Below are 57,671 nucleotides of genomic sequence, written 5' to 3' on the forward strand. Positions count from 1 at the left end.
GAAATCCCGGCCGCCGTTCGAGGCGATGGGGACGCCAGCGCCCAAGGCGGGCGAGGACTCGCGCGGCTGATAGGCCGCCGCGCCGCCCGATGCCTGCGTCGCGGATTGCAGCGGACCGACCAACTGTGGCGACAGATAGATGGTCCCCGTCGTCGGCTCATTGTTATTGCGCGGCCCATACAGCAGGTTGTTGGCGAAGACGGAACCCGTCGTCTGCAGGTAGCCCTTGGATCCGAAGTTCAGCACCAGGTTGTTTCGGAGCTTGTAGGAACCTGACTGCGTATTGCCGGTTCGCGTTCCGATCACCGATGTCGCCCGTCCGGATGAGATATAGATCGTGTTGTTGTAGATGTCCGGAAGGGGCGCGGCTGAGCCGCTCTGGTTGGGGATGGCCCCGGGAAAGTCAAACACGTTGTGAGCTCGGTTGAAGTTGCTGGTAATCGGGCAACCGGCCGTGTTCGTATCGTCTTCGCTCACGTTGTAGCGGACGACCGTTCCGTCGCTTGGGGGTTCGCTCCCGATCTGCTGCATCATCAAGAGAAAGCCACCGGAGTTATTGCGCGAGTAGTTGTACTGGATCGTCGTATTGTGGTTGCCCCAGTCGACGTCGAACGCCATGCCGTCCTGCTGGTTGATCGTGCACGCCACTGTGTTGTTCTGGATCGTCGTGTCGCTGCTGCCGGCCACCCAGATTGAAGCTGCGGCCGTATTGCAGATGTTCCCGGAGGGCGGGCAGCCGGTCGTCGCTTTGACCCCGCCGTATGCCGCATCATTCCCGTCAATCAGCGCTCCAGCGCCGTTGACGACCAGGATGTCGTCGCCGCCGGAGTACCGGATGTTGTTGTTCAGGATGCGAACGTTCGTCGTCTGGCCCGTACCACGAGCGTTGCCGTCTGGTGTGACAGCAATGGCGATGCGGTCGACGTGGTCGAAGGTGTTGTTGGCGATCGTGATGTCGTTCCAGGTGGAGACGGACGCCGTCTGGTCGGTCTGGACGCCGATTCCCGCGTTCGACGAGTACCAGCCGCCTGACCATCCGGAGATATTGCGAACCGTCATGTTGGTAATGGAAATGCCCGAGAGCGTCGTCCCCGACGAGTTCTCGACCAGCACTCCGCTCCTGAACGCGGGGGACGCCGCGGCGTTACGGACCTCGAGACCCGAGAGTTGCCACTGCTGGACGTTGAGGAGCTTGATCACCGCACCCACCACGCCGTTGCCATCGATGGTCGGGCTGGCACCAGATCCATAGCTTGTGATGACGGCGGGGCTGCCTGCCGCTCCCGACCCGGACGGTGTCAGCTGACCAACGCAGGTCGTTCCCGCCTTGAACAGGACTCGTTCGCCAGGGCCGAACTGCAGGGAGTTCACCGGTGCCAGCGAATTCCACGGACTCGCCTGAGTCCCCAGGCCATTCGTGCTGGCCGAGCAATCAACGAAGTGGTCTGATCCTGCAGCGTTTGCCACCCCGGCGTTGCTTTGTGCCGCCACCGTGAGGAGTACGGCGGCGAGGAGGGAAAGCATGGCTCGGGGACGTTTCGGACTTTTCAGCATGGGATTTCCATTCCATTCTCCTTTGAACAGTCATATCCTTGGAGCGCTCCAAGTTGAGGTACACTGTCCTGCAGAACGCCCAATGCTGTCAACCTTCCAACAGGTCGGCTTGGCCCAAAAACCTCGATTCGATGACGCTCGTGAGAAGGATCCACAATGACGTTGCCCTTGATCAACCCTGACGACCTCCCCGTTCCGGTCGATGTTTCTGATAACACCGCGGCGTTGGCGGGCGTGAAGCAGGTCATCGATGCCGGGCCCTACGACTCGACCTGGGAGTCGCTACAGAGGTACCGGGCACCGCTGTGGTATCGCGACGGCAAGTTTGGGATCTTCCTCCATTGGGGAGTGTTCTCCGTCCCTGCGTTTGAGGACGAGTGGTACTCCCGCTCCATGTACCTGCAGGGTACGAAGTCATTCGAGCATCACATCGCCACATACGGAGCGCAGCGCACATTCGGGTACAAGGACTTCATCCCAAGTTTCACCATGGACAAGTTCCAGCCCGACGACTGGACCGCGCTGTTCAAGGAGGCCGGGGCGCAGTTCGTGGTGCCGGTGGCCGAGCACCACGACGGTTTCGCCCTGTACGACACCGGCCGTTCGCGGTGGAGCGTGACGCAGATGGGCCCGCGCCAGGACGTGTTCCGGCAGCTCGGCGACGCAGTGGATCGTGCCTGGATGGTTCTCGGCGCGTCGAGTCATCGCGCAGAGCATTGGTTCTTCATGAACGGAGGTGCCCGGTTCGACTCCGACGTTCGCGATCCCGCTTACGCGGACTTCTATGGACCGGCCCAGCGTGAGGAGATCGCTCCGAATGAGCGCTTTCTCGAGGACTGGCTTCTGAGGTGTGTCGAGATCGTCGACAAATACCGGCCGCAGATCTTCTACTTCGATTGGTGGATCGAGTCGGCTGCGTTCGAGCCGTATCTGCGTCGCTTCGCTGCGTACTACTACAACCGCGCCGCCGAGTGGGGCCGTGAGGTCGTCATCAACTTCAAGTGGAATTCATTCGCGCCCGGGAGCGCTGTCTACGACATCGAACGCGGGACGATGGGCGGCATTCGCGACGACATTTGGCAGAATGACACGTCGGTGTCGCGAACATCGTGGAGCTGGGTCGAAGGACACGTGTACAAAGGCGCCGACGAGCTAATTGCCGAACTGGTTGACACCGTCTCAAAAAACGGCGTTCTCCTCCTGAACGTCGGACCGAAGCCCGACGGCACCATCCCGGAAAGGGAACGACAGCTCCTCAAAGCCATCGGGGAGTGGCTGACCCGAAACGGGGAAGCGATCTACGGCAGTCGACCGTGGATCATTCCCGGGGAAGGTCCAACGGTGGTCACGGCCGGCTCGTTCGTCGACACTTCCTCGCCTGATTACACCGGCGCCGATGTTCGTTTCACGACTCGGAACGATGTCACCGGCGACTACGTTTATGCGACATTGCTTGCACATCCGCAGGATGGAAAGGCCAGAATCCGATCGTTTGGAAGCGGCGCCGGGCTCCTTACCCGAGGAATCCGGGAGGTTCGAGTCCTCGGTTCTGCCGACGACGTTGCTTGGCAGCGTTCCGCTGAGTCGCTTGATGTGACGTTGCCGCCCCAATCGTCGACGGCGGCGGGTCCGGTCGTGCGGCTCTATCTCGAAGACGAGGCTCGCCCACCCCGTCAAGACTTCTTGCACGGATGAGGAGGATATCCGTGCTGGGAGACTGCAGGACAGTTAGGGCAGGCGGGGGAGCGCGGCCTTCGATGGGCACCTAAGCGTCGGGGTGCAAGCTGTCGTCCGGGGCTGTCGTTCGCCAGGACGTGAAGAGCACGGTGAGGTTAGGGCGCGAAGGGGCGCAGCAGTAGGGCCCTGCGGTGACGACAGCTTCCGGGTCAAGAGGCGCTACCCTTACCAGCTGCCATAGGTCGTCATCAACTCGGGCCCGGACGGTCAGGGCGTTGCCGGACCTACTGGCCCGGACAGTGACGTACCGGCCATCCCAGCCGGGAACCGGGGACAAAGACCAATCAGATACACCACGCGTCACCACCGCTCCGAGGCTTCCCTCGCCGTCGCTCCACTCGATGCCCGTCTTGATCCATGTCGTGTCATCGACACGGACGAAGATCCCGGCCTGGTCGAACTGGGCCGAGAAATCGAGATGGAAAGACACCTCCATGGCAGTGTCCTGCCCGAAAGGGGCGAGGAGGGCGTGTTCGGTGTCGTGAATGAATCCGTACGAAGTGACGCGCCAGGCGTCACTCTTCTCGACGGCGGTCACCAGCATGCCGTCTTCGGCAAACTCCACGTTCGCAGGTTCGGTCGTCCAAGTTCCCTCGGTCCAAGCAATTTCAGTCATTGTGTCAATTCCTTTTCGCCGCAGTCGGCGTCGGCGTGGCTGTCTTGCTGGCAGGCTTGGACACGGCGTCGCTCGACGTGCCGCTGCCTCCGCAAGCCGTCAAAGCGATGACGATCAGTGCCGAGCCCCAAATCCATGCAGAGCGTTCTCATTCATAGATTTCCCCAGGAAAGTCGAGTGGTACGACGGCAACGGCAGATGAGATAACACTACTGCCTGCCAGAGCGAGGAACGGTACTCGGCAGCCTGACGCGCATGCACGGGTATTCATGACCCGGGAATTGCCGGCACAACCGGCCTAGTCAAAGCCGCAATCAAACGCTGCCCAGACAAATTTGGCGAAACTTCAAATACGATCAAGAACCTGTAGGTTTTCCTATACGATATGAGATAGCATGATTTACATCACAGCAACGTGGATCGAATGAGCCGCGTCCCCACAAGGAAGGACTTGAGATGGCCATCAGCGACAAGACCGAGAACGACACGCAGGAAGCCCAGGCAACCAAGGCCACTGAGCACCCCGGACGCCGCGGGCTCATTGCCGGCGCAGCCGCTGGTGCTGCCGTATTTGGCCTGACCCGCCTCATTCCGGGCGCCGACGGCGGTGCGAGCTCTGGGGGTGCCGGCGCGCCGGACAAAGAACCTTTGGTGGACAAGTGGCGTCGTACAAAGGAAGCCAACCTGGGCTGGGAGTTCTCCACCCCCTTGATGCAGTTCCGCAACTCCGCAGGGGAGCCGGACGGGTTCAGCGTTGAAATGATCAAGATGATGATGGCGGACCTGGACAAGGACATTAAGATCAACTTCACCGAGATGCCCTTCGCTCAGCTGGTCCCTGCGCTGGTGTCGGGCAAAGTCGAAATGCTCGAACCGGTGACGAACCTGCCGACTCGGGCAAACGAGGGCATGTTCGCGGATATCCCGGCGAACTATGCAGCCATCTACGCTCTTCGTAGGCCTGGCAGCACTCTTGAAAAGGACGCCCAACTGAACGATCCAGCCGTGAAGATCGCTGTGATCCAGGGATCCTCGCAGGCCATTATCGGCGCCCAACGATACCCCAGGGCAACGTTCGTTGCTTTGGCCGATGCAACTGTGGCTATCGCAGAGGTTGCTTCGGGCCGTGCGGACATCACGTTGGCATCGATCTTCAATGTCATGAACGGGCTCCGCAACAACCCGGGCCTGACGGTGTTGCCCGGCGATCCGCTGTACGTAGACGTCAACACCTTCCTTCTGCCCCAGGGCGACTTCAAGTCGCAGGTCTGGGTTTCAAACTGGCTTCGCCACCACGCTGGCCGTGGCACGATCGCGACACTGTGGAACAAATGGGTCGGAGATGCGCTCCGGACCGAATTCAAGCTCCCGGTCGTCACCGTCGGACCCGGCGGCGCCCTCATTGAGGTCTAACCGGGATAGCCTCCCCACAGCCACTTAGGAAATAATGCCTGATATGAATTGGGGCGAAGTCCTCAGCCGGTATGATCTCTTCCTTGCCGGGGCAGCAGTGGACATTTACATTGCCCTTGCAAGCTTTGTGCTAACAGTCGTCGTCGGCCTCTGCTTAGCCTCGATGTCCCGCGGAAACGGTTTTTTCAGAACGATTTCCTACATCCTCGTCCAGTTCGTGCGCGGGGCCCCGTTGTACGTTCTCCTTCTCTGGGTCTATTTCGGCGTATCGCAGGTCATCGGCTTCAACATCCCGCCGGTGGCTGCCGTGATCGTCGCGCTAGGCATTGCAACGTCCGGAGTCACGGCCGAGGTCTTTCGATCCTCATTCCTTGCCCTCGACAAGGGACAGGCGTTGGCGGCCAAATCCTTCGGAATGACACGCTGGCAGGCTTACAGTTCCGTGCTGTTTCCCCAAGCAATCCGGATTGCCTTACCCCAGCTGGGGAACGTCTTCGTCATGCAACTCAAAGGGGCCACCTACGCTGCCGTCATCGGAGTCGCTGAAGCCGTTTTCGTAGCCCAGGACATGTCGACAAGCCTGTTCCTGCCGTTCGAGGCCTACGCAGGATTGGCAATAATCCTGATCCTGATGGCCTTCGCGGCGTCCTTTGCCTTCAACCTCGCCGAAAGGGGGCTACGGATCAAATGAGCGACTGGTTCGAAAAGCTTTGGGCCACGTGGGGTCCTGTTCTGGGTTCCACCGGTGCGATCTCCGAGGGCATCTACGTGACACTCGCGGTGACCTTCGCATCCTTCGGCCTTGCCTGCATCGGTGGGCTCATCCTGACCCTGATGCGTCTGAGCGGCCTCAAGTGGCTGGAAAAGACCGCATTTGCATTGACGCAGATCTTCCGGTCGCTCTCGGCTTTTGTTTACATCCTCTTTATCTACTTCGCACTCCCTGCCGTCACCGGCATTCCGATCCCACCCATCGTGGCTGGAATTATCGGTCTTACCATTCTCAACAGCGCCTATATCGCAGAGATCCTGCGCTCGGCCTTGTCCAGCGTTGGAAGCGGCCAGCGGGAAGCGGCGGCCGTTTTGGGCATGTCGGCCACCCGCACCTACACCGACATCATCCTGCCGCAAGGCATCCGGGTGGCCATCCCTTCGTTGGTCAGTCAGTGGACGATCATCCTCAAGGATTCGTCGATCATCGGTGTTATTGGCGTTGCCGACATCATGTACAGGGCAAGCCACACAGCTGCCAAGACCTTCCAATACTTCGAGTACTACACCCTTGTGGGACTCATGTATGTGGTGGTCGTTTTCATCATGACTATCTTCAGTTCATGGGTCGAGCGAAAGCTGCGGATTCCGTGATCTGGTCCCCCACTCATGCTCCCCGGCGGCCTTCCACGGCCGTCGGGCAACAGATCTTCAAGCCAGCACCCCTTATACGCCAGGCATATGGTGCACATCAAACCGGAAGGCTCCCATGCGTTTTCAATCAAAGGTAGTCCTCATCACTGGAGCTGCCGGCGGCTTGGGGGAGGCCTGCACCCGACGCTTTGCAGCTGAAGGCGCCTCGCTGGTCCTGATCGATCTGGACCAGGACAAAGTCGAGACTCTGGCGGCCAAGTGCCGTGCCGGGTTCGGGACGGAGGTCGTGACTGTGGCCGGCGACGTCTCGGAAGAAGAGGTCGTGAACCGGGTGGTGGCGACCGGCCTGGAGGCGTTCGGGAGCATCGATGTGCTGTTCAATAACGCCGGAATCAATCCAACTGGCAACGTCGTGAACACCCCGCTGGACGTTTGGGATCTGACCATGAAAGTCAATGTCCGCTCAGCGTTCATGATGACTTCACGCGTCATCCCGTCGATGATCGAAGCCGGAGGCGGCGTCATCGTCAACACAGCCTCCATCGCCGCGTTCAAGGCCTCCACCAACGAAGCCGCGTACAGCGTCTCCAAGGCAGCGTTGCTCCAGCTGACCAAAGTGACGGCCCGAGACTTCGCCGATGCCAACATCAGGGCCAACGCAGTTTGCCCAGGAATTCTGGAAAATTTCATGGCAGACCGCAAGGTCATTTCCTCCGACGAAATGATGGAAAAGCGGCGGGCCAGAGTGCGGGAAATTGTTCCCTTTAAGAGGGAGGGGCGCTATGAGGAGATCGCTAACCTCGTTGCTTTCCTTGCCTGCGATGATTCGTCGTATGTCACCGGCGCTGCCTTCACGGCTGATGGCGGCCTCACAGTATGAAAGGGCCACAAGCCATGAACGATCCGCTAGTCGAAAACGGCGAAGAACTCATGACGCACGAGGATATAGCCGTTGGAGACATTGAAGATCTCCCTGACGCGGACCCCCAGCGCGACGAAACTGAACAGCGCGTACCGATTCTTGCACTTCGCAAAGTGTCCAAGACCTACAACGCCGGCACCGCCAAAGAGGTCAATGTACTCAAAGGCATTAATCTGGACGTCTACGCCGGCGAAGTAGTGGTCCTTGTCGGCCCCAGCGGCTGCGGCAAGAGCACACTGCTGCGGTCCATGAACCTCATTGCGCCCCCAGACACGGGATCCATCACCTTCAAGGGCAAGACCTGGACCAACAGTGAGATCGACTTCTTCGATTTCAGGGGTCGCCGGGCAGAAATGCAGGCGATGGCACAGTGGCGGATGTCCATGGGTATGGTTTTCCAGAGTTTCAATCTCTTTCCCCACAAGACAGTGCTTGAGAACGCCATGATAGGTCCGCTCAGGGCTAAGAACATTGATCGTGTCGAAGCTGAGAAACTTGCCCTTGCCGGGCTGCGCAAAGTCGGCATGGAACAGAAGAGAGACTTCTTCCCCAGTTCCCTCTCCGGAGGTCAGAAGCAACGCGTTGCCATTGCCCGTGCGCTTGCTATGCAGCCTGACGTCATGCTCTTTGACGAAGCAACCTCCGCTCTGGACCCTGAGTTGCGGGTCGACATACTTGAGGAAATGAAGCAGCTCGCATCCGAGGGAATGACCATGGTGGTCGTCACCCACGAACTTGCCTTCGCGCGGGAGGTCGGCAGCCGCGTCATTTTCATGGAAAGCGGTCAAATTGCCGAGGATGGGCCAGCCAAAGAAACCATCGACAACCCCACGCACCCACGGTTCATCGAGTTCCTCCGTGCACTTCACCACTGACACGCCGGCCGGCTTCGCCCCAAGTCGAGCCCACAGCAGTTACGCAAGCAAAGGACGCATCACATGATCACTGTTCAGGGCGTCTCCAAATCCTACGGGGCTGTGGAGGTTCTCAAAGATTGTTCCCTGCAGGTGGAGAAGGGGGAAGTCGTCATTATTTGCGGCCCATCCGGCTCCGGCAAGAGCACTTTCATCAAGACCCTCAACGGACTCGAACCGATCAACGCGGGACGAATTGACATCGCCGGGTTCAAGCTGGAGCCGGGCAAAAAGGTGCCACGCAAACTCCACTTCAATGTCGGCATGGTCTTTCAACACTTCGAACTCTTCCCGCATCTCACGGCCCTGCAGAATGTTGCATTGCCCCAGGTCAAGGTTCTTCGCCGAAGCAAGGCCAAAGCCATGGAACGGTCGAAACAACTACTGGCCCGTGTCGGGTTGGAAGCGCACGGGGACAAATACCCGCAAAACCTCTCTGGTGGGCAACAACAGCGGGTGGCCATCGCGCGCACCCTGGCCATGGACCCTGAGATCATGCTCTTCGACGAGCCGACATCCGCGCTGGACCCGGAAATGGTCAACGAAGTGCTCTCAGTCATGACTGGTCTGGCAAAGGAGGGCATGACAATGCTGTGTGTCACCCACGAAATGGGCTTCGCCAAAAGGGCCGCGGACCGGGTGGTTTTCATGGACCAGGGCAGGATCCTTGAAGACCTGCCCGTTGAAGAGTTTTTTCAGAACTCCACAACGCAACGTGCCAGGGATTTCCTCTCGAAGATTCTGGTGCTGTAGGGCCGACGGGTCCTTTGGGCATGAGGTCCACGACTCGGCTGAGTCCACCAGCGTACGGTTCACATCAAATCCTGGGACCCCGCCGTCCAGAAAATCTTCCCAAAAGCAATTTCACTATTAAAGGATCTCCTATAGGATTTCCAATAGCATCATTCGCGTCGCAGTAGGTGCCGCAGAGAACAATCCGTTTGCCCTAAGCAGCCCGGGAGGGAAGAACCACCGCCGATGAAACCCGCAACAAGCACCGACAGCAGACAATCCAGCGAAGCAACAAAAGTGGGGCAACACAGGCGATGAGCAGATTCTTTTGCGACGTGGCCGTGGTCGGTTCGGGCGGCGCTGCGCTCGTTGCCGCATGCGCCGCGGCCGACCACGGTTTGTCCGTCGCCGTCCTGGAGTCGACGAGTCTGCTTGGCGGGACAACAGCGCTCTCTGGTGGTCAGATGTGGATTCCAGGGTCTCCGGCCATGACTCGTGCCGGCGTCGAAGACTCCGCTGACGATGCCCTGCAGTACTTGCGGCGCACCACCCTCCGAACCACCTCGGAGGCATCCCTGCAGTCTTTCGTTGCCAACGCGCCACGCTTCATTGACTACCTTGAGAACGAACTGGACATGCCGGTGGTCAGTACTGACCGTCCGGACTACCACCCAGACTGGACGGGCGCCGCCTCCGGTCGTTCCCTCGAGCCGTTGCCGGTCTCCACGGAGGAACTTGGCCCCTGGCGTGATCGCACCCGGACATCGCCGATAAGGGGACCCATTACCGGCCCTGAAGGACGTACCGGGGTCCAGGAGTCTGTCCTTCGTGAGCGCTCCGCTGCCGACGTGCGTACACAAGGTTCCGGGCTTGTTGCGGGTCTGGTGAAGGCGGCCCTGCGGCGCGGCGTCGATCTGCAGATTAATGCGCGGGTCACGGCCATCACAAGGGCATCCGAACAGTTTGTTCTGGACACTGCCAAGGGCAAGATCAGTGCAGGAACCGTAGTATTGGCCGCCGGCGGTTTCGCCAGGAATGCGACCCTTCGCTCCGCCTTCCTGCCCCGTGTTGACATCGTCCCCACCGCGGCACCTGGATCCTTGGGGGATGGTCTGAAGCTGGGCACCTCCCTTGGCGGGTCTCTGAGGGGGATGAGCGAAGCGTGGTGGACCGCTGCGATATCCATCGGCGGCGAGTCCATAGACAATGCGCCCCTGCATCGCAACGTCGTCCGGGAACTCGCCTACCCGGGATCCATCCTCGTCAACGCGTCAGGGGAGAGGTTCGTCAATGAAGCAAGTTCTTACAACGACCTCGGCAAAGCGTTCTTTGCGTTTGATCCAGCCAGCCACCGGTTCCCTAACCAACCTGCTTGGCTGATCTTCGACGCCGACTTCCGCAGCACCCGAACGGTTGCCGGAGTGGCCCCCACGGCGAGCCTTCCAAACGAATTTATCCAGGAAGAGGACCTTGAGTCCCTGGCCGACCGCGCCGGTATCGACGCAACGTCGTTGATTCAAACCGTCACCCAAACCAACCAGATGGCTGCAACCGGCACTGATATCCAGTTCGGCCGGGGGAACAGCCCCCACGACCGGTTCAACGGCGACGAAACACACAAGCCCAACCCCTGCCTGGGTCCTATCGCGCAGCCGCCATTCTTCGCTGTCCCAGTCGTCCTTGGTGCCAACGGAACCAAAGGCGGCCTTGCTACGGACCACCTCTCACGAGTCCTGGATCACGACGGCGTACCGGTCGAAGGACTCTTCGCCGTCGGTGAGAGCGCAGCGGCATTAATGGGCCCCGGATACGCAGGATCAGGAGCTTCCCTTGGCCCGGCCCTCACAGCGGCCTTCACACTGGCAGAACACCTGGGCCGACCCCGAACCGCCTCCCAGGCAAGTGACCACACACACGCAACAGCCCCGCAGGTCACACGCTCCTGACCCCGGGTTGCACCACAGAAAGGAGGCCACACGTGGCCACCCAAACCAACAACCTACCCCGACCCAAACCGCGGATCGTTCTCGCCGCATGCTTCGGTCACGCCGTTGAATGGTTCGAATTCGGCGTTTACGGATACCTGGCGACGGTGCTGGGCAAACTGTTCTTCCCCAGCGCAGATCCGGCAACCTCGATCCTGTCGGCATTGGCGGTATTTGGCGTAGCCTTCCTGGCCCGCCCCGTCGGTGCTGTGATCTTTGGCAATCTCGGAGACAAACTCGGCCGCCGGGCCATCCTTTCCACCACGATCTTGCTTATGGGCGCCGCCACAACAGCCATCGGCCTGCTGCCCACCTACGAGGTCATTGGCGTCCTCGCGCCCATTCTGCTGATCTCCCTTCGCCTTCTTCAAGGACTCTCCGCCGGAGGTGAGACATCCGGTGCAGCAGCGTTCCTTGCCGAATCAGCTCCCGAAGGCCGGCGTGCGCTGTGGACTTCCAGCATCCAGGCAGTGGGAATCGTTGCGTTTGTCTGTGCGGCGTCCCTTGTAGCGGCCCTGACGGCCGTCCTTGGTGAAGAGGCATTGATCGCCTGGGGTTGGCGGATTCCCTTCCTGCTGTCGCTCCCGCTTGCCGGCATCGGACTCTATCTCCGATTCAAAGTCGAAGAAACCCCTGCGTTCCAGGCAGCCGTGGCCAAGGAGGAGTCCGAACACCGGCCCGTGCCGATCAGGCAGCTGCTCGGTCACCACAAAAAAGCCCTGCTGCTCCTGATCTGTATCGTCATGGTCGAAGCTGTCGCCTCCTACGTGGCCAAGACGTATGCCTCCACTTACCTCATCTCAACGATCGGTCTGAGTTCCAGCGCGGCTCTGCTGTCCACATCGGTGACTTTGTTGCTGGCGGCGGCGTTGATTCCCTTCTACGCCATGCTCAGCGACAGGATCGGTCGTAAGCCACTCCTCATCGGCGGCACCTTTGGACTTATGGTTCTGGCCGTCCCGGCCTTTTTGCTCATCGGATCCGGCAGCCTCGTCGGGGCCATCGTCGGACAGATCATGGCCATCGTCCCGGGAACAGCCATTTCCGTAGCCGTGGTCGTGGCCCAAACCGAGCTCTTCCCGACCGAGGTCCGGTACTCCGGAGCGTCCCTGGGCTACAACGTCGCCTACGCCCTGTTCGGCGGCACCGCCCCATATGTCGCGGCGTTCCTTGTAGCTTCCACAGGACTGAAACTCATGCCGGCGTTCTACCTGATCGTGATCGGGGCTATCGGGATGATCGCGATCTTGAAGCTGCCGGAGACCTATAAGAGGAACCTCACCGACGCATCTGTGAGCCCCGCGCGCGTTCCCGTGCTTTCAAAGTGATCCCTCGAAGGAAGCGGCACGCATGAGCGAATCAAAGGACCCGGGGCTGACGCCGCAGGTCAACGAAGTTGTTGTGCTCGGCTCAGCGGGCGGTCCAACCCCTAAATCCGGTCGGCGTCCCGTTTCCCATGCACTGGTGATCGACGAGGACGTCACCCTCGTGGACTGCGGTAACGGCACAGTCAGTCAGTTCGTCAGCGCCGGTTTGGATCTTGGGCGGCTCCGCAGGATCCTGATTTCGCATCACCACATTGACCACGTCGCGGACGTGGCCATGCTGTTGCATCTGGCATGGTCCCAGCTGAAGGCCCCTGTCCACGTCATCGGTCCACCGCCGCTGGCGCGTCTGTTCGCGCTGCATTACGAGGCTTTCGACTTCGATATCCGGTCACGAATGAATGATGAAGGCCGCCCCCACCTGCGCGAATTTGTCCGTGTGCAGGAAATAACCGGCCCTGAAACCATCGATGACGGCTCCACCACAATCACCGCAGTGTTGGTGGATCACCCGCCGGTTGAACACGCCTTCGGCTACCGGATCGACCAGGGCGGCCTGAGTGTGTGCTTCTCCGGGGATACCCGTCCCAGCGAAGCGATCACCTCTCTGGCGCGGGGCGCGGACCTTTTGATCCATGAGACGACCTACCTGACCAACGCCACTGATTATCTAAGCGCTGAACGGGCTGCTCGCGTGCTTCCCCGCATGCGCAGCGTCCACAGCGACCCCCGGGGAGCCGCCCATGTTGCAGCCGAGGCTGGGTCCAGGGAGCTTCTGCTAAGCCCGGTAGGCACGTTCGGCCCGGCGTCCGACGACGAAATCCTCGCCGAGGCGGCCGGCGAATTCACCGGCAGGACCCGGGTCGGCAGCGACTTCCTACGCATACCACTTTCATAACCAGGAGAGAACTAATTCCATGACCACTTACAACACCGGCGGCGAAGCCGTCGTCAACAGTCTCAAGGCCAACGGTCTGACCACTGTCTTCGGACTGCCAGGCGTCCAGAACGACTGGTTGTACAACGCGTTCTACGACGCCGGGGATGACATCCGCATCATCCACACCAGGCACGAGCAAGGCGCCGCCTACATGGCACTGGGTCACACTATGGCTACCGGAAAGCCCAGTGTGTGCAACGTCGTTCCGGGCCCCGGCGCATTGAATGCAGGAGCCGCCCTGGCCACCGCCTACGGATTGAACGCCAAAATGCTGTTCCTCACCGGCCAGATTCCCCAGAAGCTGATCGGCCGTGAACTGGGAACCCTTCACGAAGTCCCGGACCAGCCTGGACTGCTGCGCTCACTTACCAAGCATTACGACCGTGTGACCCACCCTGCCGAAGCCGGTACCAAAATCGCCGACGCTATCCGCGCCCTCAACACAGGACGGCCCCGCCCCGCTGCCTTGGAAGTCCCCATGGACGTTCTGGAACAACGCGCTCCTGTCCCGGACCACGTCCCGGTGGCCGACACGGCCGAAGACATCATCGACGAAGAGGGCATCGAAAAGGCCCTGAGCATCCTGGCCAGCGCAAAGAACCCCATGATCTTCGTCGCCAACGGCGCCCAGGATGTTTCCGCCGAAGTCACCAGGCTCGCCGAAATCCTTCAGGCGCCCGTGGTCGGTTACCGCACCGGACGAGGCATTGTTGACAGCCGCCATCCGCTGAGCTGCTTCCTGCCCGAAGCCAAGCCGCTGTGGGCCGAAACCGACGTCGTCATCGCTCTGGGAGGCAGTGCCAGGTCTGCTCTGCAGGGCTGGGGACGTGGCAACCGTAAACTCATCCGCATCGACGTCGACCAGACGGTCCACGGCCGCTACGGCCAACCCGATGCCGCCATCACCGGACGCCTCGAATCGCACCTGCCTGCCCTGATCGAGGGACTGGAAAAACGCGGTGTCCAGAACGCCGACATCACCGAACAAATGACACTGGTGCACAAGGAATGGAAGGAACGCAGCGCGGTCCTGGACCAGCAGACAGCTTACCTCGCAGTGATCCGCGAAGCCCTGGGCGTGGACGGGATCTTCGTTGACGAACTGACCCAAATTGGTTTCGCAAGCCGCATCCTGCTCCCTGTCTACAAACCCCGCACCTTCATCTCCACCGGGTACATGGGCACACTTGGATACGGGTTCCCGACAGCGCTTGGTGCGAAAGTCGCAAAGCCGGACACGCGGGTGCTTTCCGTTACCGGAGACGGCGGATTCATGTTCGCTGCTACGGAACTGGCGACAGCAGTCCAGCACAACATTGGCCTCGTAACGGTCCTGTTCAACAACTCCCAATACGGCAACGTCCAACAAATGCAGCGCGATCTCTACGGCGGCAAGGTTATCGCCACGGACCTCGTCAACCCGAACTTTGAACAGTTCGTCACCTCGTTTGGTGCCTCCTATGGCCGGGCGGCATCCCCGCAGGAACTGGGGCCGGTACTTGAAGACGCCTTCCGGTCCTGCAAGCCCACGGTAGTTGAAGTTGTGGTTGGAAACATGATCAGTGTGGATCAGTTCCGGTGAGCCAGACGCTGAAAAGGCCGCCGGCGCCGTACCTGGAAGAACTTTGGGGCAAGCTGGACGAGCTGCGCTGCGTCGTCATCGTCGGGCTGCCCGGGACCGGGAAAAGCCTGCTGGTGCGTGAACTCGCAGCAGCTGTGGAATCGACCGGGCGAATCAGTACCGTCCTGCAATGGGATGTCTCACGGGAGTCCTGGGATTCCCATTCCACGGCGTCGGCGCTCTATCCCGAAGTTGACGGGATCACCCATGCGGGGATCAGGCTCGCCATGGGCACCTGGGTCCGTTCGGCGGTGGGAAAGTGGTTCGCAGAACACCCCGGCGGCGAAGAAATGCTGATCGTGGAAGCTCCTCATATCGGGGGCAGGTTCTCTGAGCTGTCCCACATCACCGGCGATGAGGCAGAACGACCCCTGGCCGGGCCAGAGACACTTTTTGTCGTGGTAGCTCCTACCAAGGAGCTGCAGCTCACGCTCAAACGCCAGCGGGCTGAGGACATGGAATCCAGCGAAGGCTCCTACGAGAGCAACAACGCTTCCCCTGACCTTCTGGATGAACTGACCAACTCGCTTCGGGCTCCTGCCGGAGAGTTAGGGATCTCCGGATCTACCTCCACCGGGTACGACCCGGAACTGTACGCCGGTCTCATGCAGCATGTCCTGCGCCACCGGCATGTCCTGCTGGTCCGTCCTGACGCGTTGATGAAGGTCACTGGTTCGGTCTACTCACTGGGTGTCAGCTCGAACCGGATATGGGCCACCGAGCAGGAAGTCAGTGAATCACTGCACTCGGTGGCATCGCTGTCCTCGACCGAACTCATGCAGCGCACTGCAACTTGGTTCAGGACGTAAAGATGGCAACAGAAAGAGAGGTGGTACTGGCTCTGCGGCCGTTACCACCTCTCTTTTTTCTTTGATTTACCGGGCATGCCTCCGGCACTTAGGCTGCGGGCCGGGAACTCAATTTCTCCTGCACGCGGCGGACCAGAACCAGGGTGTGCTCGCGGCTGATCTCTTCAAGGTTGGAGTTGGCCTCTCCGTTCTCGATGGCATCAAGAATCCGGGTGTGGAAGCCAATGGTTTCCTTGCCCGCAGAAAGCCCAAGGGTCTGAATGATGATGCCCCGTTCGCGCGCGAACACAAGGCTGCTGACCGTGTCTGTCCACTGGGACAGTCGCTGCAGTTCCTGGATCAGCAGGGCATTGGGGCAACGGTTATGGATCATCTCGTGGAAGCGCCGGTTCAGGCTGGTCCAGGATTCAAAATCGAACTCATCCAGTGCGCCCATGAGGAGGCCGTTGGTTTCCCGCAGGGCCGCAATCTCTTCGGCGGTGAGCAGCGGCGCCGCCGCCCGGGTCGCGTAGGCCTCCATGACGGCCTTCATCTCCATCAGGTTGAACCAGTGCGTCTTGTCCAGCTGCACGATGGAAGGACCCGAGTTCGCCCCGTACTCGACCAAACCTTCAGCCTCGAGCCGGCGCAACGCCTCGCGGATCGGAGCCTGGCTGACTCCGATGTCCTTGACAAGATTGTCAATGATCAGACGCTGGCCCGCAGCGTACTGTGAGCCAACTATGCGATTGCGAAGGATTTCATGGGCAAAATCAACCTTGGACTGGGTAGCAGCGGCTGGTGTTGTAACTGTCATGTCTCCCCCTCGGAGCGGTAACGACGAAAACTCAGGCATTGGCAATGCCCTTTCCCGCGACGGTCAGGGGCAGCTCACGACAACCCAAAAGGGTCGTATAGCCAATCCTATGCGATCGTGTCCGGCTGCGACGGGATCCACTCGCAAAATCTCCGCTCTTATGTGCTGTGCTGTGCCCTGCTGAGGATGACGCGGCCCATGGCGGCGATGGTTGCCTTCACCTGTTCCGGTGTTCCAACGGTGATCCTGACACTCTCGGGATCCCCCATGGCGTTACCGGGGCGAACAATGATTCCCTCGCCTTCCAGGGCCTTGGTGAATGCCTTGGCGTCGCCGACTTTGACGTAGACGAAGTTCCCATGTGACTCCAGGGGCTCAAATTCGAGCTCGCGCAGGCCGGTGGTGAGGGCGTCACGGCCGTCCTTGTTCAGCCCGACGCGGCGGGTGAGTTCGGCTTCCTCGTGCAGGCTCGCCAGGGCTGCAGCCTGGGCGACGTTGGAAACTTCGTAGTTGCTTTGCACCTTCTGGACAGCGGCGATGAGTTCGCGGGACCCCACCAGGTAGGCCACGCGCAGCCCGGCCAAACCGTAGGCCTTGGAGAACGTCCGGAGAGTGACGAGGTTGCGGCGGTTGAATGCGGGTTCAGCAATCGTGTCGGTGTATTCAGGGGACTGGGCGTATTCGAAGTAGGCTTCGTCCACAACAATGGTGACGTACTCGGGGACAGTATCGATGAAGCGGAGCAGCTCTTCGCGGCCTACGATGCCGCCGGTGGGGTTGTTGGGGTTGCAGACGTAGACGATGCGGGTGTCTTCAGTGATCAGGCCCAGCATCGCCTCGAGGTCGTAGCTGCCATCTTCGCGCACGGGCGTGCTCAGCGTGGTTGCTCCCTGCTTCCGTGCGTCGAGGGCGTAGGCGTGGAAGGTGGGGGTTGAAACCACAATGTTAGTCCCCTCATCGAGGAGGGCAACGGACAAGTGGTGGATCAGTCCGATGCCGCCGGCGCCAACGGCGACCTCAGCGACGTCGACGTTTAGCATCCGGGCCAATTCTCCGCGCAGGGTGCGGAAACCGGACTCTGGGTACAGGTTGGCCTTTCCTACCTGCTCCAGTGCGGCCTTCGCGGCGGACGGGAACGGGCCGTAGGGGCCTTCATTGGCGGCCAACCCGAGGAGCTCCAGTACGGCGCCTTCCCCAGCGGCATCACGAACGCTCCTTCCCGCACTGTAGGGGGGAAGCCCATCGATCGCTGCCCGGATCCTGGGGCCGGCTCCGTTTTCATTTGCGGTGGTCTGCATATTTACCAATCCTAAGTTCTCCTATAGACTTTCCTATATGATTCTATACACGGTAGGGGAAAAGGACAATGGCTGAAACCGCAGTGTTGAAGGGGATCTTCGTCGGCAACCACTGGCGGCCGGCTACTGGCTCGAATGTTCTGGGTGTGTACAACCCGGCCAATGGACAGCTCATCGGAGAGGTGGCCGCGGCCAGCCAGACGGACGTCGACCTTGCCAGCCTGGCCGCTCTTGAGGCCTTTCCATCGTGGAGCACCACGTCAGTAGGGGATCGGGCCGCAATCATCGCCCGGATTGCTGACGGCCTTGAGGCAAGTGCGGAGGAATTGGCCGATGGCATTACCGCTGAAGTGGGCACGCCGCGGCACAAATGTGTGCGCATGCAGGTGGTTCCAGCCCTGCACAGCTTCCGCAGCGCGGCCCGGCTCGGTCCCGGAGTCCTGGTTCCCGAACAGTTGGACTCGACCCAAATCCACAAAGTTCCAGTCGGGGTGGTAGCGTGCATCACCCCGTGGAATTACCCGCTGTACCAGATTGCATCCAAGGTCGCAGCGGCCCTCGTGGCCGGTTGCACGATCGTGCTCAAGCCCAGCGAGGTGGCGCCGAGCAACGCAGCGATTTTGGCAGATGTCGCCGCCGATGCGGGACTACCCCCGGGGGTCTTCAATGTCGTGTTCGGCGAAGGCCCGACCACCGGTGAGGCACTGATCAGCCACGCCGCAATCGACTTCGTGTCCTTCACCGGATCGACCCGGGCTGGTGGGCGGATCGCCAGCGTCGCCGGCGGCCTCATCAAGCAGGTCTCGCTGGAACTCGGAGGAAAATCGGCAAGCCTCATTCTCCCCGGTACCGACCTCCCGCACGCGGTGGGCAAAACACTCGAGAAGAGTTTCCAGAACTCCGGGCAAACGTGCGCAGCCCTCACGCGGCTTCTGGTCCCGTCCGAGACGCTGGAACAGGTCTCCTCGGCACTGAAATCACAGGTGTCTGCTTTTGCCGTCGGCAGCCCTCAGGATACGGCCACTGTCCTGGGACCGGTCGCCACGGCCGCGCAGCGCGACAAGGTCCTCAACCTCACCACCGCAGCCCGTGCATCCGGAGCTGAAGTTCTGGCCTCCGGCCCTGTTTCAGGGGATCCGGAAGGCTATTACGTCCCGGCTCAAGCTTTTCTCACCGGCGCCAATGACGAACTGGCCCAAGAGGAAGTCTTCGGTCCAGTGCTGGCCGTCGTCCCATACGCCGACGTCGAGGAAGCGATCTTCATCGCCAACAACTCACCGTATGGCCTAAGTGGAGCTGTGTGGGGGCCAAGTCCGGAAGAAGCTGGCTTGGTGGCCACAAAGATCAGGACCGGAAGCGTTTCAGTGAATGGGGCGGCCACCCATCCGGATGCCCCATTTGGAGGTTTCCGGATGTCAGGGTTTGGCCGGGAACGAGGAGCCCACGGCATTGAAGAATTCCTCACTACTCAGTCAGTACATTTCCAAGAACCTCACCAAGCGGAACGCGCAACATGAAGAACCCCGATGAGAACTGGCCAAACCACAGCCGACCGCCTCCTACGGCCGGAGAGCAATGGCGGCGACGACGACTGCCATTCCTGCACCGGACCGGAAATTGACCGGCTTCGAGCGCTGCGATAGCTATTTCCGCATGGCTGCCCATGCGGAACAGGTCGGTGACTCAGTCAGGGAGTGGGTCGGCTGGTCCAATACGTGTTCGAAAACTGGCCGTGGGGGCTTTGCCTGTCGTACTCGATCGAATCGTCAGCCCCGGTTCGAGGAGCAGATGGAGCGCTTGGTCAGGGGGGTCGATGATCATCTTCACGAGTTCCTGGGCGATGCGGGTCGAAGGCTGACGTACTGACGTGATGCCGATGGCGCCCAATGACGTCAAGGATGTGTCATCGAACCCGGTCACGGCCACGTCAACGCCTGGAACGAGACCGTGTGCACGCACCGCGAAGATCGCTCCAACTGCAAGGTAATCAGACGCGCAGATGATGGCGTCTGGAGGCGACTCCGACTGGAGGAGCTGCATGGCTATTTCTTCCCCTGCGGCGATCTCATCGGTCGCGAGGGAAACGCGGTCCGCGACGACGGAGCGCTGAAGCCCGTGCTTCCGGCACGCCGCGACGTATCCCTCGAGACGCGCCGCGCTCCACACGGCATCGACCCCGAGGCCGATGAAGGCGAGCTGCCGGTGACCGCGTTCAACGACGTGCTCGACTGCCAGCTCAATTCCGCGTGCTTCGTCGATCTCCACCCAACTCCAAGGCGCCGATTTTCCTTCCAAGGTCTGGCCGTACCCGGCGAAGGGAATGGAACGCGATACCAGCTGCGCAGGGCGGGGATCATGGGGGGCGATACTGCCCATGATGATGCCTGCGGCTGAGCCTCCGAAGTAGAGCGCATCGCATGCACTGAGCCAATCCTCAGGGTCTGCTGCGGCGATGAGGGTCAGATGCATGCCCTTTGCCTGGCACGCGGCCGCGAGCGAGTATAGGAAGTCATCCATATACCCGTCACCGCTGCGCTGGGTGGAGGGAAGCGCGTATCCGATCTGAGTCGGCTTGGACAGGCGCAGGCTCGTGGCGGCAGTGCTTTTCCGGTAACGGAGCTCTCTCATCGACGCGAGGACCTTTGCTTTGGTCTTCTCGGAGACGATATCCGGGCGATTGATGACATTCGAGACCGTCATCACCGAAACGCCCGCGTGTGAGGCTACATCGTTCATGTTGGTATGACGCGGGGCGCCCCCCGGTTCGTTGTAGTCGGCTGCCATTTTGCCCTCCCTGCCTGCCAGCTCGTAGTGGAACGCGATTGGCCCCAACCCTGCTTATAGAGACGCATTTAACCCCGGCTCGGATTCGAGTTCGCGAGCATTCAGCCTCAAGCCGGGCTCAATCAGCGAACCGGTTGAGCCCGACCTGACTCACGCGGTGTCCCCAGGGTGCTGGCTCGGCGACGAGCGGCAGTATGGATGGGGAAAACGCAGCGAGGGGTGTCGTGGCCACTACGCACCCACGGTGGGTGCTGGATTTATTGTAACGTCAAAAATTTTCTCAAAAAAGAATTGTAACGTCATTAAATTGTGGGTACGATCTCTCCTAAGTCCTCCCTATCCCGGTCGACCCTCCGTACCCGGTTATCCCCTCCTTATCCTGGTCATTCTCCGTGCCCGGTCACACTCCGTATCCCGGTCGACGATGCCTGGCTGTATTCGCGGCAGGCTCAGAACGACGCGTTCAGCAGCTGTAATGGCGCACCTGATCGAGCCCAAACGTTGTACCGGACCCGCATCACATGAAAGAGGAACTACCAATGAAGCTAAAACCCTTCACCAGACGGCTTGCTGCCGTGTTCAGCATCGCCGCCCTCGCCGCAACGGCACTCGCGGGCTGCAGCTCGGGCGGGTCATCATCCGGCGACGGCAAGACTCTCAGCGTCTGGACATGGACGACGGCGGGTGCGCTTCTCAAACCGGCCGCGGACGCTTTTGAGAAAGCCAACCCGGGAACCAAAGTCGACATTGTCGATGTAGGAAACCCTGCCATCTGGGACAAAATCACTACCGGCCTCGCTGCTGGCGGCCAAGGACTCCCGGACATCATGAACACCGCCATCGACCAGCTGCCCGGCTACACCGACAAGTTCCCGAACGGCTTCGCGGACATGGGCCCCCTGGGGGCCAAGGATCTCGCTGGCGATTTCGTACCTAGCGCCTGGGGTGGAGGACTGGGCAAGGACGGGCAGGTATGGGGTATCCCGTTTGAGGTGAACACGGCCGGATTTGCTTACCGCAAGGACCTCTTGGATGCCGCAGGCATCGACATGGCATCCATCAAAACTTGGGACGAGCTCATCGACGCCGGTGTTACGCTGAAAGCCAAAACCGGAGCGAGTCTCTTCGAACTCAACAAGGCTGCAGCGAATACGAACGCAGCCGACTTTTGGCAGACACTTACGCAGCAGCAGAACGCGTTCTACTTCAACAAAGACGGCGACATCACGCTGAATGGCCCGGAAGGGGTCAAGTCGCTGACACTGCTCAAGAAGATGAATGACAAGGGAGTCCTCGCGGACTCTGCATCCTTTACAAGTAGCAATGGGCTTAGGTTCGCAGACGGGTCGGTGGCGATAAGCCCGAGTGCGTCATGGTGGCCCGGTTACATCGAGGCCAAGCAACCTCAGCTCAAAGGAAAAATGGCCACCGCACTGCGCCCGGTGGTAGACGCAGGAGGCTCAACTGCTGCCCTGGCGGGATCCACCTACCTTTCCATCGCAGGCAATAGCGCCAACAAGGACCTGGCGTGGAAATTTGTTCACTTTGCCCTGGGCACACTGGATGGTCAGCGGGTGATGCAGACCGCACAGCCCTTCACCCCCGGCTTCGTACCGATGTATAAGACTCCAGGCTTCACTGACAATAGCGGCTACTGGGTCGGCGACTCTCCAAGCAAGGTCTTCGTCGACTCGATCACTCAGCCCGACCTCGCCGTGTCGAACTACACAAGCGACTACGCTCGCGCAATCAGAATCTACACAGATGCCCAGACAAAAGTGATGCTCTCCGGAGCAGACCCGAAGGCCGCGCTCGACGAGGCTGCCAAGCTCCTCGCCGCTCAAACTGGCCGAAAGATCGCCAGCTGAAACACCGGCTGAAGCCGCTTTTCACCAAATCCGATAGAGCGTCTGGCCCCGCCCCACCAGGTAGGCGTGGCGGAGCCAGGCGCCACCGAGGGAGCACCACGGTCATGACCGATACGCACGTCCAATCGCCACAAGTTGAATCGCCGCCGGTGGCACGACGAGTACCCCCTTCCAGGCGGCCCTGGCTTACTCCGGGCAAGGTGCCATATGTCCTGCTCTCTCCGGTGATCATCCTTTTCGCCGCGTTCAAGGTCTACCCCGTCGGCTATGCTGCGTGGCTAAGTTTCACGACCAACCGTGGGGGAGTGCAGGGCTTCGCTGGGTTCGCGAACTACGAGCGCATTTTTAGCGACCCCCTGTTCTACAACGCTCTGGGCAATACCTTAATCATCTTGGTGATCCAAGTACCGGTGATGCTCATTTTGGCGCTCCTGCTGGCTGTGGCTCTCCATTCGACCCTCCTGAAGTTCCGTGCGGTCTTCCGTCTCGGTTACTTCGTTCCGGTCGTCATGGGTCTCGTCTCTTATGGTGTTGTCTTCAGCATGATGCTTGCCACGGACAACGGCATCGTGAACGTCGCGCTTCAGTCGGTTGGTCTACCGGCGATCCCTTGGCTTCAGGACGCGTTCTGGGCGAAAATTTCGCTCGGAATCGCGATGACGTGGCACTACACGGGGATCAACGCTGTCATTTATCTTGCCCAGCGGCAGAGCATCTCCGGGGACCTCTACGAAGCGGCCTCCATGGACGGCGCAGATACAGTCAAACAGTTCTTCAACGTAACCATCCCGGGGTTACGCCCGGCAATCCTCTTGACGGTCGTCACCTCAACCATCGGCACACTTCAGCTGTTCGATGAACCGTACATCCTGACCAACGGCGGTCCCGACAACGCAACCATGACGATCGGCATGTATCTCTACCAGAACGCCTTCAAGTTCTTTGATTTCGGCTATGCCTCAGCTATCGGCTTCGTCCTTGTCGGAATGGTTGTCATCGTCAGCCTGGTCCAGTTCCGGTTCATTCAGGAGAAGAAAAGTTGAGCACTTCAGTAGAGAAAATGCGTACTTCCGCGCGCATCCGGCACACCAAAGCTTCGAGCGCACTGCTCACGGCAGTCATCTTCCTAGGGTTCATCTTGATGGTGGCACCCTTCTATTGGCTGGTCATCGGCTCAACGCACAGCTCAGATGAAATCTTCGCCAACCCTCCAAATCTATTGCCGGGAGATCAGCTGTGGACAAACATTCAGGTCCTGTTCGGTGACCTCGGATTCGGGCGTGCAATCGCGAACTCCGCTGCTGTCTCGGTCATCTTCGTGATTCTTGGTGCGTTGATCTGCCTCTGTGGCGGATACGCCTTCGCGAAGTTTCAGTTCCGAGGCCGAACGCTACTTTTCGGCGTGGTTATTGCGACCCTCGCCATCCCGAGCCAGGTAACCCTGGTTCCCCTGTTCCAGACGATGGTGACACTCGGATGGCTCAACTCATATCAAGGCCTCATCCTCCCGGGACTGGCCTACCCGTTTGGACTATTCCTAATGCGGCAGGCCATGGAATCAGTACCTGACGAATTGATCCAGGCCGGCCGCATCGATGGCGCGGGCGAGTTCCGCATCCTGTTCCAGATCGTGCTCCCAACGATCCTCCCGGCAATGGCCGCTCTGGCGATTTTCCTCTTCCTGGCGATCTGGAACGAATTCGTCTGGCCCTTGGTGATCCTGCGCGCAGAATCTGCTTACACGGTGCCGGTGGCCCTGGCATCCTTCCGTGATGTCAATCTGACCGACTACGGCACCCTCATCACGGCAACAACCTTCTCCATCATCCCCGTATGTCTTGTATTCATCTTCCTGCAGCGCTATTTCGTTGCCGGTCTTCTGTCTGGAGCTGTCAAACAGTGACCATCGATTCAAATGTTAAATCCGCCTCCGTCGTGTCGTGGTCGATCATCGCCTCTGGGCCATCTCACACCGAAACCAGCCCGCTCTGGGAGCTGACCAACAACAGCACTCAGATGCCCCTCATTATCGCTGCGCCGGTCTTTGAAATCGATGGACGAGCTGTAACGTGCACAGTTCGCGAATTTAATCGCGAAGTCAAACGCCGTATCTTGACCAGCCGCGCTGAGGAATTCCTATTCGAGGGCGAGGTCGACGGCGAGCCCGGGCTCCAGCTCGCGATGCGGCTGCGTGTGACACCGGAAAGCCCAGTGGTGCGCTTCCGCTACGAATTGCGCAGTTCGACGCCTCGGCGGCTCACCAAAAGTGCTGGCAAGGAAGGGATTTCATACGTCGAGTTGCTCCGTCCCACCAGTGCCATCACTGAAGTGAGGATCTCCGATTTCGTCGAGCTTGGCCACTCTTTCATGCCCAACGAGGTCCCCATCGATTCTGCGGCTGCCAAGGCATTGTCGCCTTTGATCGGCCCCATTCTGGTAGGCGTTGAGGACGGGGCTTCTTGGCTGCTGGCCTACGAGCATGGAACCTCTGGCGGGGATCTGTTCTGCGGGTTCTGGGTCGATGGCGCCCGCGGCGTTCGAATTGGCTCAGTCAAGGGTGCCTACCTTAACGGTCAGCGGCTGGACACGGCCCAGGGATTCCGGACTCCCTGGCTTCTAGCGGCCGCTGTCGAAGGCAATCTGGACGACGTGGCGGCAGCGTTCCGTACGTTTCTGTTGAAGTACCAGTCCGAAAACGCGGAGTCCCGTCGACCGCAGATCTTCTACAACACATGGAACTTCCAGGAGCGTGAGCGCTACTGGCACGACAGGACCTACATCGATGGTCTGACTGAGGAGCGCGTGCTCGCCGAGATGGAAGTGGCAGCTCGGATGGGAATCGATACTTACGTGATCGACACCGGCTGGTACACCGCAACCGGAGACTGGGAGGTGAACCCGGAACGTTTCCCTGGCGCCCTGCTGAATGTCAGGCAACGAGCAGGCGAACTTGGCCTCCGCCTCGGGATCTGGTTCGATCCGACGTTGGCGGCATTCTCGAGCCGCGCTCTGGCCGCGCATCCCCGTGACATGAAGACGTGGCAAGGAGAACCCCTTCGGCCACGAGAAGTGTGGGAGACCGAGCCCAGCGCCCCCATGTGTTTAGTTAGTGACTGGTTCGAGACATTCGTGGGTCACCTCATCCGGATCAATCGCGAACTCGGCATTACATACTTCAAACTTGATGCGGTGAGCCAGTACGGCTGCGACAGCCCGGAACACCATCACGGAGACGACACCAACACCCCGAGCGAACGAGCGGACCGTTTCGCTTTCATGATGAGTGAGAGGATGACGGAGATCGCAGAGCGGTTGATGACCGCGGTGCCCGGTTCAATTGTCGATTTCGACGTGACCGAGAATCACCGATCTTTCGGCTTGAGCTTCCTTTCGGCTGGCAAGTACTTCCTCGTCAACAACGGACCGTACTACTCGGACTACGAGCTGCCCGCGGACTTGAACGGGGTGAACACCAATATGTTCTTCCACCCGGGTCGTTCACGCGGTTGGATATGCCGGGAACCATATGCCTTCGACCGATGGATCCCGTCCGTGCTGACCCTGGTCCATTATTTCCCGGACGACCCGCACGGCCACCAGCAGGAAAGCCTCGCAGCGATCATGCTCGGACACCACGGAATCTGGGGGGACCTGCTCACCATCTCTGAGGACGGCGTGGAGGGAATCCGCTCAACGCTTGACCGGTACCGGGCAGTCGCCATGGACTCGGCCCGGGCCAGCATGGTTACCATCGGGCTGGGTGCGGGAGCCGCAGAGATACGGGAGAAGATTCTCCCGCAAACTGGTCGTGGCATCGTGTCGTTGTTCCCTGCCCGCGGGCAATCGATCCAACACGTGACGGCAGTTCCGGTGGATTCAGGCTATTGGAGCGGCGACGGCGTTGAGGTTTCCTTAAACCCGGACGGCCGTGCTGTCATCCGCGCGACTCAGTCCGGGTCAGCGATTTTCGGGACCATCGGAGTCTGACCCATGTCCAGTCAGTGCTCTTCCACCCCCTCAACCGACCTTGCAATTGAGTACTCTGTGAATCCCTTTGACCTCGAACACCTCCCGTTCGCCACGGCTGGCTCGTACTTCGCCGTGACATCAGCCGTGAACACTGAAGACGCCGGGAAATGGGTGGAGCTGCGGACGGTCCGGGGCAGGGCGGCAACGCGTGCACTTCTGCGCATCGCGCCTCGCGACGGACTTCACGGCAAAGCAGCGTTCGATATCGACCACCTTGTGCTTCCCGCAGCGGCAGGTCACGTCAGCGTCGACTTCAACACACACCGCGTTCTCAGTGTTTCCGGCGCAGGCGTTGGCTTCGAGCTCATCATGGAGGCGGCAAGCAACTACGACACGCTGGTCCGTGTGGCCGAAGATGAATGGCGCTACCTCAGATTCTCCTCACAGGTAACGATTGCCATCCGCGTTCTCAGGGGCAGAGGCATAGAGGAATCGACGTGGGCTGGAGAACGTCACACCATGGCTACACTCCAGTTCGCGCCCGGCAGCGTCGTGCTCATTGAGGAGACGAATGATGCGACGCCGACCGCTCGGAAACCCTGGTCGCCACCGTCATTCGATGTATTCGCCGCCGCTATGCCCGAGGTAAAACCCGAGCATCAGGCGGCGAAACAGCTCGCCAGCTACATCATGTGGTCCTCGATAGTAGAGCCCTCCGGAGCAGTGCAACGGCCGGCGATGTACATGTCGAAGGGAACGATGACCAACGTTTGGAGCTGGGACAACTGCTTCAACGCAATCGCATTAGCACAGCTTCCCGAGCTCGCTGAAGACCAGTTCTTCGTGCCGTTTGACGCCCAAGCGACAAGCGGTCGGCTGCCGGACTCCGTCAACGACAAGGTCATCGATTACACCTTCACCAAGCCTCCAATTCACGGATGGGCTCTGATGGCGCTATTTAGGGCGGGCGCGGTCAACGACGAGTGGCTGCTTCGTGCCTATGATCCTCTCCAACGGTGGACGCAATGGTGGCTGACGGAACGAGTCGCCTCCGGACGCATTCTGCCGCACTACTTCCACGGGAATGACTCCGGGTGGGACAACAGCACGATCTTCGCCACAACGGTGCCTGTAGAGTCTCCTGATCTCGCGGCCTTCCTGGTCCTGCAGACAGAAGCGCTCAGTGAGATTGCCTCGCGACTGTCGCGTCCGGACGAAGCCAAGAAATGGGCAACCGTTTCATCCTCTCTCCTCAATTCGCTGCTCAAGGAAATGTGGGACGGTAGCCGATTCATCGCCCGCAAGCTCGACTCAACAGTCATCGAGTCCGCATCGCTCCTTCACCTCCTACCGGTAGTGCTCGGATCCCGTTTACCATCAGAGGTCTTCAACACACTTGTCAGTGACCTGGGGCGGTTCCGGACGGAATATGGTCTGGCAACCGAAGCCACGGATAGCCCGGCCTATATCGCCGATGGCTACTGGCGAGGTCCGATCTGGGCGCCGTGTACCGCTTTGATCATTGACGGTCTCATCGATGGCGGGGAAGAACAACTGGCCCTGGATCTCGCCGAAAGTTTGTGCGCAATGGCCTCTGCCTCGGGAATGGCCGAAAACTTTGACGCGGTCACCGGCGCCGGTCTGCGCGATCGAGCATACACGTGGACCTCCAGCGTCTTCCTGACTCTGGCAGGACTGCTAGCTGCTGAAGAGCGAACGAACGACCCCTGCGCAGGGGTCTAACGAAGACGGAGTCGGCTGCGTCCCACTCAAACGCCGACAACGGACGTTCCCTCAACCTCCGTCAGGTGACTGCACTGTGTCCTCTACATCAATCATCCGCTGCACCACTCTGCCGTCCATCCAGAGGTTAGTGCTGTTGGCGGACCAGCCCGAACGGGACGGCCGGATGTGCCCGCACCATGTATATGCCAGCGTCGATGCGCGATATAAGAATCCCTGTTTTGTGTTCCATTGCGGCGATCTTGACGACGCCGATTGCTTTCGTAAGGGCCTCGTCTACTTCGGAAGCATGTTTGGCATGTACTTCCAGCATGCCCGGCGTTTCTGTTTGCTGACGGTTAATGTCCATGATCTTCCTCACTATCCGTTGATGTTTTTGTTTAGACACTCCGCAGGCCTGGGCGGGGGTGATCTTTTTTCACGGGCGGAGGGGTGTGCATACCGGGCAGGGCTCATCCGCCCGCGGGTAGTGATCCTGGGCTGGTGGCCTAGGCGGTCGACCGCTCGATGATGTCGATGTGAAGCTCGGGAAGGGGTTGGTCCGACTGCTGCTCATCCAAACGGTTAAGCAGCGACTGCATCGAGAGCTGACTGACCTGAGTGGGGTCGTATCCCATCGTGGTCAGCGGGGGGATGGTCAGCTGCGACAATGGGGTGTTGTCCATTCCGATCAGAGCGATGTCTTCGGGGATGTTCCAGCTTTTCTCGTGGGCAGCGTGCAAAAGTGCGGTGGCGACGTCGTCGTTGTAGCAGGCCACGGCAAATCCTCGGTGTCCCAATTCTTCCAGCGCCTTTCGGGCGTCCACGGGTGTGATATCAAGATGCAGAACGTGGGGTTCGTCAAGGCCCTGCCTAAGACACTCTTCCCTGAAGGTGCGTTCGCGGGGGCCGCCGAACGGGTCGCTGCGCGCGTCCCGCAGGTGCGCGTACGCAAGCTGTTGATAGCCGCGTTCGATGAGGTATCGCGCCTGCAGTCTTCCGATTTGCGCGTTGATGCCGTGACTGCCGGATTCGTCGGTCTCCAGCAGCTTGACGCCCCGGCGTTCAAGCAGCGCGCGCTGTCCCTCGGAAAGGGCAGCCAGCGTCAGGACTGCACGTGGCTTCAGCCCGACGATGAGCCTGTCGAAATCAGCGTCAGTACGGCTCGATAGACGCAGGACAAGTGTCAGGCCTCGTGCAGCGAGTTCATCCGTGAGCAGACCGTAGATGTCTTGAAGGTTGCGTCCGAAGGTTGTGTCAGGAATCAGCGCGATCACGATATCGCTGGCGCCGCGGGCCAGCGTACGTCCTGCTGACGATGGCTCGTAGCCTAGCTCAGCCACAGCTTTGGCAACACGGTCCCGCGTCTCCTGCGAAAAGGCTTTTTTCCCGTTAAGGATCATGCTGACCGTGGAACGAGCCACCCCGGCACGGTTGGCGACATCCTGGCTGGTGGGTATCACGACCGCCCGCCTTCCGTTGTTCGAGGTCTAATTATCATAGCTTCGGCTTCAGGGCGGGCTGCCCATGGCGGCGTTCCCCCGGGCCTGTCAGGACCCGCTGAGCCTCGCGCCGCCGGAGCGGGCGATGTTTCCGAGCCATCCGAGGCTTTCTTTGGGTTTACGTTCAAAGGTGGTCCGGTCTACGGCGACGAGGCCGAATTTCGGTTCCCAATGGCCCCATTCGTAGTTATCCAACAGTGACCAGTGCAGGTAACCGCGGACGTCGACACCATCTTCCATGGCCGCGGCCAGGTGCTGCAGGGCCTCGCGGGTATAGGCGATGCGCCGTGTGTCATCCGGGGTGGCGATACCGTTCTCGGTGACAAGGATGGGCACGTTTGCCACTTGGGCGGCGTGCCTTACCGCCATAGCAAGCGCGTCCGGCCGGTATGCGGTACCGATCATGGTGTTGTCCGGATGGGCCGGATGCGGCACCAGACCATTGGCGTCTACCTGCTGGGAGGTGTAGGACTGAACACCGACGAAGTCATCACCCTTCGCGGCCTCAAGGTAAAGGTCTTCAAAGTTCCACCGGATCTGCAGGAGGCGTTCTTCTCCTCCCGGTGCTGCAGTGAAGGACTGGTTTGCCACGCTCCAGCCAACTTGGGCGTCCGTGCGCTGGCGCAGTGCCTCGCGCGCCAGATGGTGGGCTTCGACGACGTACTTCCCGTCGTCTGGCACCGGAACCGGCAGCGGAGGCTGCCTATATTCGGTCTCACCCTGGTTTTCGACAGTGGGGCTCTGCCACGAGTCCAGTTCACCACGGCTGGCTGCTGCTTCCAGATTGAGCATCATGGCGAGCATGTTGGGTTCGTTGATGGTGATGACGTGTCCGACGTCGCCCAGAATGGACGAAGCGGCCTCCACGTAGCGTGAGAAGCGTTCGGGTGCAGCGGGGGCACTCCATCCGCCTTCGTCTGCGAACCATCGCGGGGAGCTGAAGTGGTGGAGGGTGATGACCGGTTTGATGCCCAGCTCCAGGGCGGTGTCAATCATGTGACGGTAATGAGCCAGCAGTGCAGGGGAGAACACTCCGGGCCGGGGTTCGATGCGCGCCCACTCGATTCCGAACCGGTAGGAGTTCAAGCCAGCCTCGGCGAGGAGGGTCATGTCCTCCCGGTAACGGTGATAGCTGTCGTTCGCGTCACCGCTGAGCTCCATACCAGGGAAGAGCCCTTCCCGGGCCCACCAGTCACTGTTGATGTTGTTTCCCTCGATCTGGTGCGGCGCCGTCGAAGCACCCCAGAGGAAATCCGGGCCAAACGTTGTCATTGGTGTCCTTTCGATGGGGCGTGGTGTCATGTGCGGGGTGGGAATCTCAGTCATGGGTGTGTTTTCCGTGGGTTTCAGGCCGGTGGGCTAGGCGGGGGAGGAAGTAGCCTCAGCGGGCTGCTCAAGCAGGGAGACAAGCCAATCGCCGTCAATGGCACCGCCGAGGATGCTCAGGATCTGGTTCATGGGCATGGAGAGCACCATGCGGGTGCCGTCGCTGTCGTCGTCCAGCTGTTGGCCGGATGCCGCCATGATGGGGTTGAGTTCGTTCGCCAGTGCCGGCCCCGCCGTGGGGTGTGCGAGCCACTCCGCAACGTCGGATTGCAGCGACAGGAGGCGTGGCAGTTCGTCACCGTCAAGTGCCACGTCCTGCTCCAGCAGGACGTGTGAGGCATTGTCGGATACTTGCACGGTGTAGCAGCCCGGGGCGACAACCCAGCGGTCAAGGATAACGTCCCAGTACCGAAGGTTCCTGCGGTCCAGGAGGAAATGGACCTCCCGGGTTTCGCCCGGTTGAAGGAGGACTTTGGTGAAGGCGGCGAGGATCCGTTCCGGGCGCAGGACCGGCCCGGCGTCGGTTGAAAGGTAGATCTGTATGACGTGTTTTGCCGGGATCTTTCCGGTGTTGGTGATATTCGCCGTAACAGCGATTTCGTCATGGCCGCGCGCTTCGGCCCGGAGGTCCGTTGTTTCGAAGGTGGAGTAACTTAGCCCGTGCCCGAAAGGGTACCGGACGGGCCGCTGCACCGTTTCGTAGTAGCGGTAGCCGACCATGACGCCTTCGGTGTAACGGACGTGGCCCTGCTCGCCGGGGAAGGACAGGTAAGTGGGCGTGTCCTGCAGCCGGAAAGGAATGGATTCGGCCAAGCGTCCGGAGGGACTCGTCACACCGAACAGCAGGTCAGCGATCGCTCTACCGCCGCCCTGGCCGAGGAGGAAACCTTCCAGGATGCCGTCCACCTGGTCATGCCATTCTTCAAGGGAGACAACACCCCCGTTCGCCAGGACAACGACGGTACGGGGGGCGGCGGCCGCGACCGCCCGGATGAGCTCGACCTGCACAGCGGCGAGTTCCAGCCTCGTCCGGTCGAACCCTTCGGATTCCTCCTCTTCGGGGTTGCCCGCGAATATGACAGCGACGTCCACGGTGCGGGCCGCCTCCACGGCGTGGGCACGGAGTTCAGCATCGTTCTCGCCGGGTTGGAGAGAGAAGCCCTGCGAGTAGTGGACGCTGCCATCAGAGACAGCGGCCCCCGCCTTGAGTTCCTCCAGGGGTATGTCGATGAGTGTGGCGTTGACGTGTGAGCTGCCCCCGCCCTGGTACCTGGGGTTGGTGGCGAATTCTCCGACAACCAGAAGGGATGTTCCTGGTTTCAGGGGCAGTACGCCGTCCTGGTTTTTGAGCAGGACAGCGCACTCGGTGGCGAGCTCACGTGCCAGTTCATGGTGCGCTGCGGAATCGAACTCAGTTGGGGCGGTCCCGGTGATGCGGGGTTCGCTGTAGGCGGCAAGGTCCAGAACCCGTTCCACTGCCAGATCGATCGCCGACTCGTTCACGCTCCCGTTTTGGACGGCCTTGATGAGCGCTTCGGTGGCGTACTGCCCTGGTCCGGGCATTGCCAGATCCAAGCCGGCGTTCAGTGCTGCCGGCCGTGTGCGGACCGCGCCCCAGTCGGACACCACAACGCCGTTGAATCCCCATTCGCCGCGCAGTACATCAGTGAGAAGCCAGCGGTTTTCTGAGGCGTGGACGCCGTTGATCTTGTTGTATGAGCACATGACCGTCGCCGGTTGCGCTTCGGTGACGACTCGTTCGAAGGCTGACAGGTGCACTTCGCGGAGTGTGCGTTCGTCGACGTCGGAGCTGATGACCATGCGCTCGGTCTCCTGGTCATTGGCCGCCAAATGCTTCACGGATGCTCCCACACCGTGCTCCTGCAAAGCCTTGACGTAGGCGCTCCCAAGTACGCCGGACAACAGCGGGTCCTCGGAGTAGTACTCGAAGTTCCTGCCTCCCAGAGGTGAGCGTTTGATATTCACGCCCGGGCCGAGGAGGATGTCCACGCCATGGGCCTGTGATTCTTTGGCCAAGGCGGCGCCGACGCGTGCGGCGACGTCCTCGCTCCAGCTGCATCCGATTCCTACCGCAGGCGGAAAACACGTTGCGGGCTGACTGCGGTATAGCCCGAGGTGGTCAGTCCCATGCTTCTGCATGCGGACGCCGTGGGGTCCGTCCGCCATGGTCACGGCACCAATGTGATGGTCCTTGATGGCAGTGGTTGACCAAAAGGTATCTCCGATCAACAGGGACGCTTTTTGCTGCAGCGTCAGCTGGCTGACGTCGATGTTCTGCATGGAATTCCTCTGTAGTAGGGGTGGCCCGGTTGCACGCTTGTCTGCTGCATTCCGTGTCGGACCGCGGGATCAGCGGACGGCTTTGACCTTCAGGACGACGACGCCGCCGAGGATCGTGAAGGCTCCGGCCAGCAGGTAAAGCAGGGAGTAGTTTTTGTCTCCTCCAGCGGCTACACCAATGCCCAGGAAAAGCGGTGCGATCAGCGGGGCGGCTGACTGTGCCAGGGAGTTAGCGAGTCCATTGATGCCTATGAACCGTCCGGCGTCGGTGTCCCGCTCGGGCAGTACGTCCAGGACCAGAGCCTGGTCAACGGCGGAAAAGATGCCAAGGCCCAGGTTTGAGATGGCTGAACCGATGAGAAGCATGGGCAGGTTGTCACCGAAAGCCATGACTACTGCGCCGGCGGAGAACATGAAACCGGCGCTGAGCACGAAGGGCTTGCGCTTGCGCAGCTTGTCGGAAAGGAAGCCGCCTCCGATGGAGCCGATGATCACCGTGACGATACCGAGCATCCCGCCGATTGCCACGAGGGTGCCTATTTCGGTGATCTGAACCCCGAGCCGCTGTGCGAAGTAGAACGCAGTGAAGGTTGAGCTCATGGTGAGGCCGAAGTAGAAAAGGAATCGTCCGAGCCAGTTCCACGAAAAGTCGGGGTGCGTGCGGGGGTTGTACACGAATTTGGACAGGACCAGGCGAAGGTTCAGCCTGTCCTCGAAGTTGCGGGTGCGGCTGTCGTCCTCACGGATGACGAATGTGAACAGAACGGTAAGGACCAGGCCGAGCACCGCGGGGATCATAAAGAGCAGCAAGGCGTCTTTGGCGAGGCTGCCGGCGAGGATGGCGCCTGTCACCGGTGCTGCCATGGTGACGAAGCCGACCAGGCCGCCGACTTTTCCGCGCTGGGACTCCGGCAGGCGATCTGCCTGGGAGTTGGTCAAGTTTCCAATGACGGTGTTCCAGCCCAGCGTCGTGACAACCCACCCCACGGTAACCATGGGCACGTCCGGTGCGAGGGCGATAATGAGCAGGCCCAGGGTTCCGAGAAGGGAGCCGGCTACGAGCCAGGGGCGGCGGCGCCCGAAGCGGCTTCGGGTGCGGTCACTGAGCACCCCGATGATGGGACCGGAGACCAGCGAGACTACGGCGGCGGCGCCGATGACGAACCCCAGGTACTCCTCGTGATCCGGTGCAATTGCTTTGATCTTGATGGCCAGGGACAGGGCAATGGGTGTCACGAGGGCGATGTAGGTTCCGAACATGCCCAGCAGCAGGAGCCAAATGTACTTGGCGCTGACCTTGGGCAGGTCCACCTGCCCGGTGACAGGAGGAGCAAGAAGTATTTGCTCCTCCGCCACCTCGGCTGGTGTGCCCCCGATGGTGGCGGTGGCCGGAGGAAGGTTGTTGTTGTTTTTCACGGCAGGACTCCGTCGTCTTGATGTACGGGTGTTGGGGGATTGAGGTGAAGTAAACACAGTTGGAGCGGTGGTGCTTGTGCTAGGAGACGAGCTGACGTTCTCCCGTTGCTTCGGTTGCGTTGGCACCGATGGTGACGGTGGCCGGTTGGCATCCGGAGGCTGTCACGGTGACGGTGACAGGGCCTTGCCCGGTTGGGCGGATGATGGCCAGGGCGCGGCCGTCAAAGGTTGTATGTGAGCCTGCTGTGAAGGGCTCGTCTGTAGCGGGATTGGCGCTTCCGAGGCCTTGGAGGACCGCGGGTCCGTCCACCGTTACGGCGACCTCGCGGTCCCGGCCGTTGTGAAGAACGCCGCTTCCGTCCGTGAGTGCTATTCGCAGGAAGGCGAGGTCCCCGGTGCCGGCTGTGAGTAGGTCGACGTCGGAGCTCACGTCAAGGTGCAATCGGTCGCGTGCCGTGGATAGCTGCACACGGGAATGCTCCTGGCCGTCCTTATACGCGACAGCGGTCAAGTCACCGGGGGTGTAGATGATGTCGAAATCGGTACGGAAGGCCAGGTTTTCTCCTACCTTGGATCGTCCGACAGGCACCCCGTTGAGGAGCAGTTCGACGTCGTCGGCGTCCGAGTACACCTCCACCTGGATCGGCTGTCCCTCGAATCCCTCCCAGGTCCAGCTGCTGATCGCATCACTCCAGGACCAAGGCGTCATGAGCGGTGTGCGCCCATGAAACTGCGGGCGCTGGACCGCGATGTATGGCGTTGACCGGAGCCCGAAGACAATCTCCCGGTAGTAGGAGGCGGGGCGGCGCTCACCTGTGATGTCGATGTCGCCTGTCCACGCGGTAAGCCACGGGTAGGGACGTGCCACGCTTGCTGCTGCACCATGGCCGCCGTCGGCGTATCCCACCGAGCCCAAGCCGGCTTCTCCCAGGTAGTCCCACCCGGTCCAGGCGAAGTCGCCAATAACATGATCGTTGGCTTTGACGAGGTCCCAGTTTTTGGCGATCTGCCCCGGAAAAGTCTCAGTGCCGGCAATGACGCGGTTCGGAAAGAGCGTCTTATCCAGCAGGTAGCGTCCGTCACCGTAGTTCATTCCTGCCACGTCAAGCACCGAAAAGGATTCGGCGGTCCGTTCGCTGACCATTTCGGAGGCCGAGATATGGTTCATCATGTCTCCGACCTGGGTCATCATCCCGTTCACGCCCGCTCCGGTGTCGCCAGCTGCGCCCTGGTGCTGTTTCATGCCGGCCAGGACAATGTCCAGACTCGATACAAAACCGTTGATACCGTTGGTGATGGGCCGGGTCCCGTCCAGCGACCGCAGTTTTTCGGCAAGCCGGCGGCTCCACACCCCGCCATCAGCAGTTCCGGTTTCCGGAATCTCATTGCCGATGGAGTACATGATCACACTGGGGTGATTGATGTCCTTGGCCACAAGGGCCTCAAGATCACGTTCCCACCACTGCGCGAAATCAGTGGCGTAGTCGTAATCGGATTTACCCGAGGTCCAAACGTCGAACGCTTCATCGATGACGAGCATCCCGAGCCGGTCACAGGCATCCAGGAGTGCCGAGCTCGCGGGGTTGTGCGAACTCCTGATGGCGTTGAAACCGGCTTCCTTCAGGACCCGGACCCGGCGCTCCTCGGCCGCGGCAATAGTCGCCGCACCCAAAGGTCCATTGTCGTGATGAACGCAGGCACCGCGCAGTTTCACCGTCTCACCATTGAGCCTCAACCCTCTCTTGGCGTCGACCTGGATCCGACGGATCCCGAACGTGACGGATTCCCTGTCGATGACCGCGCCTGCGTCTCGCAGCAGCAGGACGCACGTGTACAAGGACGGCGAATCGAATCCCCACAAGGCAGGATTCTCGACCATCAGCCGATGGCGCACCACAGCCGAGGTGCCTGGAAGCAGTGTGACAGGGGACTCGTCGCTGGCGACCTCGGCGATGCCTTCTTCATTGACCGACGCTGCTAAGTTGACCGTGGTGGTCACGGCGGTGGTGTTGGTGATCCTTGCAGTCACCTCCACCATCGCGCGATTGCTGTCGATGTCAGCAGTGGTGACACGGACACCATCTACCCCGATGTGGATAGGCTCCTTAACAATCAGGTGCACGTCCCGGTAGATCCCGGCACCGGTGTACCAGCGACTGTCCTTATGCGCCCGGCAGACCACCCGGACCTCGTTCGCGGCACCGAACCGAAGGAACGGGTCAATGCGCACGGTAAAGCGCGAGTAGCCATAAGCGTCTTGGCCGGCCAGGGCACCGTTGACGTACACCATCGCGTCCCGGTAAACGCCGTCGAACTCGAGAGCGAACACCTTGCCGCGATCTGCCTCATCAACATAGAGCATCCTGCGGTATTCGAAAGCACCACTGGGAAAATATCCGCCAGCCGCGCCGGCAGGAGCATCACCGCTTCTGGTCTTCGAGATCAGCGCATCATGCGGAAGCATTACATCAACCCACTGTTCACTTGCTCCGCCCAGTTCAGCGAAAGCACTGACCCTCGTCCGGACGGCCCATCCTTCGTTGAATGGTTTCCTGGCCATTAGCACTCCTAGAAAAATCAATAGCGATTGTCAGTGACTCGTCACGGCTTAACCACGCGCTGGTGCACGTCAACGGATGGTTGATTCCCGCGGTTGAGCGTCGTCGTCTCTCATGAAGCTCATGCTGCTGCCCAGGAGGCTTCAAGGAATCGGCGCGCCTGCTCGATCTGTTCTCGATCCTCCGGAGCCTCTCCCATGAACATGCCGTGCGGGGCACCTTCCCAGACATGAAGTTCGGCGCGGACGCCGGCCTGAAGGAGTTTGCGGTGCAACCGCACGGTATCCGAGAGGAGGAAGTCGCGCGTCCCGGAGGTCAGCATGACAGGCGGGAAGTCTGCGGTATATGTGCCGAACAGAGGTGAGATGTAGGGGTGCTCGAGTGACTGATCACCGCGGTATAGCTCGAGCATGTTCTTCGGGTGCCATTCGCTGAGGCCAAACCCGAGGGTGGTGTACGTGTCGCCGGCAAGCGTGAAATCGACACAAGGAGAAATGAGGCAGGCGGCGGCTGGCATTGGCAGACCCTCGTCTCGGGCCCTAAGGAGAAGGGCTGCTGAGAGATTGCCGCCTCCGGATTGCCCGGCGATGGCGATCGTCTCCGGCCTATGGCTCTTCAGCAGTTCGCGGTATACCGTCATGCAGTCATCCAGGCCAGCCGGGAACGGGTTGTCCGGGAGTTGCCGGTAGTCCATTCCCCAGGTGCGCACGCCGATGTTGCCGGCGATGAGCTCGGTGGAGCGGCGCGCAGTGGGCCCGCCGCCCCAAAGGAAACCTCCGCCGTGGATGTACAGAAGGACCCGCTCGTCGTCAGCTGCGATGTCCGACGGCTCAGCCATAAAGAATTTCGCCCCATGAACCTTGCCGGCTTCTACTGCTACTGCAACGTCTGATGTCACGGCGCCAGTTGTCGCTCGCGCCATGGTTTCGACGAAGACAGGGTCTGAGGATTCGGCGGCCGCCGCCAGGGCACGCCAGACCTCGACATCCTCAGGGGCGGGATCAGGCTGCGGCGGCCTTCCGGCGGCCATGGCCAATACATTCTGTGCCTCGAGGCTGATGGTGGTTGGAACAGGGTATTCGGTCATCGTGGAACGTTCTCCTCTGCGGGGATCGATCGTGAACTATTCGTGAAGTCAGGCGCTCTCGCGGTTAGTCGCGACATCGTGGGTGACGCGCGTCACCGATCTAATCACGCGTGGGTGACACGCGTCAATAGGGGCTGAAATTTCCCGTTGGGAATGCAGTGCATTGAGCGGCCGCGGCGCACAGATGGGTGTCGGCTGCAGCAAAGCCCTTGAAGAGCCACTCCAGTGGATCGCACCAGCTCAAGCATCGAAATGCGAAGCAGTTGATCCTCCGGGCCAAACTTTGACCCTGGAGCGTACGTCATCCGTCCAAGATGGGGGCGAAGACCTGGTTAGCCCAGCTGGAGGACGGCAAGCGCCCGCCGAAGGTAGGGGGCAGGGTCAGTGTCATCATTAGCCGCCCATTGCAGCCAGGCTTCGAATAATGCGCCAGCAAGAGCGGCGCACAGGTACCGGGCAGTGTCTTCAGGAATGCCACGGGCGGTGAGGTAGGAGCGGGTCTGGTCGTTGCGAGTCCCTAAGAATTCCTGGCTGCGGCTCAGCAGCTCCGGGTGTTCGGCGATCAATCGGAGTCTCCCGCGGGTCACGGCGAGGTCCGGGAGGGCGGCAATACCCGTAAGCACGGCTTCCCGAAGTCCGTCCAGAATCGCCTGTCGGGACAGGGGATGTGCAGGGGCCGACTCCAAGGCGGCGGCGGAGGCTTCTATTACAGGTCCCATCCCGCCCCATACCAACTCTGCTTTATTGGCGAAATGGCGGTACAAAGTCTTCCGCCCAACGCGGGCCTCCCGCGCAATATCCTCCATCGAGGTCTGCTCATACCCCCGCTCGGCGAACATTTTGAGGGCAAGGGCGGCAACCGCTTCAGGGTCGATGCTCACCGGCCGCCCCGGCGACCGGTGGATAGTGATTGAATCGTTCGAAAGCATCTCACCAGTATTCACCCTTCCATTATGACACTGAGTGTCGTAATCTTGGCTGCGACATCATCAGCGTCTGGAAGGACATCATGGGCAGCGAAGCCTCGTGGCAGGAAACCATCACTAATGGCCGCTTTGCGGGACAAACCGTCGTCGTAACGGGTGCAGCGTCCGGCATAGGGCAGGCGACTGCCATGCGCATCGCCAAGGAGGGCGGCAAGGTTATCGCCGCGGACATCAGCAAGCAGCGCCTCGACGCTCTCGTTGAAGAGAATAAGAACCTGGACCTGGTGCCAGTGGCCGGTGACATCTCTACTGAGGAAACTATTGCCGCTGTGGTTTCTGCCGCCGGCGGGCGCATCGACGCCTTGGCGAACATTGCCGGAATCATGGATAACTTCGCACCAATCCATGAGGTGGACGATGACCTTTGGGACCGCGTTTTCCGGATCAACGTCACCGCCCTCATGCGTCTTACCCGCGCCGTTGTACCGCTGATGCTGGAAGCCGGGGCGGGGTCGGTAGTCAACGTTTCCTCAGAGGCCGGCATCCGCGGTTCGGCTGCCGGGGCTGCATACACTGCCTCCAAACATGCCGTTGTTGGCCTGACCAAGAACTCCGCCGTGATGTACGGCCCGAAGGGTCTTCGCTTCAATACCGTGGCTCCCGGGCCCACACTCACTGGCATCGAGGCAAACTTCGGCTCCCAACTGGCCACCGAACGGCTCATCCCACTCATGCAGGCCAATATCCCCACGCCCGCTAACGCCGCACAGTTGGCAGCCTCAATCACTTTCCTGCTCAGCGACGACGGCACCAACCTAAACGGCGCGGTTCTGGCCTCCGACGGCGGCTGGTCGGCGATTTAGCCGCCAAACAAAAAACCCTTCAAACAGGAGTTTCTTCTAATGTCAGAAAAGTTCTTTGAGGCAGTCTCCCAGATCCTTGGTCAAGATGCCGTTGACGTTTCGGATGCTGGCCGCGCCTCATACAGCAGCAACCGGCTCCCTGGCGGAGACCGTCAAACCGATGGGATTGTTTTTCCTTCTTCCACTGAAGACGTTTCCACCATTGTTCGCCTGGCCGCCGAGCATGGAGTGTCTTTGTGGCCGACCAGCACGGGCCATAACTGGGGCATGGGAGAGTTTTCCCCAGTCCGGGAAGGCCAGGTGGTTATGCACCTGGGCAAACGGATGAACCGCATCCTGGAAGTTGATGAACGACTCGGCTACGCCGTCATCGAACCGGGAGTAACCTTCCGACAGCTTCGGGCAAAAATGGCCGAACTCGGCGACAAGTTCATGATCAGCGGAACCTCCGGTCCGCCCGATGGCAGCATCATCGGCAATGCCCTCGACCGCGGTGCCGGCTACACCCCTCACTTCGATCACTTCGGCACGCTCTGCGGGATGGAAGTAGTTCTGCCCAACGGGGAAATCTTCAACACCGGAGACGGGTCCCTTCCCAATTCCAATAGCCGCTTTACTAATAAGTCGGGGTTCGGACCGCTCCTGGACGGCATCTTCACTCAATCCAACTTCGGCATTGTCACGCAGACTGCTGTCTGGCTGATGCCACGCCCGCCGGTCATTGTGGGATTTGCTTTCTCCTTCGCGGAGGACGAGGACCTTTCCGAGATCTTTGAAATGGTGCGCCCGCTGAAGCTCAACTCGGTGGTTCCTACCCTCATCAAGGTGACCTCCGGCGGTTACGGCTTCGCTACGGAGGATACCTACCCTTATAACCGCACCGACGGTCAGGTGCCACTGCCGGATGCCATCCGCCGGGAACTGCAGGAAAAGCATGGCACCGGAGCGTGGCTCGTGTCCGGCGCCCTGTATGGGCCTTCCGAGGAGGCGCTGCAGCCCACGCTCGGTAGGATCCGCGCCGTTTTCGAGGCATCAGGTAAGGCCACCTACATTTCCCACAAGGAAATGCTGGATAACCCCATCTACAAGATCCATCTCGACACCTACAGTGGTGAACCCACAGACAGTGAAGTCGACATGCTCAACTGGCGCCCTGGCGGTGGCGCGACCTGGTTCCTGCCCGCCACACCTATGATCGGCGAAGCTGCTGAGCTTCAGCACGAAACCTCACGCCGCGTCCTTGCCGAGCACGGGTTTGAGTACTTCGTCGAGTTCGTTTGCAGCACCAGGGCAGCACGCGGCCTGCACCTCATCATCTTCAACCGTCAGGACGCTGATGAGGTAGCCCGCATGAACGCCGCCTATGCTGCCTTGGTCGAAGCATACGACGAGATCGGCTACCCCATCGGACGAACCCCGACTGACTGGCAGGAACGGGCCATGGCCCGTCTGCCGGTACTGCAGCAGGTCACGCATCAAATTAAGGCGGCACTGGATCCCAAGGGAACCATCGCGCCGGGCAAGTACGGCATCTCATGAGTGCTGCAGCCATCAGCCTCGGTGGCCGTGTTCTTGAGCTGACAGCACCCTATGAGATGGATACTGTCGTACGCCCTGACCTAGGTCAGCCCGGCCCCGGTCAAGTCGTTGTCCGCATGGTCGCTCTGGGCCTGTGCGGCACAGACCTTCACATCTACTCCGGTCGGGGATCCATGTATCCATGGGTAACGGGGCATGACGGAGCCGGAATCATCCAATCGGTAGGGCCTGGAGTCGATCTCCAAGAGGGCCAACGCGTTGCCGTTGACCCCGTCGTCCGATGCGGGAAATGCGCGATGTGCCGGCAAGGCAAGGTGCAGCTCTGCGCGGACGGCGGATACCTCGGCATGCTCGGCCCAGGTTTGGCCGCTGAATATGTACAGCTTCCGGCGGCACAACTCATTCCGCTGCCGGACGCGGTATCAGACCTGGCGGCCACCGTCTTGGAGCCCGTCGCCGTGGCCCTTCACACACTTCGCCGGGTGGCGCCCTTAATGCCCGGCCAGGGGGCCGCCGCCATCATTGGTGGAGGCCCGTTGGGCATCCTGCAGGCACAGGTATCCCAGCACTTTGGATGGGATTGCGTTGTCTTCGAGCCCCAGAAGCGACGCCGGGACCTGGGCAGCTCCCTTGGCGTGAAGATGTTCGATCCGGCGGAAGCTGAGGACATCGAGACACTTAAAGGCGGCCCGATACTGGTGATCGAGACATCCGCGGCTGGCGCGGGCGTCGACCTCGCCGAACGGATAGCAGCCCCGGGTTCCGTTGTTGCCATCGTGGGCCGTGGGCCGCATTCCCCGTCGCCAGCGAGCATCTTGCTCAAAGAGCTGTCGGTGCTGGGAATCAAGGGAGGCCCAGGCATGTACTCCGAGGCGGTGCGCTTGGTCCAGGAGGGCGTGGTTGATCCGGCATCAGTTATCACTGACCAGTTCCCTTGGTCGCAAGGTGCCAAGGCGTTTGCGCACACCGTTCAGAACCCCGAAACCGTGGTTCGCAGCGTCCTCCATGGGGCGTGGCAATGACAAAGCAAGTCATTAACTACGGAAAGCATCCTTCTCAGTTTGTCGAAGCCTGGTTTCCCGAGAACTGGTCACAGGACAGTGCTGTCGTGCTGCTCCATGGTGGCTGGTGGCGTGCTAAACACGACCTGCATCTGATGGATGAGCTGGCTGCTGATCTGCATCAGAGGGGGTATTTGGTTTGGAACGTAGAGTATCGAAGGATCGATGGCGACGACGGCGGTTGGCCTGGGACATTGGACGACGTCCTGGCAGCCATTCACCACCTGACCTCAGAGCCGCTGCGGGTAAACCCGTCATCCATTGCGGTCATTGGACATTCCGCCGGCGGACACCTGGCCCTGCTCGCGGCCAAGACAGCGCGACTGGCTGCTGTCGTTGCGCTCGCCCCGATCACGGATGTCGCCCGCTGCGCGGCTGAAGGACTGGGAGAGGGAGCGACGCCGGTCTTCCTCGAAAAGGCTGGTCTTACCAAGAAAGTCTTTGAAGAAGCTTCGCCTTTGGAGCAGGCACCGATCCGTGTTCCCCAATTGGTCGTCCACGGCTCGGATGATGTCCGGGTCCCCTTGAGCCACAGCAAGGCATACGTCTCCAGAGCCGCCGGGGTGGGGGACAATGTTGAACTTCGGGAAGTTCAGGGGGGCGACCACATGTTCGTCCTGCAGCCCGATCATTCGTATTGGCCCAAAGCGCTGGAGTGGCTGAACGACGTAACCGCCGACTCAGCGCCCGTACCTTCCGCCGGAGAAGACAAGCTCTCATTATGACGGGGAGCACAAAGATCCTCGGACCCGGAGAGGGCGAAACGCATACCAACCATGCGATTCGGGCTGCGCATTCTCCGGGTGATTCCGATCCGGGCGGCGATGGCATCGGCAGCGAAACGCGCATCCGCCTCCAACTCACTAGTTATCGTCTCGTCGATGCAGTCAGGGACTCCTGACATTCTGTCTCTGACGTGATTCGTCCTGGAAGAAAAGTGGGAAATTCTAGGGAAGGGATCCGAAATCTCACTCCAGTTTTTGGTGGCGCTCCCGGGAAATGTCTCTAGAGCTACCGTTTGATTGCTGAGCCGCGGCGGGGACTTGGCCCGCCAGAGGTTGCGGTTCGAGTTCGGATCCGGTGCCCTCGTGGCTGAGGCGAACGACGGCAACGTGACGCGGGCGAGTGCGCAGCACCACGCCCGACCGGTTCCTTACCTGATCCAAAGAGTCGTCAGATAGCAGCCCACTACTTTTAGGCCAGGTCTCGATCAACCACTTTCGAGCGGTGAGCATTCTGGTTCGGTGCCGCAAAGAAATACGAGGCCACGGCGTGGCCGATCTGCTGTTACTCCTGGTAGTAGTGCTGTTCGAGACCCTTGATGAGCAGTTCGGGCTCTCCGCTCATTGCGGCGTCGACCAGCAGCAGATGCCTGTCCGCCTGGCTGTCGGCGGTTCCCACGCCGCGCCGCATTATCGGCACCATCATGACGGCGAGAAGCGACTCCAGGCTCTGCCATGCCTCCACCAGTTTGGCCTTTGGCTGCTGATTCATCAGCGTTCCGTGGAACTCGCGGTCCAACCTCATGAGATCGTCTACGTCCTCTGGCAGACGAAGCCCCCGCATGCGTTCGGCGATGCGCCTCAGTTCTTTCTCAACGCTTTCGGACGGCGGAAGCACGGCGTGCATGGCAGCTCGTCCTTCGAGGGCTGCGAAGACTTCCCCGATCTCGGCGATGTCGCCGTCGCTGAAGTATCGAACCCGGTTACCTGAACCCGGCGAGAATTCGACGAGCCCGGTTGCGGCAAGGCGCGTCAGGGCCTCGCGGACTGTGCCGCGGCTCACAGACAGATCTTCAGCGAGCCTCTTTTCTACGAGATGCCGACCCGGATCGAGGGTTCCCAGGATGATTTCCCTCCTGATTCGGTGCGCCACTTGATCCACGAGCGTTGTTCGCTCCGCAACCCGAGGCGCAAGCGTTCTCGCGAGAGACGTCCTTGCTGGCTCAGAGGTAGGTTGACTCTCCATTGCGCTCACACCCCTATCGGCTAATGGCAGCCACCCGCGCTTTGGAGTGGGCCTTGACACTAGATCACCAAACGATAGTATCAAACAATCATGTCGGACACGATTGTCGGACACTATGGTCGGATAGGACATCAAAATGCATGATGGCTTCAGAAGCCAAGAGGCCGTGGTTCGCGGCCACTTCCACATCGCTGCTCTCCCTGGCGGCGGTTTGGATCTGCCGTACATCCAGATCCATGGCGGGGAGCCCGGGCCGCGGCTGACGATGCTCGCGGGCGTCCATGGCTGTGAGTATGCGGCCATGGCTGCTCTGCGGGAGTTTGTTGCAGAGGTCAATCCTGCGGAACTGAGGGGGATCATCACCGCGGTTCCCGTGGTAAACCTCCCGGCTTACCTGAGCCGGACGCCCTTCATCGTTCCAATGGACGGCAAGAATCTGAACAGGTGCTTTCCTGGCGACCCGAACGGCAGCTTTTCGGACGTACTGGCACACCATGTGTTCGAACGCTTCATCCGGGAAGCCGACTTCGTCGTCGACCTTCATTCCGGAGACGTACCGGAAGCTATCGAGCCGGTAGTTATCTACGACGAGTCACCGGTGGGTGAGGCTGCACGGCGGATCGCGGTGGCGTACGGAACACAGCACGTGATCAGGCAGCCTGCCGCCTCACGGGTTACCACCGGCACCACGAGTTCTGCGGCCGCGGATGCCGGTGTCCCGGCGATCACCGCTGAGGCAGGAGGCGGCGGCATCATCGATCGCAAGGCTGTCGCCATTCATGTCAGGGGCCTGCGGAATGTGGCGGCGACCCTGGGAATGCTCCCCTATGACGTTGAGCAGACCCCTGGCCAGGCGGAGCACGACCAAGGCTGGAGCTGGATTCATTCGCCGGTGGGCGGTTGGTGGCAACCGAGCGTCGAACTTGGCAAGCCTGTTTCCAAGGGGGAGCTTCTCGGACAGGTCAGTGACCTCTTCGGCGACGTCATCCACAAAGTCAAGGCAACGCACGCCGGAATACCCATGATCATCACCACGAGTCCCGCGATCGCCGCAGACGGACTCCTTATGGTTCTAACCCAGGAGGTTTCAGAGTGAGCACCACCAAGAAGCGAGTGGCCGTCATCGGTCTCGGAACGGCAGGCAGCATGTCTGCCTGGCGCCTGGCTTCACGGGGCATGGAGGTAGTCGGTTACGAGCAGTTCGGAATCGCCCACGACCGCAGCGCCCACGCGGGCGAGTCCCGTATCTTCCGCACCGCCTACTTCGAAGACCCCGAATACGTGCCATTGCTTCGCACCGCCAAGGCACTGTGGCAACAGCTCGAGGGCGAGACAGGCACCAATCTCCTTACCCTTGCCGGCAATCTCATGCTGGGGGAGGCATCATCGCAGATGGCCAACGTCAGTGACTCCATCGACAAGTTCGGGGTGGACGCCTCCATCATTCCGCTCGACGAGGCGCGCACCCGCTGGCCGCATCATCCGTTCCACGAGGGCGACGCCGTTGTCCTGGACCGTGAGGCTGGCTATCTTCGCCCTGAGCTCGCGGTGCTGAAGGCCGCCTACCGAGCCATGTCGCTGGGCGCCCAACTCCGCACCTACAGCCCAGTTGAAGGGGTCGAAGTCAAGGAGGGCGGGGTCTGGGTCAGCGCCCATGGCCGGAGCGAGCGATACGACCACGTTGTGGTCACCACCGGCCCCTGGGCTGCGAAGCTGCTTCCGGAACTCGCGCCACTCGTGCAGGTTCGCAAGGCGGTATCAGCGTGGTTCGTCACGAAGGAACGCGGAGCATTTGATCCGGCCAACTTCCCATGCTTCATACGCACGACGCCTGAAGAGTTTTATGGACTGCCGGCGATGGACGGGAACGGGCTGAAACTAGGCCTGTCCGGCACCGTCAACCGTCTGGTCGATGACCCCGACGCCCTCGACCGCACGGTCCCCATCGACGAAATGAAGGCATTCAGGCAACTCGTGGCCGATTCCTTCCCGGCACTCTATCCGGATCCTGTCCGTGTGGCCGCCTACATGGAGGGCTACACCCAGGACGGGCACGGGATCGTTGGGCGGCTTGGCGGCGAGGACCGCATCACTGTCCTCACGGGCCTGTCCGGTCATGGGTTCAAGCTTGCGCCGGCGCTCGGCGAAATCGCCGCGGACTACGCCCTTCACGGTGCCAGTGACAGCACGATCCCGCTCCTGAGCCCCGAGCGGTTCCTTACCGTCCAGACCTCGACGGCGAACCCGTGAGGTGACGTAAGGCCCCGTCCCGGTCATTAACTGCATCCATCTGGCACCACTGCACGGCTTACCTGTAACCGCACCATCCCAACCAAAAAAGATTCCAAGGAAAACACCATGAAGACACAAAATAAGGTCCACGCCGCTGTGGCCTCACTGGCCCTCCTGATTGGCTTAACCGCGTGTGGCAGCGCCGCCGGTAGCGAACCTTCGGCCAGCCCCACCGAGCTGGGCCTGAGGGACATCTCGGAGGGTGTCCAGCCCGATCCGAAGGCTGTAAGCCTCCTGCCGAAGTCGTACAAGGACAAGGGCGAGCTCACGGTGGCCGCGGACCTGCACTACCCGCCGACCGTCTTCCTCGCCGAAGACAACAAAACCCCGATCGGCCTCAACCCGGACATCACCCGGCTCATTGCCAAGAAGCTTGGCGTAAAGGTGAAGTTCGAGGACACGAAGTTCGACACCATCATTCCGGGACTTGACGGTGGCCGCTTCGACTTCACAGTCTCGACCATGGCCAAGACCGAGGACCGGCTCAAGGTCGTAGACATGATCGACTACTTCAAGGCTGGCAGCTCCATTGGGGTGACCGCCGGAAACCCGCAGAAACTCACCAACGAGACTCTGTGCGGGAAGAGCATCGCCGTCACCCAGGGATCCACCGGTCAGCTGTTGCGCCTTCCGGCCCTGAACGAGATGACCTGCACCTCCAAGGGACAGCCCGCGATCAACGCGGTAACGCTGCCCAACATCCAGGAAGCCCTTGTCCAGCTGCACTCCAAGCGCATCGACGGCATCCTCTACGACACCACGGCACTCGCTTGGGCACAGACGCAGCAGCCGGGCTCCTTCCAGATGCTCACACCTCCGCTCAACGTCGGCGGAACCGGCATCACGGCAGTTGCGCTGAAGAAGGGCTCGCCGCTGACCCCGGCCATCCAGGCAGCAGTCCAGTCGATCCTCGCGGACCCGGAGTACAAAGAGTCGCTCAAAACCTGGGGCCTCGAGTTTGGGGCCATCACCGACGCCAAGTTGAACTAGCAGGTGCCTGAATGACAACGGCTATCAGCAAAGGAAACAAAGCTGCCATGGGAAGCATTGATGCAGCGCTCAAGCCACGGCTTCGGCTTCGGACCCGCTCGGAATACGCGGGGTGGATCCTTAGCATCCTCGTCGGCGTCGGGATCCTCACCTCCGTCCTGACAAACTCCAACTTCAAGTGGGAGATCGTCGGGAAGTACTTCTTCGCTGAGACGATCCTTCGCGGGCTCATGCTCACGATCTTCCTCACGGTTGCAAGCATGGCCCTGGGAACCTTGCTCGGGCTTGCCCTTGCGATCATGCGGGCTTCGCACGTGAAGCCGGTCTCCATGACAGCCGGGCTCTACATCACGTTGTTCCGGGGCACCCCAGTGCTGGTGCAGCTGATCTTCTGGTTCAACATCTCCGCCCTTTACCCGAACCTGAGCATCGGGATCCCGTTCACCGACATCAGCACCGCCATCGACGTCAACACGATCATGGGCCCGATCACCGCAGCCCTCGTGGGCCTGACTCTCAACCAGGCCGCGTACATGGCCGAGATCATCCGCGGCGGCTTTTCCGCGGTAGGCAAAGGCCAGCTCGAGGCCGCCGACTCGCTCGGAATGAGCGCGTCCATGAGGATGCGCAAGGTCATCATCCCGCAGGCCATGCCGTCCATCATCCCGGCAACCGGCAATCAGTTCATCGGAATGTTCAAGGAGACATCACTGGTCAGCGTCCTCGGCGTGGCCGAGCTTCTGCAGAGCACCCAGTTGATCTACGCGCGCACCTTTGAGACCATCCCGCTGCTCATCGTGGCCAGCCTCTGGTATCTGGTCATGACGCTGCTGCTGAGCTACCCGCAGTCCAAGCTCGAACAGAAGTACTCCCGCGCAACCGCCAGGCTTCCCCGGAAGTCGAAACCCGTTGTGCTGACCGACCCGGAAGGTATCGCCCGATGAGCACCGACGGCACTATCCTTGCCCGGAAAATCCGAAAGTCCTTTGGACCCAAGACAGTCCTGAAGGACATCGACCTGGAGATTGCCAGCGGAGAGATCTGCTGCATCATCGGCCCCAGCGGCTCGGGAAAGTCCACCATCCTTCGCTGCATCAACGGTCTTGAGACCGTGGACTCCGGTGTTCTGAAGGTCAACGGCGAGGACTTCGGCTACTACGAAACCGACAAGGCCTACCACGCCCTGCCAACGAAGAAACTGGCCCAGCAGCGCACCAGGGTTGGCATGGTCTTCCAGCAGTTCAACCTGTTTCCGAACATGACCGCCCGGGAGAACGTCATGTCCGGACCGGTCCTGGTCAAGCGCGCGGACAAGAAGGAATCAGCCAAACGAGCCCAGGAACTGCTGACAAGCGTCGGGCTCGGCGCGTTCGGGGATCGCTACCCCGCCGAGCTCTCCGGTGGGCAGCAGCAACGCGTCGCGATCGCCAGATCGCTGGCCATGGACCCGGACATCATGCTCTTTGACGAACCAACATCTGCACTGGACCCCGAAAAGGTCGGTGAAGTCCTGGCAGTCATGAAGGAGCTCGCCAAGAAGGGCATGACCATGGTGGTAGTCACCCACGAGATGGGCTTCGCCCGCGAAGTGGCCGATTCCCTGATCTTCATGGACGACGGCTACGTCGTCGAACGCGGCGACGCCCGGGAAGTCCTCGCCAACCCCCAAGAGTCCCGCACCCAGTCCTTCCTCGAGAAAGTGCTCTGAAATGACAGATGGAAAACTGGCCGTCATCGGCCTCGGCACCATTGGCAGCATGGCCCTATGGCAGGCCTCCCGGCTATCCGATTCCGTGGTCGGATTCGAAGCGCAGCTCCCTGCCCACGGACGCAGTGCCGTTGGCGGAGACACCCGCCTGTTCCGCATGCTCAACCTAAACCCGGGCTTCAACCCCATCCTGCAGAGCTCCCAACGTCTCTGGGCCGAGCTTGAGGACGAAACCGGACAGGACATCCTCCTGCGCTGCGGCGGAATCTACATTGGTACGGCGAACGGCCAGTACATCCCGCAGCTGCTCGAGTCGGCGCGGGCGACCGGCGTAGCGCACCAGATCCTCTCCCGGAGGGAGATGGCCGAGCGGTATCCGCAGCACAACCTGCGTTCGGACGACATCGGTGTGTTCGACCCCAATGGCGGCGCGATAAGGACGGATCGGGCCGTCACGGCTGCGGTCTCCGCAGCCCAGGCCAACGGTGCGACCGTGCTCACCAACACCCCAGTAGACGGGATCCGGGAAACTGTAGACGGTGTCGTGGTGACCTCCGGGGACAAGTCCTGGACGTTCGAGAACGTCATCGTCGCCTCCGGCGGCTGGTCACAGAAGCTCATGCCGGAGTCGCTCCAAGCACACACCCAACCCAACAGGGTCTTCCTCACGTGGTTCGTCGCGAAAAATCCAGCGCTCTTCTCTCCAGAGCGGTTTCCTGTCTTCGTCCGGCTCTCCGGAGACCGCTCCATGTATGGTGCGCCCGCCGTTGACGGGGTCACCGTTAAGGCAACCCTGAATTTCCGGCCAACGCCTACCAGGAACCCCGATGCAGTTCCCAGGGAACTTACTCCGGCAGAGGTTGCCGAGACGATCGAGACGGTCAGCGAGTTCTTCCCCGGCCTGTATCCGAACATCGTCCGCTCGGACGCTTTCCCGGACCTCTTCACGACCGACCGCAACCCCCTGCTCGGCCGGTTGGATCCAGGCAGCAGGGTCTACTGCGCGACAGGGTTCTCCGGCGGGGGCTTCAAAATGGCCACCGGATACGGCGAGATCGCCGCACGCGAAGCACTTGGCTCGCAAACATTCGAGGGGCTGGACTTCGTGCGTCCGGAACGGTTCATGAGCGTCCACAGCACGCAGGCTGCCGCGGCCGGACACTCCTCTTCCCACAACTAGTGAAAGCGTTGATATGAGCCTTCCCTTCGCCCCCACTGATACTCGAATCGGGCTGGTCGCCAACGGCGTGTCCGGCTCGCCATCACACCGGCTTCAGGCTCTGGGTTTGGAGTTGCCCAGACTCGCTGACAACCCGTACTACCTTCACCACCGCTCGATGGACTCCAGCATTCACATCTCAGGCCAACTGCCGTACAAAGACGGCGAGCTCCTGGGCACCGGGATCGTCGGCCGCGACGTGGAGCTTGAAACAGCGCAGGAGCTGGCCCGCCACGCCGCGCTTAACGCACTCGCTGCCGCCGTCCAAGCGGTGGGGGATCTGGACAAGGTCCGCATCGTACAGATGCTCGTCTTTGTGGCCAGCACTCCGGACTTCGGCCTGCAGTCGCAGGTGGCCAATGCAGCCAGTGACTTGCTCATCGGGGTGCTGGGCGAGAACGGACGGCACGCCCGTACTGCGATCGGTGTCGCCGGACTGCCGCGTAGGAGCCCGGTCGAGATCCAGATGGTCTGCACGGAGGCATAGGGCATGAACAATAAGGAGCACAGCGTGAACCGCATTCAGCAAGCTCTAGGGACACTCATCGGTCGGATCGACACGCCCTCACCCATCGTGCTGTCCGACGTGATGCAGGACAACATCGACCGGATGCAGGCCTTCGCAATCCAGCAGAACCTCGAAGTCAGGCCACACGTCAAAACCCACAAATGCGTGGAAATCGGCCGGCGCCAGCTCAAAGCAGGTGCCGTCGGAATCACCGCAGGCAACGTCGGCGAGGCAGAGGTCTTCGCCGCTGCCGGGTTCGACAACATCTTCATCGCCTATCCGATCTGGCCGGCTGGAACCAAGGGCCCGCGGATCCGCAAGCTCGCTGAGACAACCAGGCTCCGGGTCGGCGTCGACAATATCGCCTCGATCGATGCCCTGGCCGACGCGATGGGATCAGAAGCGGAGCTGCTGCAGGTAGTGATCGAGGTCGATTGCGGTGCCCGACGGTCCGGGGCCGCTCCCGAGGCTGCCGGTGACCTCGCCCTCGCAGCCCGCAAGCGTGGCCTGATCCCGGCCGGTGTCTTCACCTATCCCGGCCACGGCAGTGCCGGACCGGACGCCCGCAAGCGAGCCGCGGAGGACCAGGACGCCGCACTCATCACCGCCGTACGGAGCCTCAGCGCAGTTGGCGTGACACCGGAGGTGGTCAGCGCCGGCTCCACACCCACCGTGGAATTCGCCACCAACAGCGTCATCACCGAGATCCGGCCCGGCGAGTACGTCTTCAACGACCTCAACAACACCAGGCTTGGTGCCTGCACTGAGGACCAGATCGCGCTGTTCCTCGCTGGCACAGTGGTCAGCGACTGGGTCCCCGATCAGGTTCTTTTGGATATCGGAACCAAAGCCCTCGGCCGAGAAGGCAGCCCCGAGATCGGGTACGGCGGCATTGCGGGCACTACGGCCGTATTGTCCAAGCTCAACGAGTACCACGGCTTCCTTCCCCTGCCCGGGGACGGATTCCGCCCCCGCGTCGGGACCGTGCTTCCCGTGGTGCCAAACCACGTGTGCCCGGTGGTGGTCAATTTCGAGGAGTACATCGTCACCGACAGCACCGGAACGTCACTGGAACGGTGGCCGGTGGACGCCCGCGGATTCCTCAACTGACTGGAGTGCCGGGGGACTGAACATTCGTCCCCCGGCATTCCCCAGTCCTCATCCCAAACAACCAACCTCACACAATGGAGTGACCGACTTGAGACTAGACAAGACCACCGCCGTGGTGACCGGCGCCAGCAGCGGAATCGGCGAGGCAGTGAGCTCACGTTTCCGGGGGGAAGGCGCCCGCCTGCTGCTGACCGGCCGACGGGCGCAACTCGGCAGTGCCCAAGATGAGGACCTGTACGTGCCTGGCGACCTTAACGACGAAGCATTCGTCGAAAGCCTCGCCCGGCAGGCCGCCGAATCCTTCGGCACCGTTGACGTAGTCGTCCTCAACCACGGCCTGCAGGTCACCGGACCGCTCACGGAAATGGCTTATGAGGATGCCAAGAACGTGCTGCACAGCAACCTGCTGAGCTCGTTCCTGATGATGAAGCACTTCGCGCCGCTGATGCCAGCCGCCGGAGGTTCGTTCGTGCTCGTCAGCTCACGGCTCGGGATGGTCGGCATGGCAGATCAAGTCCTGTACTCCGCGGCCAAGGGGGGCCTGATCATGCTGGCGAAGGGCGCGGCCATCGAGTGGGCCTCACGGAACATCCGCGTCAACGTCGTCGCTCCAGGCCTGACCGCTACCCCAATCATCGAAGCCTCAATCCAGCGCAGGGACGACCCCGAGGCCTACCGTCGGCAACGCGAAGGCCAGATCCCACTCCAACGCCTTGCCACGCCCAAAGAAGTCGCCGACGCCATCCTCTTCCTCGCATCCAAGGAAGCGTCCTACATCACCGGAGCGACGCTCCCGGTAGACGGCGGATACACCGCCTTCTAGCAGCGCATGATCCACAAAAACAGCGGGGCCCGGTCCACCGCCGGGTCCCGCCCCCTTCCCAACAAAGTCTGAAACTGGAGCAACGCCCATGAGTACTGCCCTGAACCTCACCGAAACCCGGCTGTTCATCGGCGGGGAATGGAGACGATCCGGCACAGGAGCCATGCTGCCGGTCATCAACCCCGCCACCGGCGAAGCGATCGCGCACGTCTCCGACGGCTCTATCCAGGACGGAGTGGCGGCCCTGGACGCCGCCTGCGCGGCCCAGGACGCGTGGGCAGCAACACCGGCAAGGGAACGCGCGGACATCCTCGCCCGCACCTATCAGGGCATCATCGCCCGCCGCGACGATTTCGCCCGCCTGATCGTGGATGAGATGGGCAAGCCCTGGGCCGAAGCCCAATCCGAAGTCGACTACGGCGCAGGTTTCTTCCGCTGGTTCGCAGAATCCGCCGGACGTATCCACACCGAAGGCCAGTTCGGCGTCGAACCGGGCTCCAACTACCACATGGCAGTGTCCAAACGCCCGGTGGGCCCCTCCCTACTGATCACCCCATGGAACTTCCCCCTTGCCATGGGCGCCCGCAAGATCGCACCGGCCTTGGCCGCCGGCTGCACCACCATCCTCAAGCCTGCCGCCCAGACCCCACTGACGTCCCTGCTACTCGCCCAGGTCCTCCAGGAAGCAGGCGTGCCCGCCGGTGTGATGAACGTCGTCGCGACGAGCAACTCCCGGGATCTGATCGGCGGCATCATGAGCGACGAACGGACCCGAAAGATCTCCTTCACCGGCTCCACCGAAGTCGGCCGGGTACTCCTGGCCCAAGCCGCGCAGAACGTCATGAACACCTCCATGGAACTCGGCGGGAACGCGCCATTGATTGTTTTCGACGACGCCGACCTCGATACCGCCATCGAAGGCGCCTACCTCGCCAAGCTCCGCAATGGCGGCCAGTCCTGCGTCGCAGCCAACCGGATCTATGTCCAGGCCGGCATCGCGCCCGAGTTCACCAAACGCTTCACGGAACGCCTCGCCGCCGTCAACGTAGGCAACGGCCACGAACCCAGCACCGGCCTAGGACCACTGATCGATGACAAGCAACGCGCAACCGTCCACAACCTCGTCACCGACGCCGTCGCCAAGGGAGCAACCTGCCTCACCGGCGGCCAGGTCATCGACGGCCCCGGCTACTACTACCAACCCACCGTCCTGACCAACATTCCAACCAACGCCAACATCAGGGAAGAAGAAATCTTCGGCCCCGTCGCAGCCATCTACACCTTCGACACCGAAGAAGAAGCCATCGTCGAAGCGAACGCCACCCCTTATGGCCTGGCCTCCTACATCTTCACTCAGGACCTTGGGCGGGCACTGCGCGTCGCCGACGCGATTGATGCCGGCATGACAGGAATCAACCGCGGACTCATCAGCAACCCGGCCGCACCCTTCGGCGGGACCAAACAATCAGGCCTCGGGCGCGAAGGGGGAATCGAAGGCCTCGAGGCCTACCAGGAAACCAAATACACCGGCATCCAACTCTGACCTGACTGGTCATGTCCGCCCAAACGCTAGAGAAACCATGGACGATTTCGCGGAGTGGAAGAGGCTTTTACGGCTGCCCATCGAAATGCGAAAGGCCGACCAGCGGAACCGTGGATGGCGCGAGGACCCAACGAGATAGCGGTTCAAGATCCTCGGCGTCCCAAAACGGTTGATGCCCACCCGTGGAATGTCACGGCAGGCCGAGATGAGCCGTCTGAAGTGGGTGCATAGGGGTGGCCTCGTCAGGCCGCCTCGAGCTACACCAACTTCGTTCCCGTCAGGCCAAAGCCTGGGTTGCCCGGAGCTCACATCCGGAACTTGATAGGGATACTTGCTTGATGCAGATCGGGGCGGACACCTGTCGGAATCCGCTATTCGGAACCGTAGGTATTCCTCCAAATGGTTCTTTTCGCGTTCAAACCCGGCAGAGTCTACTGCACCGGAAGTGGCCTTTCTAAAGCTGTGAAGGCTGCATTGCTGACCATCCGGGGTGACCACACGCTCATCGGGCTGGCTCGGCCGGACGGTTGTGCCTAGCCCCAGCGGGTGCGTGGGACCGTCCCCCTCTCCTCCAACGAGTGTGAGTAATCAGCGGCCAATAGCCCTGATGCACGGAGCAGTGGCGCATCGGCGCCGGGTTCCTCCCGGGACGCCGCGGACCTCCCAGGAGGGTAGGGTGTCTGCGCACGTATCAATTCTACGCAGGGTAGAAAAAATGTTTGCGAGTCCAAGGTGATTGGTCGTGGGTGTTCGATGAAGTGCTGCGAAGGTGCAGAGTCTTCTTGGGGCCCCTGACATGGGAAAACGCGCAAAAGCATGCCGAGACGGGTTCTCTTCCGTCTTTCTACTCGTCCCACTTGCTGGCCGATACCGATGTTCTGTCGTCGGGTCGGTCGGAAGGTCTTGTCATGATGCTCGTGGTCTTCTCCGCCATGTTAACAAGGAAGGAGGTGCCGCCGTCGTGTTGGATGTTTCATCGTTCTGCCGGGTAGGGTGTGGTCGGATTTTGGTTCGTTCGACGGATGGGTGTGAGTCGTGCCCCAGGGGCCGCCGCCTCATCCCGGCAGGAGGCTCCAAGCGGGCTAAAAGGCTGAGCCTTAGCAGGCGATCTCCAGTGTGTGGCGGCTCCCCTTTTGCTGGTGCCGCTCCGACTGTGCAGAGCAGCTTGGGTCCCCTTTTCGTCGGTGGCGATCGAGCAAAAAAGAAGTGTGAACAATGTCCACACTTTCCACCCCGGACTGGCCGGTACTGCCGTCGGACTGGCCCCGATTCCGCTTGTTTCCGCCACTTCCCAGTGTTTCCAAGGCCAGGAATCGCCTTCGAGTCCCACCTCGGGCACGGCATACCCCCTCGTCAGAGGGGGTTTTTGCTTTAACGTGTTGACAGCTGTTGACAGGAGCCTCTGATGTGGTGCCGGCTGGTGCCTGGCCGCCGGTTGGCCTGTTCAGTTACGGGGGAGCGGGCTCAGGGTATTGGCGGGTTGACCCTCCGCTTGCTCTGAACTGGGTTTATGCGATCCTCTCTTTGGTGCGTCCGGTAGGTCGTGGTTGGCCTACACGTCTTCATGGGTAGGCCCGCGAAACACAACATGATGTAGGGGAATCTTCGTCGGAAGTCCCTGAAGGCTCGTGTCTATCAGGACATTAGGCCCTCGTGTCCGACCGCTTGTGCGATCGGAGGTCCTGTGGATGCTGTGCACAGCTGAATTGTTCGACTGCCCGCATCGCCAATGGCTTAGGAGGTCGACGATGGGGCGCCCTCCATGAGCGCTCGAATCGCGCTGCAGATATCCGATTCGGTGCTCACCAAGTTCTTTTTGATTGGGCGATGGGGACGGTGACGGCTTGGGCCACAGCACTTGTGAGAAAAAAAGGGGCCTCACGCTGGCTCGCCACCTGGCCGGGAAAGGCGCAGACGTGGATGCAGGATCGAATGCTGTCGCCAACTGCGCCGCCGCTGGAAAGTACAGAGCGCTGTGAGGCACCTCGGGGTGAAGGAGCGCGGGGGATTATCCCTGCTTATGGTTCCGCCGACTTTGCAGTCTGTGCCACTGTCACGCTGATGTCGTCTCCAGCTCTGAGGGGTTGGCGGGCGAAGATCCCCTCGTGCGCCAGCACCGGCCGATTGTCTCCAGCAAGTTCGGTGTAGCGCTCTTCGAGTTTTTCTCTTTTCTCGATGCTTCGTTGCCATGCGCGGACAGTCTCCGGGTCTCCGCCGTTCACCTGTTGCCAGCTGCGGGGGCGGTCCTCTTTTGATGGCCCAGGATCGACTCGACCACTCAGGCCTACACGTGGAGGTCTCCTTTTGGCTGCAGAAGAGCAGATGGGGCAGGCGGGATCGTTGGCAAACATCGACGTGAGGCCAGCTTCAAAATCGTGTCCATTGGCGCAACGGAAGTCATAGAGAATCACTGGTAATGCCCTTGCTGTGCCCACCGTATCTGGCTCGTCTGCTCGGACTCGTGCCCGAAAATCATTTCGGCGTTCGTCCGCTCTTGTATTCGCCGCAGCTTCTCTACTGATTCAAGCCAGAGGAGGTTGTTCCACACAACGGCGGCACCA

49 protein-coding genes (2 of these 49 cut by a window edge) are annotated in these 57,671 nt (G+C 60.9%); 33 read left to right on the forward strand and 16 right to left on the reverse strand.

Annotated features, from left to right (window positions below; translation table 11 throughout):
- Nucleotides 1–1,554 carry the 5' portion of a carbohydrate binding domain-containing protein gene (locus tag AC1DD7_RS18160; RefSeq protein WP_441437362.1) on the reverse strand. 879 nt of this gene lie to the left of the window's left edge, so only the first 1,554 of its 2,433 coding nucleotides appear in the window; its start codon is at nucleotides 1,552–1,554; its stop codon lies beyond the left edge, outside the window.
- A 156-nt stretch (nucleotides 1,555–1,710) separates the two neighbouring features.
- Between AC1DD7_RS18160 and AC1DD7_RS18165 the strand changes: the two genes are divergently transcribed.
- A complete protein-coding gene (locus AC1DD7_RS18165) occupies nucleotides 1,711–3,249 on the forward strand; it encodes an alpha-L-fucosidase (protein WP_441437361.1) in 1,539 nt (512 codons plus the stop codon).
- A gap of 70 nt (nucleotides 3,250–3,319) precedes the next feature.
- On the opposite strand, the gene AC1DD7_RS18170 is transcribed toward AC1DD7_RS18165, so the two are convergent.
- On the reverse strand, nucleotides 3,320–3,907 hold the full coding sequence (locus AC1DD7_RS18170; protein WP_441437360.1) for a DUF1349 domain-containing protein: 588 nt from the start codon (nucleotides 3,905–3,907) through the stop codon (nucleotides 3,320–3,322).
- A 456-nt stretch (nucleotides 3,908–4,363) separates the two neighbouring features.
- Here AC1DD7_RS18170 and AC1DD7_RS18175 point away from each other — a divergent pair, with 456 nt between their 5' ends.
- The 11 genes from AC1DD7_RS18175 (at nucleotide 4,364) to AC1DD7_RS18225 (ending at nucleotide 15,933) form a co-directional block, all read left to right on the forward strand.
- Nucleotides 4,364–5,320 (forward strand): transporter substrate-binding domain-containing protein, encoded by a 957-nt coding sequence (locus tag AC1DD7_RS18175; protein ID WP_441437359.1) that lies wholly within the window; start codon nucleotides 4,364–4,366, stop codon nucleotides 5,318–5,320.
- Between the two features lie 34 nt (nucleotides 5,321–5,354).
- Nucleotides 5,355–6,011, forward strand: coding sequence for an amino acid ABC transporter permease (locus tag AC1DD7_RS18180; protein ID WP_441437358.1), 657 nt, complete (start codon nucleotides 5,355–5,357; stop codon nucleotides 6,009–6,011).
- Nucleotides 6,008–6,685: an amino acid ABC transporter permease gene (locus tag AC1DD7_RS18185; protein WP_441437357.1), complete on the forward strand. Its 678-nt coding sequence runs from the start codon at nucleotides 6,008–6,010 to the stop codon at nucleotides 6,683–6,685. Before AC1DD7_RS18180 ends, AC1DD7_RS18185 begins: the two co-directional genes overlap by 4 nt.
- Nucleotides 6,686–6,800: 115 nt before the next feature.
- Nucleotides 6,801–7,565, forward strand: a complete 765-nt coding sequence (locus tag AC1DD7_RS18190) for an SDR family NAD(P)-dependent oxidoreductase (protein WP_441437356.1) — start codon at nucleotides 6,801–6,803, stop codon at nucleotides 7,563–7,565.
- Nucleotides 7,566–7,579: 14 nt separating this feature from the next.
- Entirely contained in the window at nucleotides 7,580–8,482 is a 903-nt protein-coding gene (locus tag AC1DD7_RS18195; protein ID WP_441437355.1) for an amino acid ABC transporter ATP-binding protein, read from the forward strand.
- A gap of 63 nt (nucleotides 8,483–8,545) precedes the next feature.
- Nucleotides 8,546–9,274, forward strand: coding sequence for an amino acid ABC transporter ATP-binding protein (locus tag AC1DD7_RS18200; protein ID WP_441437354.1), 729 nt, complete (start codon nucleotides 8,546–8,548; stop codon nucleotides 9,272–9,274).
- 293 nt (nucleotides 9,275–9,567) lie between these two features.
- The gene (locus tag AC1DD7_RS18205; protein WP_476900895.1) at nucleotides 9,568–11,199 is read left to right on the forward strand and encodes an FAD-dependent oxidoreductase; all 1,632 of its coding nucleotides are present in this window, start codon (nucleotides 9,568–9,570) and stop codon (nucleotides 11,197–11,199) included.
- Nucleotides 11,200–11,231: 32 nt separating this feature from the next.
- Nucleotides 11,232–12,566 carry an MFS transporter gene (locus AC1DD7_RS18210; protein WP_441437352.1) on the forward strand — a complete coding sequence of 445 codons (1,335 nt, stop codon included), beginning with the start codon at nucleotides 11,232–11,234 and terminating at the stop codon, nucleotides 12,564–12,566.
- 22 nt (nucleotides 12,567–12,588) lie between these two features.
- On the forward strand, nucleotides 12,589–13,461 hold the full coding sequence (locus AC1DD7_RS18215; RefSeq protein WP_441437351.1) for an MBL fold metallo-hydrolase: 873 nt from the start codon (nucleotides 12,589–12,591) through the stop codon (nucleotides 13,459–13,461).
- Nucleotides 13,462–13,480: 19 nt separating this feature from the next.
- A complete protein-coding gene (locus tag AC1DD7_RS18220) occupies nucleotides 13,481–15,085 on the forward strand; it encodes a thiamine pyrophosphate-dependent enzyme (RefSeq protein ID WP_441437350.1) in 1,605 nt (534 codons plus the stop codon).
- Nucleotides 15,082–15,933, forward strand: coding sequence for a P-loop NTPase family protein (locus AC1DD7_RS18225; RefSeq protein ID WP_441437349.1), 852 nt, complete (start codon nucleotides 15,082–15,084; stop codon nucleotides 15,931–15,933). The genes AC1DD7_RS18220 and AC1DD7_RS18225 overlap by 4 nt, the downstream gene beginning before the upstream one ends.
- A gap of 88 nt (nucleotides 15,934–16,021) precedes the next feature.
- Here AC1DD7_RS18225 and AC1DD7_RS18230 read toward each other — a convergent pair whose 3' ends face one another.
- Complete coding sequence (locus AC1DD7_RS18230) at nucleotides 16,022–16,729, reverse strand: GntR family transcriptional regulator (protein ID WP_441437348.1); 708 nt, start codon at nucleotides 16,727–16,729, stop codon at nucleotides 16,022–16,024.
- Nucleotides 16,730–16,887: 158 nt separating this feature from the next.
- Nucleotides 16,888–18,027, reverse strand: coding sequence for a histidinol-phosphate transaminase (hisC, locus tag AC1DD7_RS18235; protein ID WP_476900896.1), 1,140 nt, complete (start codon nucleotides 18,025–18,027; stop codon nucleotides 16,888–16,890).
- A gap of 68 nt (nucleotides 18,028–18,095) precedes the next feature.
- Here hisC and AC1DD7_RS18240 point away from each other — a divergent pair, with 68 nt between their 5' ends.
- Nucleotides 18,096–19,544: an aldehyde dehydrogenase family protein gene (locus AC1DD7_RS18240; protein ID WP_441437346.1), complete on the forward strand. Its 1,449-nt coding sequence runs from the start codon at nucleotides 18,096–18,098 to the stop codon at nucleotides 19,542–19,544.
- Nucleotides 19,545–19,710: 166 nt separating this feature from the next.
- Here the strand turns inward: AC1DD7_RS18240 and AC1DD7_RS18245 are convergent, their stop codons facing one another.
- Nucleotides 19,711–20,811 (reverse strand): LacI family DNA-binding transcriptional regulator, encoded by a 1,101-nt coding sequence (locus AC1DD7_RS18245; protein WP_441437345.1) that lies wholly within the window; start codon nucleotides 20,809–20,811, stop codon nucleotides 19,711–19,713.
- Between the two features lie 539 nt (nucleotides 20,812–21,350).
- On the opposite strand from AC1DD7_RS18245, the gene AC1DD7_RS18250 reads away from it, so the two are divergent.
- The 5 genes from AC1DD7_RS18250 to AC1DD7_RS18270 all read left to right on the forward strand — a co-directional run bounded on the left by AC1DD7_RS18250 (nucleotide 21,351) and on the right by AC1DD7_RS18270 (nucleotide 28,391).
- Nucleotides 21,351–22,679: an ABC transporter substrate-binding protein gene (locus AC1DD7_RS18250; protein ID WP_441437344.1), complete on the forward strand. Its 1,329-nt coding sequence runs from the start codon at nucleotides 21,351–21,353 to the stop codon at nucleotides 22,677–22,679.
- 104 nt (nucleotides 22,680–22,783) lie between these two features.
- Entirely contained in the window at nucleotides 22,784–23,722 is a 939-nt protein-coding gene (locus AC1DD7_RS18255) for a carbohydrate ABC transporter permease (protein ID WP_441437343.1), read from the forward strand.
- Entirely contained in the window at nucleotides 23,719–24,582 is an 864-nt protein-coding gene (locus AC1DD7_RS18260) for a carbohydrate ABC transporter permease (protein WP_441437342.1), read from the forward strand. Before AC1DD7_RS18255 ends, AC1DD7_RS18260 begins: the two co-directional genes overlap by 4 nt.
- A complete protein-coding gene (locus AC1DD7_RS18265; RefSeq protein ID WP_477516069.1) occupies nucleotides 24,579–26,666 on the forward strand; it encodes an alpha-galactosidase in 2,088 nt (695 codons plus the stop codon). Before AC1DD7_RS18260 ends, AC1DD7_RS18265 begins: the two co-directional genes overlap by 4 nt.
- Nucleotides 26,667–26,723: 57 nt before the next feature.
- Complete coding sequence (locus AC1DD7_RS18270) at nucleotides 26,724–28,391, forward strand: amylo-alpha-1,6-glucosidase (RefSeq protein WP_442003126.1); 1,668 nt, start codon at nucleotides 26,724–26,726, stop codon at nucleotides 28,389–28,391.
- A gap of 127 nt (nucleotides 28,392–28,518) precedes the next feature.
- On the opposite strand, the gene AC1DD7_RS18275 is transcribed toward AC1DD7_RS18270, so the two are convergent.
- The 8 genes from AC1DD7_RS18275 to AC1DD7_RS18310 form a co-directional block, all read right to left on the reverse strand.
- Nucleotides 28,519–28,740: a hypothetical protein gene (locus tag AC1DD7_RS18275; RefSeq protein ID WP_441437339.1), complete on the reverse strand. Its 222-nt coding sequence runs from the start codon at nucleotides 28,738–28,740 to the stop codon at nucleotides 28,519–28,521.
- Nucleotides 28,741–28,879: 139 nt separating this feature from the next.
- A complete protein-coding gene (locus AC1DD7_RS18280) occupies nucleotides 28,880–29,833 on the reverse strand; it encodes a LacI family DNA-binding transcriptional regulator (RefSeq protein WP_441437338.1) in 954 nt (317 codons plus the stop codon).
- An 87-nt stretch (nucleotides 29,834–29,920) separates the two neighbouring features.
- Entirely contained in the window at nucleotides 29,921–31,144 is a 1,224-nt protein-coding gene (locus AC1DD7_RS18285) for a glycoside hydrolase family 1 protein (protein WP_476900897.1), read from the reverse strand.
- A gap of 87 nt (nucleotides 31,145–31,231) precedes the next feature.
- Nucleotides 31,232–33,499: a glycoside hydrolase family 3 C-terminal domain-containing protein gene (locus tag AC1DD7_RS18290; RefSeq protein ID WP_476900898.1), complete on the reverse strand. Its 2,268-nt coding sequence runs from the start codon at nucleotides 33,497–33,499 to the stop codon at nucleotides 31,232–31,234.
- Nucleotides 33,500–33,568: 69 nt separating this feature from the next.
- Nucleotides 33,569–34,915: an MFS transporter gene (locus AC1DD7_RS18295; protein WP_441437335.1), complete on the reverse strand. Its 1,347-nt coding sequence runs from the start codon at nucleotides 34,913–34,915 to the stop codon at nucleotides 33,569–33,571.
- Between the two features lie 79 nt (nucleotides 34,916–34,994).
- Nucleotides 34,995–37,475, reverse strand: coding sequence for a glycoside hydrolase family 2 TIM barrel-domain containing protein (locus tag AC1DD7_RS18300; protein ID WP_477516070.1), 2,481 nt, complete (start codon nucleotides 37,473–37,475; stop codon nucleotides 34,995–34,997).
- 119 nt (nucleotides 37,476–37,594) lie between these two features.
- Nucleotides 37,595–38,560, reverse strand: a complete 966-nt coding sequence (locus tag AC1DD7_RS18305; RefSeq protein WP_476900899.1) for an alpha/beta hydrolase — start codon at nucleotides 38,558–38,560, stop codon at nucleotides 37,595–37,597.
- A gap of 332 nt (nucleotides 38,561–38,892) precedes the next feature.
- Entirely contained in the window at nucleotides 38,893–39,489 is a 597-nt protein-coding gene (locus AC1DD7_RS18310; RefSeq protein WP_442003129.1) for a TetR/AcrR family transcriptional regulator, read from the reverse strand.
- A gap of 80 nt (nucleotides 39,490–39,569) precedes the next feature.
- Here AC1DD7_RS18310 and AC1DD7_RS18315 point away from each other — a divergent pair, with 80 nt between their 5' ends.
- The 5 genes from AC1DD7_RS18315 to AC1DD7_RS18335 are packed head-to-tail and all read left to right on the forward strand — an operon-like array spanning nucleotide 39,570 to nucleotide 43,850.
- Complete coding sequence (locus AC1DD7_RS18315; protein WP_441437331.1) at nucleotides 39,570–40,349, forward strand: SDR family NAD(P)-dependent oxidoreductase; 780 nt, start codon at nucleotides 39,570–39,572, stop codon at nucleotides 40,347–40,349.
- A 39-nt stretch (nucleotides 40,350–40,388) separates the two neighbouring features.
- Nucleotides 40,389–41,888, forward strand: a complete 1,500-nt coding sequence (locus AC1DD7_RS18320; protein WP_441437330.1) for an FAD-binding oxidoreductase — start codon at nucleotides 40,389–40,391, stop codon at nucleotides 41,886–41,888.
- Entirely contained in the window at nucleotides 41,885–42,910 is a 1,026-nt protein-coding gene (locus tag AC1DD7_RS18325; protein WP_441437329.1) for a zinc-dependent alcohol dehydrogenase, read from the forward strand. The genes AC1DD7_RS18320 and AC1DD7_RS18325 overlap by 4 nt, the downstream gene beginning before the upstream one ends.
- Nucleotides 42,907–43,674, forward strand: a complete 768-nt coding sequence (locus tag AC1DD7_RS18330; protein WP_441437328.1) for an alpha/beta hydrolase family protein — start codon at nucleotides 42,907–42,909, stop codon at nucleotides 43,672–43,674. Before AC1DD7_RS18325 ends, AC1DD7_RS18330 begins: the two co-directional genes overlap by 4 nt.
- Entirely contained in the window at nucleotides 43,671–43,850 is a 180-nt protein-coding gene (locus AC1DD7_RS18335; RefSeq protein WP_442003130.1) for a hypothetical protein, read from the forward strand. Before AC1DD7_RS18330 ends, AC1DD7_RS18335 begins: the two co-directional genes overlap by 4 nt.
- Before the next feature lie 386 nt (nucleotides 43,851–44,236).
- Here AC1DD7_RS18335 and AC1DD7_RS18340 read toward each other — a convergent pair whose 3' ends face one another.
- Nucleotides 44,237–45,145 carry a GntR family transcriptional regulator gene (locus AC1DD7_RS18340; protein ID WP_442003131.1) on the reverse strand — a complete coding sequence of 303 codons (909 nt, stop codon included), beginning with the start codon at nucleotides 45,143–45,145 and terminating at the stop codon, nucleotides 44,237–44,239.
- On the opposite strand from AC1DD7_RS18340, the gene AC1DD7_RS18345 reads away from it, so the two are divergent.
- The 10 genes from AC1DD7_RS18345 to AC1DD7_RS18390 all read left to right on the forward strand — a co-directional run bounded on the left by AC1DD7_RS18345 (nucleotide 45,054) and on the right by AC1DD7_RS18390 (nucleotide 55,110).
- Complete coding sequence (locus tag AC1DD7_RS18345; protein WP_476900901.1) at nucleotides 45,054–46,013, forward strand: succinylglutamate desuccinylase/aspartoacylase family protein; 960 nt, start codon at nucleotides 45,054–45,056, stop codon at nucleotides 46,011–46,013. The two genes, AC1DD7_RS18340 and AC1DD7_RS18345, sit on opposite strands and share 92 nt — an antisense overlap.
- Nucleotides 46,010–47,167: an N-methyl-L-tryptophan oxidase gene (gene solA, locus AC1DD7_RS18350; RefSeq protein ID WP_476900902.1), complete on the forward strand. Its 1,158-nt coding sequence runs from the start codon at nucleotides 46,010–46,012 to the stop codon at nucleotides 47,165–47,167. Before AC1DD7_RS18345 ends, solA begins: the two co-directional genes overlap by 4 nt.
- Before the next feature lie 108 nt (nucleotides 47,168–47,275).
- Complete coding sequence (locus tag AC1DD7_RS18355) at nucleotides 47,276–48,199, forward strand: ABC transporter substrate-binding protein (protein ID WP_476900903.1); 924 nt, start codon at nucleotides 47,276–47,278, stop codon at nucleotides 48,197–48,199.
- A gap of 47 nt (nucleotides 48,200–48,246) precedes the next feature.
- A complete protein-coding gene (locus AC1DD7_RS18360; RefSeq protein WP_476900904.1) occupies nucleotides 48,247–49,143 on the forward strand; it encodes an amino acid ABC transporter permease in 897 nt (298 codons plus the stop codon).
- The gene (locus AC1DD7_RS18365) at nucleotides 49,140–49,907 is read left to right on the forward strand and encodes an amino acid ABC transporter ATP-binding protein (protein ID WP_476900905.1); all 768 of its coding nucleotides are present in this window, start codon (nucleotides 49,140–49,142) and stop codon (nucleotides 49,905–49,907) included. Before AC1DD7_RS18360 ends, AC1DD7_RS18365 begins: the two co-directional genes overlap by 4 nt.
- A 1-nt stretch (nucleotide 49,908) precedes the next feature.
- Complete coding sequence (locus tag AC1DD7_RS18370) at nucleotides 49,909–51,087, forward strand: FAD-dependent oxidoreductase (protein WP_476900906.1); 1,179 nt, start codon at nucleotides 49,909–49,911, stop codon at nucleotides 51,085–51,087.
- A 13-nt stretch (nucleotides 51,088–51,100) separates the two neighbouring features.
- Nucleotides 51,101–51,613, forward strand: a complete 513-nt coding sequence (locus AC1DD7_RS18375; RefSeq protein ID WP_476900907.1) for a RidA family protein — start codon at nucleotides 51,101–51,103, stop codon at nucleotides 51,611–51,613.
- Between the two features lie 24 nt (nucleotides 51,614–51,637).
- On the forward strand, nucleotides 51,638–52,744 hold the full coding sequence (locus AC1DD7_RS18380) for an alanine racemase (RefSeq protein WP_476900908.1): 1,107 nt from the start codon (nucleotides 51,638–51,640) through the stop codon (nucleotides 52,742–52,744).
- A gap of 79 nt (nucleotides 52,745–52,823) precedes the next feature.
- Nucleotides 52,824–53,567 (forward strand): SDR family NAD(P)-dependent oxidoreductase, encoded by a 744-nt coding sequence (locus tag AC1DD7_RS18385; RefSeq protein WP_476900909.1) that lies wholly within the window; start codon nucleotides 52,824–52,826, stop codon nucleotides 53,565–53,567.
- Nucleotides 53,568–53,655: 88 nt separating this feature from the next.
- Nucleotides 53,656–55,110 (forward strand): NAD-dependent succinate-semialdehyde dehydrogenase, encoded by a 1,455-nt coding sequence (locus AC1DD7_RS18390; RefSeq protein ID WP_476900910.1) that lies wholly within the window; start codon nucleotides 53,656–53,658, stop codon nucleotides 55,108–55,110.
- 2,018 nt (nucleotides 55,111–57,128) lie between these two features.
- Here the strand turns inward: AC1DD7_RS18390 and AC1DD7_RS18395 are convergent.
- Both AC1DD7_RS18395 and ahlD read right to left on the reverse strand, forming a co-directional pair.
- Nucleotides 57,129–57,521, reverse strand: a complete 393-nt coding sequence (locus AC1DD7_RS18395) for an FmdB family zinc ribbon protein (protein ID WP_477516071.1) — start codon at nucleotides 57,519–57,521, stop codon at nucleotides 57,129–57,131.
- A protein-coding gene (ahlD, locus tag AC1DD7_RS18400) for an N-acyl homoserine lactonase AhlD (RefSeq protein WP_477516072.1) crosses the window boundary here: on the reverse strand, nucleotides 57,518–57,671 show its 3' portion. The gene runs 665 nt beyond the window's last position; 154 of the gene's 819 nt are visible here — the last part of the coding sequence; its start codon lies beyond the right edge, outside the window — the gene reads right to left on this strand; the stop codon is at nucleotides 57,518–57,520. The genes AC1DD7_RS18395 and ahlD overlap by 4 nt, the downstream gene beginning before the upstream one ends.

This window comes from Paenarthrobacter sp. 10L412 (genome assembly GCF_056395565.1).

Coding starts and splice junctions, on each gene's coding strand:
- AC1DD7_RS18340 (WP_442003131.1), bottom strand. CDS start 45,145: ATGTACGGCAGATCCAAACCGCCGCCAGGGAGAGCAGCGATGTGGAAG.
- AC1DD7_RS18220 (WP_441437350.1), top strand. CDS start 13,481: ATGACCACTTACAACACCGGCGGCGAAGCCGTCGTCAACAGTCTCAAG.
- AC1DD7_RS18200 (WP_441437354.1), top strand. CDS start 8,546: ATGATCACTGTTCAGGGCGTCTCCAAATCCTACGGGGCTGTGGAGGTT.
- AC1DD7_RS18275 (WP_441437339.1), bottom strand. CDS start 28,740: ATGGACATTAACCGTCAGCAAACAGAAACGCCGGGCATGCTGGAAGTA.
- AC1DD7_RS18330 (WP_441437328.1), top strand. CDS start 42,907: ATGACAAAGCAAGTCATTAACTACGGAAAGCATCCTTCTCAGTTTGTC.
- AC1DD7_RS18205 (WP_476900895.1), top strand. CDS start 9,568: ATGAGCAGATTCTTTTGCGACGTGGCCGTGGTCGGTTCGGGCGGCGCT.
- AC1DD7_RS18250 (WP_441437344.1), top strand. CDS start 21,351: ATGAAGCTAAAACCCTTCACCAGACGGCTTGCTGCCGTGTTCAGCATC.
- AC1DD7_RS18215 (WP_441437351.1), top strand. CDS start 12,589: ATGAGCGAATCAAAGGACCCGGGGCTGACGCCGCAGGTCAACGAAGTT.
- hisC (WP_476900896.1), bottom strand. CDS start 18,027: ATGCAGACCACCGCAAATGAAAACGGAGCCGGCCCCAGGATCCGGGCA.
- AC1DD7_RS18375 (WP_476900907.1), top strand. CDS start 51,101: ATGAGCCTTCCCTTCGCCCCCACTGATACTCGAATCGGGCTGGTCGCC.
- AC1DD7_RS18320 (WP_441437330.1), top strand. CDS start 40,389: ATGTCAGAAAAGTTCTTTGAGGCAGTCTCCCAGATCCTTGGTCAAGAT.
- AC1DD7_RS18305 (WP_476900899.1), bottom strand. CDS start 38,560: ATGACCGAATACCCTGTTCCAACCACCATCAGCCTCGAGGCACAGAAT.
- AC1DD7_RS18390 (WP_476900910.1), top strand. CDS start 53,656: ATGAGTACTGCCCTGAACCTCACCGAAACCCGGCTGTTCATCGGCGGG.
- AC1DD7_RS18370 (WP_476900906.1), top strand. CDS start 49,909: ATGACAGATGGAAAACTGGCCGTCATCGGCCTCGGCACCATTGGCAGC.
- AC1DD7_RS18315 (WP_441437331.1), top strand. CDS start 39,570: ATGGGCAGCGAAGCCTCGTGGCAGGAAACCATCACTAATGGCCGCTTT.
- AC1DD7_RS18240 (WP_441437346.1), top strand. CDS start 18,096: ATGGCTGAAACCGCAGTGTTGAAGGGGATCTTCGTCGGCAACCACTGG.
- AC1DD7_RS18285 (WP_476900897.1), bottom strand. CDS start 31,144: ATGACAACGTTTGGCCCGGATTTCCTCTGGGGTGCTTCGACGGCGCCG.
- AC1DD7_RS18185 (WP_441437357.1), top strand. CDS start 6,008: ATGAGCGACTGGTTCGAAAAGCTTTGGGCCACGTGGGGTCCTGTTCTG.
- AC1DD7_RS18360 (WP_476900904.1), top strand. CDS start 48,247: ATGGGAAGCATTGATGCAGCGCTCAAGCCACGGCTTCGGCTTCGGACC.
- AC1DD7_RS18180 (WP_441437358.1), top strand. CDS start 5,355: ATGCCTGATATGAATTGGGGCGAAGTCCTCAGCCGGTATGATCTCTTC.
- AC1DD7_RS18290 (WP_476900898.1), bottom strand. CDS start 33,499: ATGCAGAACATCGACGTCAGCCAGCTGACGCTGCAGCAAAAAGCGTCC.
- AC1DD7_RS18365 (WP_476900905.1), top strand. CDS start 49,140: ATGAGCACCGACGGCACTATCCTTGCCCGGAAAATCCGAAAGTCCTTT.
- AC1DD7_RS18255 (WP_441437343.1), top strand. CDS start 22,784: ATGACCGATACGCACGTCCAATCGCCACAAGTTGAATCGCCGCCGGTG.
- AC1DD7_RS18170 (WP_441437360.1), bottom strand. CDS start 3,907: ATGACTGAAATTGCTTGGACCGAGGGAACTTGGACGACCGAACCTGCG.
- AC1DD7_RS18300 (WP_477516070.1), bottom strand. CDS start 37,475: ATGGCCAGGAAACCATTCAACGAAGGATGGGCCGTCCGGACGAGGGTC.
- AC1DD7_RS18165 (WP_441437361.1), top strand. CDS start 1,711: ATGACGTTGCCCTTGATCAACCCTGACGACCTCCCCGTTCCGGTCGAT.
- AC1DD7_RS18335 (WP_442003130.1), top strand. CDS start 43,671: ATGACGGGGAGCACAAAGATCCTCGGACCCGGAGAGGGCGAAACGCAT.
- AC1DD7_RS18175 (WP_441437359.1), top strand. CDS start 4,364: ATGGCCATCAGCGACAAGACCGAGAACGACACGCAGGAAGCCCAGGCA.
- AC1DD7_RS18310 (WP_442003129.1), bottom strand. CDS start 39,489: ATGCTTTCGAACGATTCAATCACTATCCACCGGTCGCCGGGGCGGCCG.
- AC1DD7_RS18245 (WP_441437345.1), bottom strand. CDS start 20,811: ATGGCAGCCGACTACAACGAACCGGGGGGCGCCCCGCGTCATACCAAC.
- AC1DD7_RS18355 (WP_476900903.1), top strand. CDS start 47,276: ATGAAGACACAAAATAAGGTCCACGCCGCTGTGGCCTCACTGGCCCTC.
- AC1DD7_RS18230 (WP_441437348.1), bottom strand. CDS start 16,729: ATGACAGTTACAACACCAGCCGCTGCTACCCAGTCCAAGGTTGATTTT.
- AC1DD7_RS18195 (WP_441437355.1), top strand. CDS start 7,580: ATGAACGATCCGCTAGTCGAAAACGGCGAAGAACTCATGACGCACGAG.
- AC1DD7_RS18345 (WP_476900901.1), top strand. CDS start 45,054: ATGCATGATGGCTTCAGAAGCCAAGAGGCCGTGGTTCGCGGCCACTTC.
- AC1DD7_RS18325 (WP_441437329.1), top strand. CDS start 41,885: ATGAGTGCTGCAGCCATCAGCCTCGGTGGCCGTGTTCTTGAGCTGACA.
- AC1DD7_RS18190 (WP_441437356.1), top strand. CDS start 6,801: ATGCGTTTTCAATCAAAGGTAGTCCTCATCACTGGAGCTGCCGGCGGC.